Source organism: Clostridium sp. D43t1_170807_H7, assembly GCF_015555905.1.
Taxonomy (GTDB): domain Bacteria; phylum Bacillota; class Clostridia; order Clostridiales; family Clostridiaceae; genus Clostridium.
On record NZ_JADNLK010000001.1, the window covers coordinates 1 to 57671 of the forward strand.

Genomic DNA, 57671 nt, shown 5'->3' on the forward strand with positions numbered 1-57671 from the left:
ACAAAAAATGGCTGAAAGCTAGATTTTATCTAACTTTCAGCCATTGAAATTTTTATACTTTCCTATACATTAAAAAATCTGCACAAGAATCCTTCCAGATTTCAATATCCTTTGAACTAGTTACCCTTATTGCTTTTATAACCTGTTTTTTAGTCTTTTCTTTTATAGCCTTTATATCTTCTTCTCTTTCCGTTCCATGAAGTTGAGCTATATCTATAATTCCATTACTTAATAAGTCAATTATTTTTTCAATATCTTCATCTACAAATACACCAACAACCTTAATATAAGGTTTTAATTTATTTTTTAAATTTATAGCTTTATCTTTTGTTATTTGTCTTTTACTTTTAGCAAAAACAAAACCTATATAATCAGGATTTAATTTATTTACATATTCAATATCTTCTTCCCTAAATAAACCACAAAACTTTATTTTTACATTATTCATATTTATATCCTCTTAGCTCATCTAGACCTTGCTTTTTATTTTCACTTCTCATTAATGTTTCTCCAATTAAAACTGCATCTACATTAAATTTTCTTAGTTTATCAATATCATCTGCAGTTTTAATACCACTTTCTGATATGAAAATAATATCTCTTGGAACAAGACTTCTTAATTTAGCTGAGTTATTAATATCTACAGTGAAATTTTTAAGATTCCTATTATTTACACCAATTATCCTAGCACCACAACTTAATGCCATCTTGATTTCTTCTTCATCATGTGCTTCAACTAAAGCTGAAAGTCCTAAACTATTAGCTACTTCTATATAATCCTTCAATTTCTCTTTATCTAATATTGCACATATTAAAAGCACCGCACTAGCCCCTAATACTTTGGCTTCATAAATCATATACTCATCTATTACAAAATCTTTTCTAAGCACTGGTATCTTTACTTCACTTGCTATTTTTTCTAAAAACATATCCTTTCCTTTAAAATAAAATGGTTCTGTTAAAACTGAAATAGCATTAGCACCAGCCTTTTCATAATCTATTGCAATATCTAAATATTTAAAATCCTCTGAAATTACTCCTTTAGAAGGAGATGCTTTTTTTACTTCACATATAAAAGCTATATCATTATTTTTTAATGCTTTTTCAAAAGGAAATGTAAAATTTATTTCCTTTGATAGAGCTTCTTCCTTTACTATACTTAATGATTTTTCTTTTTTTCTTTCTTCTATTCTTATTTTAGTTTTTTCTACTATTTCATCTAATATCATAACTTCACCTACTCATTAGAATATTTAATAAATTCTTCTAACTTCTTCTTTGCTTTCCCACTATCAATTATTTCTTCAGCTAATCTTACACCTTCTAATATAGTTTTAACTTTGTTACCTAAATATAAAGCTGCTCCTGCATTTAAAACTACTGCATTTCTCCTTGGTCCTTTTTCTCCATTCAATATTGATAATGTTATTTCTGCATTTTCCCTAGGAGTCCCACCTACTAAATCTTCTTTTTTACATCTTTCTAATCCAAACTGTTCTGGAATTATGACATAGGAGTAAAACTCTCCATCTTTTACTTCACAAACAGTTGTATGTGAACTCATAGATATTTCATCTAACTTATCTTCTCCATAAACAACTAAAGCTCTCTTAACACCTAAATTGTGTAGAACTCTTGCAAGGGGCTCTACCAATTCCTTATCGTAAACTCCCATTAGCTCCATATTAGCTCCTGCTGGATTACTAAGTGGTCCTAAAATATTAAAAACTGTTCTAATTCCAAGCTCTCTTCTTATTGGAGCCACATATTTCATTGCAATATGATAATTTTGAGCAAATAAGAAGCAAATTCCAATTTTGTTTAATAATTCCCTGCTCTTTTCTGGTGAAATATTAATTTTTACCCCTAAGGCTTCTAATACATCTGCAGCCCCACACTTACTACTTGCAGCTCTATTTCCATGCTTTGCTACTGGTATTCCTGCTGCTGCTATAACAATTGATGAAGTTGTTGAGATATTAAATGAATTAGACCCATCTCCACCAGTTCCTACTATTTCAAGTACATCTTTATCATGTAAAAGCTTTATGCAATGATTTCTCATTTCTTCTGCAGATGCAGTAATTTCTTCTATAGTTTCACCTTTCATACTAAAAGCAGTCAAATAAGCACTTTTCTGTACATCACTTGCTTCACCACTCATAATTTCATTCATTACTTCTTTTGCCATGTCATAACCTATGTCTTGTCTATTACTTAATTTTTTAATAGCCTCTTTAATCATTTAAATTGCCCCCTTATATTTCATTTTTACTGGACCCCCGGTGTTCAGTAAATTTTGGATTCTCTGTGGTCCAGTAAATTTTTTATTATTTTATATCCATCCTTAGTCAATACAGACTCTGGATGAAATTGCACTCCATAAACTTTATTTTTTTCATCCTCTACAGCCATAACTTCATCGTCATTTGTAATTGCTATAACTTTTAGTCCTTTAGGTAAAGTGTCTTTATCTACTGCTAAGGAATGATATCTTCCTACACTTATTTCTTCCGTAATACCTTTAAATAAATTACTTTCATTATCAACTTTTACTAAGCTTGTCTTTCCATGCATTAATTCTTTTGCATAAGTAACTGTTGCTCCATAAGCTTCGCAAATAGCTTGATGACCTAAACAAACACCAAATATAGGAACTTTACCCTTAAAATATTTAACTACATCAATGCATATTCCAGCGTCTTTTGGCTTTCCTGGCCCTGGCGAAAGTATAATAAGCCTTGGTTCCATTTCTTCTATTTCTTTAATATTTTTTTCATCATTTCTAATTACTACTATATTTTCATCAAAGGTACCAATTAGCTGATAAAGGTTATATGAAAAACTATCATAATTATCAATTAAAAGAATCATTAATAAATCCCCTCCTTTGCAATATTTAATGCAGTAATAACAGCTTTAGATTTATTTATACATTCTTCATACTCATTTTCTGGTATGCTATCTGCTACAATTCCTGCACCTGATCTTATAAATAACTTTCCATTCTTTGCAAAGGCAAGCCTTATAGATATACACATATCTAAGTTACCAGTAAAGTCTATATATCCTATGGCACCTCCATATATTCCTCTTTTATTTCCTTCTAGTTCATTTATTATTTCACAGGCTCTTAACTTTGGTGCACCTGATAAAGTTCCTGCTGGTAATATGGCATCTATTGCATCTAATGAATCTTTATCTTTTCTAATTTTTCCTGATACAGTAGAGCCTATATGCATAACATGAGAAAATCGCTCAATACTCATATATTTTTCTACCTTTACACTACCTATTTCACCGATTTTCCCTATATCATTTCTCCCTAAATCAACAAGCATATTATGTTCTGCTAACTCTTTTTCATCTTGTAAAAGCTCCCTTTCAATCTCTAAATCTTCTTCTTCCGAAATCCCCCTTTTTCTAGTACCAGCTAAAGGGAATGTATATAATTTATTATTTTCAAGTTTAACTAAGGTCTCTGGTGATGCCCCTGCAATTTCTACATCATTGCTATAAAAATAAAACATATACGGTGATGGATTTGTAGTTCTAAGAACTCTATAACAATCTAAAATGCTTCCTTCCATTTCTGCTTCTATTCTATTTGATAAAACTACTTGAAAAATATCTCCTTCTTTTATATACTTCTTTGCCTTAATAACCATATTGCAATATTCTTCTTTTGAAAAATACTCTTTAAAATTAGATTTAATTTTAAGTTTTTCATTTTCTGTAGTCTTGCCATTAATAATTAAATCTGCCATGCTCTTTAATTCTATTTCAGCTTTACGATAATTAACCTCTAAATTATCTACTTTAACATTTACTATTAAAATTATTTTTTGATTATAATTATCAAATGCTATTACTTTATCAAAAAGCATTAAATCTACATCATTAAATCTCTCTTCATCTTTTCCATCTAAGTTTAATTTAGGCTCACCATACTTTATATAATCATAAGAAAAATATCCTACAAGTCCCCCTGTAAATGTAGGCAACCCTTCAATTTTAGGACTTTTATTTTCCCTTAGGATCTTTCTAATATATTTATTGGGGTGATTTACTTCTTCATTAATAATAGTTCCTGTTTTAATTTGTAATTTATGATTATAGCAAGTTATTTCTAACTTAGGATCGTAACCTAAAAAAGTATATCTACCTAACCTATGAGAATTGTCCACACTTTCTAAAATAAAAACATTGCTACTTACTCCTTTAAGAATTTTTAAAGTTTCAATAGGGGTTTTTATATCTGCATATAATTCCATACATATAGGAACAACTCCATAGTCATCCTTTTCTATAATTTTTTTTGCTTCTTCTAAGCTTGGATAAATCATATTTTCCTCCTAAAAATTTAATATATTCTGCCAAGGAAGATAAAAAGCCCGTCCTTGACAGTAGAGTTACCTGTCAAGGACGGGCAGAATACACTACACCCGCGGTGCCACCTTGATTTACGAAATAATCGTACACTTTATTCGGATACTAACATATCCTAGACAAATAACGTATGTCAAACGTCATAGAATACTAAGAACCTAAAGGTCTTTTCACTATGCCCTCAGTGGTCCATTTAATAGGCTGCGTTCTGCTCGGCTCTCATCTATCCAAACTCTCTGTAAGTGCACGATCTATTTTTATCTCCACATCAACGGTTTCTTTTTTCATTATATTACCATATAATGTAATAACAATCAATATTTTCCATTTGATTTATCTATATATTTTTTCTAAAATAACAAGGTAACTTTATTTTATGATAAAAGCTACCTTGTAAATATTAATTATTATGCACAAGAATTTTCTTTCTTCTCTACTTCTGAATAATAATTTATTATATTTATTATAAAATTTCTGGTATCAAAACTTAACTTCTTGGTACTTGAGATCTCTTTGACGGAAAAGCTTTTTGTAAAAAAACTGTATGCTAATTCAACTAAAAATCTTGATGTACTTACTATTCTTGAATCATTTAATAATTCTCTAAACATTATATTTGTTCCACTTATATACTCTTTAGCAACTACATAAACTTCATTAATACTTAATAATTTTAATACTATATATAAATCTTTATTTAATTTTCCCATAAAATTTTGAACTAGTTCAATATAATTTTTTTCATGATATGAATCTACAAATTGTAAACTTTTTTCCATATTAAATCACCTCTATAAATATTTTAATTCATTAATTTGTCAAATTTGTTACAATAACCTTAATTTATTCTTAAATATTTTAAATATTTCTGTTAACACCATAGCTTCACTTAATCTTATGTGAATTCTCATTAAAAAGTTTTTCTAAATTTATTATAAAGTATTAATTATACTTTTGTAAACATTTACTTGTTATTTATATAATTATTGCCTAATTAACAAAGTTAATTAGGCAACTTTTATTTTACTATAATTTTATTTTTTTAATTTTAATCCAAACTTTTCTTTTAATCTTGTCCATATATTTGAATCATCATCTTCTTCATCTATATCATACTCTTCTTTATAATTATTAACTTCATCAGTTTCTTCTAAATTAATAATAGAATTAACTTTTTCTTTTTCTCTATAAATCCTATCCTCTACTTTCTCCCCTTGTACATCTTTAATTTTAATCTCTTCATCTATTATTTTTTTGACATTAAGTCCTAATACACATATAGAGCTTTCTAACATATATAATTTTTCTGTAGTATTACAATATAATCCTTCAACTAATCTATACTTATTCTGTTCTCTTTCTTTAACCCAAGCTTTTAAAGTTATGTTTTCTTCTCCGTATTTCAAATCCTTAACAGAATATACTCCATCAAAAACTCTATATGAAGCATTGCTAATTTTATCCATTATTCTAACTCTTACAATTGTATCTAATGTCTTAAATAACTTCTTATCATATCTTATTTCCATTGAAGCTATTTCTTTTGCTTCTTGATATATAGGATACTCTTTTTCTTTTACTAACATTCTTAATAACTTTATTTCATTAACCTCTGAATTATAGTATTCATTTATTATTTTACTTTTATTCAATAACTCCTCTAATTTATTGTAAAAGTATCCTAAATACAATAACAATACTTTTTCTTCATCTGTTATATCCACATCTATAAAATTTATATTGCTTAATATATTATTCAAAATTTCTATAGAGTTATAATTTTTATTTTCTATGAATACAGATTTTAGTTTTTCTAATAATGTTAAATCATCCTTATTTTTTTCTTTTTCTTCAACAATATCTAATACTAAATCTTCAGTTACTTTTTCATCAGTATTCTGTTTTTCTTCATAATTTGTTACTTCATCTATAATCTTATTTATATATCCTTCTAGAAAGTCATCTTCATCTATAGGCTTATCTTCATCTACTTCAACAATTTCTATAGAAATATTATTTTTCTCTTTTTCTGTAATTCCTATAAAACTATTGCTCCTTTTTTCTTCTAACTCATTATCAGTTCTATCTATAATTGAATAACTAATATCCTTTTTTAACTCTTTTAGCTCTAATTTTATTTTTTCTATTTCTTCATTAGCTAATTGTAATTTTATTTTTTGATTTTCTATTTCAATTTCTTTTTCTTCTATTATTTTTAATAAATCTTTTTTATTACTTACTTTTTTATCTAATTTAATTCTTTCTCTATCCATAATTTATCCTACTATCTTTTTTAGTTTAATATATTTATAAATATATTATAACACTAAATTCTAATATAAAGTTACAAAATAGTTACATATTTAACATATTTCTTTTATTTACATTCTATATTATCATTTCAAATGCTATTCTTTGACTTCCATCTTCTAAATATATTATTCCACAATATTTAAAACCATTTTTCTGAAGTAATTTTTGCATTGAAATATTATCTTTATGTGTATCTATTTTTATACTATTTACTCTATTTTCTTTACATAAATTCTCTACTTCTTTAATTATATTAGATGCAATTCCTTTTCCTTTAAATTTCTCACTAACTGCAATTCTATGTATGACAGCATAATCTCCACTATTTAACCATTCTCCATCATATATATTCTTATATGTTTTATCCTCTTCAAATGAAATCATAGCTGTTGCTAATATCCCATTTTCACTTTCTAATACATAACTACTATTATTTTTTATATCAGAATATATAGTATCACTATTTGGATATCCATTTTGCCATTGATCTATCCCACTTTTTCTAAAATACTCTTTTGCTTCATCTATTATCTGCATTACATTTTTTATATCTTCTATTTTTGTCTTTCTAAATTTCATAAGTACACCTCAACAAATAATATTTAATTTTTACCATATAATTATTATTTTATTATATAACAAAAGAGGGATAATAGTTATCCCCCTTAAATTAATTTTTAAATACAAACCCTTTTAAACTATTATTAATTCCTTGTAGGGTATTAGGTACTATTCTAATTATACTTGGTAAAAATATAGAAACTACAAAACCTATGCCACAAGCAATAAAAACATTATATTCCTTAGCTACTCCTCCTATATAAATTCTATAACCATGAATAGCTGCAATAGCAATAACTCCAACTATTATCCCCTTAGCTACTAACCAAGATGATATACTTATTATCCTACATATAAAAATTAATATTGATAATATTGCTATTATTGGTAAAGCTAGTACTTTTAATGGTATTAATAATAAGTTTAAGATCCCATTAGAACCTTTTTCTTTTTTTACTATAACTTTTTTATTTTTATCTGAATATTTATTACTAACACTTCTGTCTCTGTCTCTGTCTCTGTCTCTGTCTCTGTCTCTGTCTCTAGTATTATATTCTTTATTATCTTTAATTACATTACTTTTTTTAGTTGAACTATTGCTTTTATTACTCTTACTCTTTTTATTCTTAGAAGCACTTTTTTGCTTTATCTTTTTTATAATTTTTTCTTCAAAATCTTCATCTTCCTCTTCATCATCAAAAAAACCTTCACAGTCCTCAAAGTCTTCCTTTGATCTAAATATAATTCTTTCTTCTTCTGGCTCATGATGCTGTATTAAGGATTCCTTCAATATTTCTTCTCTACTCATTAAAACAGTAGCTGCATAACTATTTTCTATATTTTGAGTTTCAAGTTTAATAACTTCTTTACCTTCTGTTACATCAGCTGGCTTTTCTTTAATTTTATTATTTTTAAATAAAGCACTTACTTCTTCATCAAATATTTCTTCCTGTTGCTCTTGTACTATGTTTTCTTGATAATTTAATGCATCATATGCTTCTTTAAACAAATCTAGGAATTTCTCTAATCTTTTTTCATCTTTTACTTCTTCTCTAAATATTTGAACTTGTTTATCATATGCTTGTTTAATCTCTTCTCTAGTGGCATTTTCTTCAATACCTAAAACTTTATAGTAATTCACCTAATAGCCTCCTATAGTTGTTTATTTATATATTATTTATTATTTAATATATAAAACTCCATATTTTATACATATTACTGATTATATCAATTTTATTATAAACCCTCAAATAGTACATATATCCAAAAATAATTTAAAAATATAGAAAAATTTATACAACACCTTATTTATAGATATCTATGGATGCTTTTTTGAGTTATATATACTCATATTATGGTTGATTTTTACTTTATTGGTGCATATAATATATATTAAATAATAATAATTATTTTTTATCTTACATAATAAATATATTTTTCTAAATAGAAAATACTATATATATTAAATAAATGAGGTGAAGTTATGAGTAAAATATCAATAATTGGTGCAGGTGCAATTGGTGCTACAACAGCATTTGCTTTATTACAAAAAGGAGTAGCTCGAGAGATTGTAATTAATGATATAAATCAAGAGAAAGCTCTAGGAGAAGTTTTAGATTTAATGCATGGTAGCTCTTTATGTAGACCTTGTAATGTTACTTTAGGTACTTTAGAAGATACTAAAAATTCAGATATAATTATAATAACTGCTGGTTCACCACAAAAACCTGGTGAAACTAGATTAGATTTAGTAGACAAAAACTATGCAATATTTAAAAGCTTTATTCCAAAACTTGCGCAATTAAGTCCAAACTCAATATTATTAGTTGTATCTAACCCTGTAGATGTTCTTTCATATATGACATATAAACTTTCTGGATTCCCTAAAGAAAGAGTAATAGGTTCAGGTACTGTATTAGATACTGCGAGACTTAGAAGCCTACTTGGTAAATACTTTGGAATTGACGGAAGAAACGTAGAAGGTTATGTTCTTGGTGAACATGGTGATAGTGAATTTGTAACTTGGTCATCACTTATGATTGGTAGCATACCTGTAAGAAGCTTTTCTGAACAAAACTCTATATCTTGGGATAAAGAAACTGAAAGTGTTATAGCTGAAGATGTTAAAAACTGTGCTTATGAAGTTATTAAAAGAAAGGGGGCTACTGCATTTGCTGTTGCGATAGCTCTTGAAAGAATAGTTGAGGCAATTATTAGAGATGAAAGAACTATTTTAACTGTTTCAACATTATTAAATGACTATTATGGTGTTAATGATGCTTATCTAAGTGTTCCTACTATTCTTGGAAGAAATGGTATAGAAAAAGTATTAAATATTCAATTATCATCTACCGAACAAGAAAAATTTGTGTCATCAGCTAATTTAATGAAACAATATATAGATAGAATTAATGATAAATAGAATTAATAAAAACTGTATCAAATTTGATACAGTTTTTATTAATTTAGCTCTATTTTAAAGAAACATTGATAGATAACTATAATTATAATAATTTAGCATATACTTGTCCTATTTTTATAGAACTCTTCTAGCTCTTCCAATTGAACTCCATGGAACATTAGTTATTCTTATAGTCTTACCAGAATTTGGTGATTCTATCCATTGTCCATTTCCTATATACATACCAACATGTCCTAAATCACTATAGAATAATAAATCTCCTGGTTGTACACTATCTAATGATACTTCTACCCCACTTTTTATTTGATCATAAGTTGTTCTTCCAATGCTTATATTAGCTTTACTAAATCCCCATTGCATTAATCCAGAACAATCAAACATTCTTACTCCACTATCAACGTATTGATATAAAGTATCATACTTACCTGCAGAAGCATAATCTGGGAATCTATTCTTTAATGTTTGTATTGATGCATTAGTAACTAGTTCTCCTGAACCACCATAAGCATATGGAGATCCAATATGAGATTTTAATTCTTCTAAAACAATGTTATATGCATTAGAAACTGAAGTACTACTATTGCTTCCAGTACTACTATTACTTCCAGTAGATATTTTTACATAATCTGCACTTACATATCCTACTGAACCTTTAAAGTTAATTTTATACCAATTTCCTTCTTTTCCAGTTATATTAACACTTTCATTATTTAGTAAATATCCTAATACAACTGCATCTGAAGACGGTTGCTTTCTTACTCTTAAGTTAGAAGAAACATTTGTAACAATTCCTACAGCATTCATTGTTTGAGATGAATTATTACTATCAGTTGTTGAACTACTATTTCCAGTATTTGAACTTGATCCTGAAGATGGTTTAGTTTCAGTTATATAATCCTTATGAACATAAGCATATGATGAATTATACTTAATTTTATACCAACTTCCTGTTTCACCTACTATATTTACAGAATTACCTGAATATAAAGTTCCTAAAACAGTTGAACTAGTAGATGGTTCTTTACGAACTCTAAGTCCTCCACTACTTACATTATAAACATATCCAGTTTTATTGACTTCTACTTCTGAGGAACCACTATTTCCTGTATTATTAGTTGAATTTAAATTAGTTGTGATATATTCTTTACTTACATAACCGTATCCACTGTTATATTGTATTTTATACCATTCCCCTTCTGAGCCAACTATATTTACTTCAGCATTATTTGTAAGGTATCCTAATACCGATGCACTTGTAGATGCTCCACTTCTTACTCTTAAATTACTAGATACATTATATACCTTACCCTTTTGTGATACTGTTGAAGATGTTGTTATTTCTTTTACATAATCTCCATGAACGTAGCCAGTTACTCCATTGTAGTTAATTTGATACCAACTCCCACTCTTAGAGATTATATCAAATGTACTACCATTTCTAATAGTTCCTAATACTGCTGAACTTGTACTTGCTGACTTTCTAATTCTTAAAGTTGAAGTTACATTAATAACTTGTCCTTTACTGATAGAAGCTACTGATATTCCACTATTTAATTCTGTAGCACTAGCTGGTACAGTTTTAGCTGCTAAAATGGTTCCAACAACACCTGAAATAGCAATTATCTTTTTCAGCTTTTTTTTCTGCATATTTTTTTCACATCTCCCGCCTATTTTAATATATATTTTGACATAATAATTATATATATTTTTACTCTGATTTTCCATGTTTTCTAGCATAATATTCATATTTTTCATTATTTTTACCAAATTTTGATTAAATCTGTTGACTTTTTTATATTTACATGTAAAATAGGTAAAATTTAAGAGTAACATTATCATTATAAATAATCATGTTACTCTTAATACTTTTCAAACATAGACATTTTTATAGCTATTTAACAAATTTAATATATACTATCTAAAATTTTTTATCATATCGTTTTTTAGATTCCATAACTTTTCTGACAAATCAACGTAATATTCCTGTGGATTGTTAAACCTTTTTATCTCATCCCACAATGACTCAACTTCTTCTAAAGAATATTTTTGAATTTCATTTAACTTTGGTGTTTTATAAACACATTCACCTTTAATAAAAATTGGTACTTGTATTTTTTTGGCATAATAATTTGTTATAACTTTTCTCTTCCATGTATGTATAGGATCAAATATCTCATACTCTTTTGAATCATCTATTATCTCATCCGCTAATGTCAATACATCTGCTATAGCTTTATTATTCTCCTTATCAAATAGCCTCCAAACTGTTTTATAACCTGGATTGGTGACTTTTTCTATATTTTCTGATAACTTAATTCTCGGAACTATATTGCCATTCTCTTCAACTGCAACTAACTTATATACCCCTCCGAATACAGGCTCTGACTTTGCAGTTATCAATCTTTCTCCGACTCCAAATATATCAATACAAGCTCCTTGGCTCATAAGGTCTGCTATTATATATTCATCTAAACTATTAGATGCAAGTATTTTACAATTTTCTAGTCCATTTATATTTAATATTTTTCTTACTTCTTTTGAAAGATATGCTAGATCCCCACTATCTAATCTAACACCTTTAAGACTTTTTCCTTGTGGCTCTAATACATCTTTAGAAACTTTAATAGCATTAATTATACCTGATTTTAAAACATTATAAGTATCTATTAATAAAACACAATTGTCAGGATATGTTTTAGCATAAGTCTCAAAAGCTTTATACTCATCACCAAATAATTGTATCCATGAATGAGCCATAGTCCCTACGGCTTTAACTCCAAATATCTCATCTGCAATAGTATTTGCAGTTCCATCTACACCACCTATATAGGCCGCTCTAGCACCATATATAGCCGCATCATATCCCTGACTACGTCTTGCTCCAAGTTCTAATACTTCTTTTCCCTCTGCAGCTCTTCTTATTCTATTTGCCTTTGTAGCTATTAGACTTTGATGATTAATTGTTAAAAGTAACATGGTTTCTATTAACTGTGCTTCTATAGCTTTTGCTTTAACAGTTATCAAAGGCTCATTTGGAAATACAGGTGTTCCTTCTTCTATAGCATAAATATCACCTGTAAACTTAAAGTTTAATAAATATTCTAAAAACTCTTCATTAAATAATTTTCTTTCTCTTAAATATTCAATATCACTTCTAGTAAAATTTAAACCTTTTATATATTCAATTACTTGCTCTAAACCAGCTACAATTGCAAATCCTGCATTATCAGGATTTTTTCTAAAGAACATATCAAAATAAACTATTTTATCTTTCAAATTATTTTCAAAATATCCATTAGCCATTGTAAATTCATAAAAATCTACTAACATACTTAAATTTCTTTCATCTTCTAAGCTTATTTTTATCATATTTAATGCTCCTTTAAATTATAAAACACCTTATTTAAATTAATTTTTATAATAATATTTTTATTATTTTTTGCTATATTATAAACTTTTACTCATACTTGTCTATAAAATATAAAAAAATGCTTAAAAAAAGATAAATTATCTTTCTTTAAGCATTTCTTTTAAATTATCTTAGCTAAAACATACCTTCTTAATCCACCATATTTTAATTTATCTTCTTTAACTTTATAGCCTAAACTTATAAATGTATTCACACTAAACTTATTATATGGCGATGCTGTAGCGCATAATATTTTAGTACCACTTTTTACTGCAATTTTCTCTAACTCTTTACATATTATTTTTTGAAGTTTATTTCCTCTATATTCCTCTTTGACTACAGTTGATTCTATTTGTCCTACCTTTAATAACTCTTCATTCTCTAATCCTATGTCATATCCATAGTTAGATTTATCATAACCCTTCTTAGCATAAACTCCCATTGCAATAAGTTCATCACCTTCTGTAATACATCCAATTATCTTTCCATTTTTCTTTATATACTCTTTAAACTCTTCTCTTTCTGTATCAGCATATAACTCTTTATTTTCAAGTCCATCTATTATTATTTTTTGTAATTCCATAATTTTATCTAAATAAGACATATCTAATTCTTTCAACTTAGCTTCTACTTCTATTCCATCTTTTCTTGTTAATTTTAATATACTATTCAAATATATACCTCCAAAACTATCTCCATATAATAAAAATTTATAAAATTATTTTCTTATAAATTCTAATATACCTTTAACTATTAATGCAACTCCAACAAAAATAGATCCAAAAACTAATATTGCCTTAAAAAGAGAAATTGGTAATAAACTCATTTTTAAAGAAAAGAATATTGAAAGTACTATACTTGTTATCCCTAACAACATTAAAATTCCTCCCAATATATATTTTCTTTTAAATACTATTACCACCATACCTATAAATAATAGTATTGTACTTGTTACAAAGCTTACTCCACCTTTACTTGATCCAAAAAATTTAAGTGGAGAATATACAATAGTATTTTGAAATATGCCTATGGTCCCTATAGCTATTAATATCGCTCCAATAACAATTAATAATATACTTAATTTATTATTCTTTTTATTATAGTTATTTTGAAAGTCATATCCATATCTTCTTTTATAATTATTAGTTTTATGTTCTTTTCTTATATAACTTCTTAATCCTGGAATGTATCGTATTTGTCTTTTTCTATCCCTCAAAATACCACCATCAGTAATTAATTATAATTAATATATGCTTTAAACTTCATTAGTGAACCTATTTACAAAAACATTATAAAAGCTCTCACATATGTTTCTTTAATCTTACAAAAAAATAAGTTGCCTCATTATGAGACAACTTATTTTATTAAAATATACTGTGTATTAAATTCATTATAAAACCAGTATGTTCATTAAAAATATTTATACCTATAATAATAAGAATAATTCCACCTATAAGTTCAGCATAATCTTTAAATATTCCACCAATTTTTTTACCTGCAATAACACCAATAAAACAGACTATAAATGTTATTAATCCAATAATTAATGATGAAGAAACTATATTAACATTTAAAAATGCAAAACTTATTCCAACAGCTAAAGCATCTATACTTGTAGCAATAGCAAGAGTAGTTAATTCTTTATTAGATAATTCATTTTTATTATTTTCTTCACCTTCTAAAGAAGTACTTACTTCAATTTCAGGCTCTTCTTTTTTAGCTGCTGCTTCTTTACGATTCTCATAAAATTCATAAATCATTTTTCCACCTAAAATAGATAATAATATTAAAGCAATCCAATGGTCTATAGCTTTTATATATCCCTGAAAACTTATTCCTAGCATCCATCCAATTAATGGCATTGCCGCTTGAAAAACTCCAAAGAATAAAGCTATTTTTATAGCCATTCCTTTTGTTAAATTTTTTAAAGTCATTCCCTTAGTAACAGATACAGCAAATGCATCCATTGCCAAAGCGAATGCTGTAAATACAATTGTAATAATGTTCATAATCATTCTCCTTACTTATTATTATTCTCTCACTTTTTGTTTATATGCAAAAAAATAACGAGATTCATGGATGCTAAAAAAGCATCCATGAGTCTCGTTATTTAAGATTAAGCCAGGCTTTATTCAAAACCATTATGTTGACCTAATCACATTTACATGCTAACTACTCCCTCACAGGACCAATATATTATACTATTATATTATTTATATGTCAATTTTTTCTTATATTCTTTTTCTTTTTATATACTTTCCATATCCCTTATCCCCCACAAACTCTCCATCTTTAGAAATTACCTTTCCTCTTAATATTGTAAATATAGGATATCCTTTTAGATTAAATCCTTCATAAGCTGTATAATCTACATTAGAATGAAGCTTATCAGTAGTTAAAACAACTTCTTTATTAGGATCTATTATTGTAATATCTGCATCACTACCTACTGCTATTGTTCCTTTTTTAGGATATAATCCAAATATTTTTGCTGGATTTGTACAGCATACTTCTACAAATTTATTTATACTTATTCTATTTTTCATTACACCTTCAGAAAAAATCAAAGGAATTCTTTCTTCAACTCCTGGTGCACCATTAGGGCATTTTGTAAAATCTTCTTTTCCTAACTGCTTATCTCTATTAAATGAAAATGGACAATGATCTGTTGCTATAGTTTCTATATATCCATCTTTAATACCTTTCCATAAAGCTTCGCAATTTTCAGTGCTTCTAAGTGGTGGACTCATTATATATTTTAATCCTTCATTATTTTCTAATTCATACTTACTTTCATCTAATAATAAATACTGAGGACATGTTTCTGCATAAACATTTTGTCCGCACTCTCTTGCATTTTTTATATATTCTAATCCGTCTTTTGTTGATAGGTGAACTACGTATAACCCTTCATAATTAACTATTTTAGCTAGTTTAATCATTCTATTTACAGCCTCTGCCTCAGATTCTACCGGTCTACTCAAGTAATGATATTTAGGACTCTTTAATCCTTTATCAATAAACTTTTTTCTTAAATATTGAATACTTCCATGATTTTCACAATGTATTGTGGCTATACCACCTAACTCTTTTAATCTTTCAAAAACTCTTATCATTTTATCATCATCTATTTTATAATCATATGTTAAATACCCCTTAAAACTTTGAATTCCATAATCATCAATAATTTCCTTCATTTCATTTATTATTTCACTATCCACATGTTGAATAACGCCATGGAATCCATAATCCACTACAGCATTTTCATCTGCATATTTATGATATACATTAATTTGATGTTTTAAATTACATCCTACTGGGCCAAATCCCATATGATCAACAATAGTTGTTGTCCCTCCACAAGCCGCTGCAATAGTTCCAGTATAAAAATCATCATTAGCAATAGTATTACCTACATGCAAATTAAAATGAGTATGTATATCTACTCCTCCTGGTATAACATACTTTCCATCAGCATCAATTACTTCATCCACTACTCTAATAATATTTAAACCTATTTCCTTTATAATTTCATTTTCAATAAAAATATCACCCTTATATATATCACTAGCAGTAACTATAGCCCCATTTTTTATTAATAATGACATCTAATTAACCCCTCTCTCATTTATACCTCTTTTATATAAACTTTCTATAGTATTAACTAATATTCCTTGTATAAATAAAACTTTTTGAATTTATCTACATGTAATATATATAATGCCTAGATTGGTTTATTAACCAACCTAGGCATTTATTAATATAATTTAAATACTCTTATTTTATTAATAATTTATTTATATTTCCTCTGAATCTACTACTTCTTCATTTTTTTCTTTTGTTACATTATTTATTGCCTCATTAACTTTGTCTAAAATTTTATCTATTTCATCTATATTTTCTCCATCTTCAGGAATAGCCTCATCATCTTCTTTATTAATAGATTTATTCCTACAACAAACTCCTTTCTTAATAGCTACTATTAAAATTCCCAATGCTGTTGCAGCAAAAAAGCATGTAGTTCCTAAAACTATCTTTTCCTTCTTATTCATTTAAACACTCCTATATAATTGTTCATGTACATATATACTACCTATATCTATAATATTTTAATAACATTATTGGGTTACAATTATATTTAATGATTTATTAAAAAATAATTTATTTTTTATTTAAATATGGCATTACATCTTGTGTATAGGCTCTTAATACTTCCGCAACACTCCAAGCTTGAGAATAACATCCTCTTCCTGTAGAAGCAAAATCTCCATCAAAAATTTCAGCTATACCATTTATACATCCATCTCTCATAGTATCTTCAAATACTTTGCACATATAATTAGCCTTCTCTATAGATTCTTTAGAGTAATCATTAACCTTACAATAAGCTGTTATAAATGCACCTATTAAGAATCCCCATGTTGTTCCCATATGATAAGCACAATCTCTATCAAATAGTTTTCCTATATACTTTTTCTTATAATCTTTATCCATAAATGAAAGTGAACGTAATCCATAAGTAGCATATAAATGCTTATGCACAGTATTGACTATCATTTTTTCTTTCTCTCTATCCAATACAGAAAATGGTAATGATACTGCCCAAATTTGATTTGGTCTTATTTTATCATCATTTTCATCTACAACATCATAAAGACAACTCTTTTCCTCATTCCAGAATCTATTGTTAAATGATTCTCTAACCTTTTCTGAAAGTTTTATATATTCACTATTATCGTCACCAAACTTTTTAGATAAGTCTTCCATTATTTTTAGTGCATTATACCATAAGGCATTTATTTCAACTGGCTTTCCATGTCTCGGTGTTACAACATAATCACCAACTCTAACATCCATCCAAGTAACTTGATCAAGTCCTCCACCAGCAAATACTAATCCATCACTATCCATTCCAATTGAAAAGTCTGTCTTACTTGCATAAGCATTATATATCTCTTTTAATTTTGGATATATTTTTTCCTCTATGAACCTGTAATCACTTAAATCACCAGTATACTTTAAGTATTTATAAACAGCTTGGAAATACCATAAAGAAGCATCTACAGTATTATATCCTGGTTCCGTATTAGCATCTGGAAATACATTGGGAACTAATCCATTTTTTATATATTTTGCAAATGACTCCAATATTTCTCTAGCATCACTAAATCTTTTTGTTACTAAAGTCAAACCTTCAAATGCAATCATTGTATCTCTACCCCAATCTGTGAACCAAGGTAGTCCTGCTAATACAGTTTTTAATCCTGTACTTTCTCTATTTACAATAAAATGATCTCCTGCCTTAACTAAGTTATTAGCAAAATCATCTTTTAAATCTGCATTTTCAACTAACTCTTCTGCTCTTGCTTTATATTCTCTTACAATATCAAATCCTGATTTTTCCTTTAATCCTTCTATTGTACATTTAATATAAAACTTTTTCTTTTCAAAAGGTTTTAATTCAATATGAATTTCATATGGTGTGTAATGATTATCTACACCTAAGAATCCAGTTCTATGATCAATCATATAAAAATGATTTTCCTCTATTAAATAATTTGGTGTTGCCATACTTGTAGGAATTAAACTTCTATCATAATAACTACCTTCTGATGTATAAAACTCTATTTTTATATCTTTGTTGTTATCTGGTATTAATGTTAAAGTTTTTTCATCTACCTTAACATCGAATTTTAATTCTGATCTTTCGCTTGTTTCTCCAGCTTCTCTATAATTAAATAACGGAACTAAATTTAACTTAGCTTCCTCACTCCCATTTTCAATTTCATAGCATACAGCAACAGTATTATGTCCATACTCCATAGCTATAGTTTTATTTATGCAAACATCTTCAACTCTATATCTATACTCTGGAATCGTATCCAAAATAAACTGCTCTAAATACTCTTGTCCATTTTTTGAAGTTCCTATATATTGCTGAGATGTTAAATCATATTCTCTATCTTTAATAATAATTTGCTCTTGCACTCTTGTAAGTATAAGCTTTCTATTTACAGGCGCATTTAATGAAGCTATTAAATATCCATGAAAAGCCTGCGAAGCTCCACCAGCAACAGTATGGTTAGCATATCCACCTATTCCATTACCAACTACCCATGATAATTCATTACCATCTTCTATCGTTTTCCACATTCCTCTTCCATACTTATACATATATTCTTCCCCTTCTTTTACTAAGTTATATTCCGATAATGAAATTATACATAAGTTTTTTTTTACAAACAATAAAACATATCTGCTACTTTTACACTAAAACTGCTAAATTGTTCGTCAAGTGAAGACGAAAAATTAATGATATAACCTACAGTAATTGTGTAATTTGCGTTAAGAATTTATATCTTTCTTTCCGTAAAAACTGCTAAAGCTTCGAAAGTCATTTGATTCCCTCAGCTTCTTAACGCAGTTTTTACTGCAAGAAAGATTAAATTCTAAAACTTAATTACAATATTCCTTTCGGTAATATCATTAATATTTTCTCTTTCACTTTGCCTAACTTGAAACACCGCCTTAAAAGTTAACGACTTCTGCTATATTTTATATAATGAATTGTTAACTTCTAAATTTATATTTTTTAATAAACTAAGAATATTAATATAAAAGTTAACTACCATATAATAATAATTTATAGCACAAAACATTAACTATAAAGTGGTTCGTTATAAGCAAATACATGGAGAAAGAAAAAATGAAATATTAATTTGGAGGGAACATTGAAATTGAGCCGTAGAATTTAATCTTTGTGGAATTGAACTTGCGTAAAGAAGTTGTATTGAAGCGTAAGCTGCTTTTACAACTTTAGCAAGTTCAATGGAACAAAGATATAAATTCTAGGTGAAAATTTCACAGTTCCCGGAAAATAAATATTTCATTTTTTCGCCCCATGTGATGCGCAATATTATTTGCTATGTTGATCTGTGAAGTCGCCTTTGCTTATAGCAACACGCTCTGCAAGTAAATTAGAAAGTACTTCATTAACAGTCCATTCTATTGAAGTTTCTGTAACTACTGCTTTTAAAACATTATTAACTCTTACTTTTTTTAGATTTTCAATAAATATATTCATCTTTGCTGGTGGTATTGCATTAAAAATTATAGCTCTTTCTTTTCTTCCATCTTCACATTCTGCATTTATATTATTATCTAATACATCTTTAATAACTGTATTACCATTTTTACTATTTAAAATTATTTGATCTCTAATTCCTAAAATCATGGCACAGTTTTTAACCTTTTGTAGATCTTTTCCTACTAAATTACAAACTAATATGCAAGCTCTTCCCTCTCTTGCACTGTTATCTTTTATATCTAATTTATCAAATGACATATATAATCCTCCAATTTCATTTTTCTACCTTTTCTAATAAAATTATAACCTAATTATATCATAAAATTCTTTTATTTAATATTTAAACAATAATAATTATTATTTAATATTTAAAATATATTTCATTTACACAATCTTAAGTTTAATATTTAAGAACACTTGTTCGTATATTATTTTTAATATATACTTATACTAAGTGATATAAAAAATTTACTTTGTTAATGGATAGTAACTTTTACAAGGTAAATCAAAAATATTAAAGTTGGTGAATTTATATGGAAATTTCAGAAAAATTAAGAATTTTAAGTAGTGCTGCTAAATATGATGTCTCTTGTTCATCTTCTGGATCAAATAGAAATTCTAAAAAAGGAAACATTGGCTCAGTTGCAACAAGTGGCATTTGTCATAGCTTTACTCCTGATGGTAGATGTATATCACTTTTAAAAATTCTTTTAACTAATTACTGTATATATGATTGTGCTTATTGCATAAATAGAGTATCAAATGATATAGAAAGAGCTTCATTTACTGTAAATGAAGTTATAGATTTAACTATTAACTTTTATAGACGAAATTATATAGAAGGATTATTTTTAAGCTCTGCCATAATAAAAAATGCTAATTTTACTATGGAACGTTTAACAGAAATAGTTGAAAAATTAAGAAATGAATATAATTTTAGAGGATATATTCACTTAAAAGCCATCCCTGGAGCTGATGAAGAACTTATAAAAAAAGCTGGTTCTTTAGTAGATAGAATGAGTATTAATTTAGAATTACCTTCTTCACAATCATTTTCATTTGTTTCCTGTTGAAATAAACAAAGCTCCCTATGAAATGTTAATACGAGTTCCCGGAATAGGCATTAGAGGTGCTAGAAAAATAGTTAGTGCACGTAGAATTAATTCCTTAACCTTTGTAGATTTAAAAAAGCTTGGAATAGTAATAAAAAGAGCACAATACTTTATTACTTGTAGTGGTAAGTATTTTGGCTGTGTTCCTTTAGATGATGAAAAAATTAAAAGAGCTCTTACTCCCAAAATAGACTTAAATTTATTAGAAGAAGATTCTGCACAAATAAGTTTTTTTGATAATGAAATAAATAAAATTTTATTACCTTATGGCACTACATTAGCCGATGGATTGTCTAGTAATAAGAAACTACTCTTATTAAATGATAAAACAACTTCTTATACTGGAGAAATATAGTTATGATTGAATTTTTATATGATGGATCTTTAGAAGGCTTATTTACAGCTATTTTCTATGCTTATCCTTACAAAGATGATTGTACTATAAATAAACCTGAAAATCATATACCTTCTTTATTAAACGAAATAAAAGAAATTCCTACTGAATCTGATAAATTTAAAAGAGTGTATAATAGTATAATTCAAAAACTTAATGGAAAAGTTTTAAATAATGTATACTATTTATATCTTAGTGAAATTGATGGTGTGGAAAACATAATCCTAGATTACTTGAAGCTTTGCTATAAATATGGCACTAATATAAACTTAGCTAAAAATAATGATACTATTATCCTAGTAGATAAATACTATAAAAAAGTAGCTCAAGAAGCCCATATGTTTACTGGATTTGTACGCTTTAAAGAAATTGCGCCTTTAAGCTTTTATGCTCAAATAGAGCCTGTTTATAATATTTTACCTATAATACTTAATCACTTTACTCTTAGATTTTCAGATCAAAATTTTATTATTCATGATTTAAAACGTGAAAAAGCTATTATGTATAATAAAGAAAGTTCAATAATTACAGATTTATCTAAAGATGAAGGATATCTATTATCTAATCTTAATAATGATGAAAATTTTGAAAGCTTATGGAAAACCTTTTATAAATCTGTAAATATAAAAGAACGTGAAAACTCTAAACTACGTAATCAACATATGCCTAAAAGATATTGGAACCACCTTACTGAAATTTAAAACTAGATTGCAAATTGCAATCTAGTTTCCTCCTATGTTTTTATATAAATCGTCCTTATCTATATTAAATCTTATAAAATCTCTATATTCTATTTTTTGAGATATACTTGTCCACTTTATATATTCATCAAATGGATTATCACTACTATTTTCTTCTAACCAAATCATTAAATTTTTAGGAACCTTTGTACCCCTTGATAATACTCTACTTGTATTATAACTTAAAAGAGTTCTTCCTAATAATCTAATTGATTCTAAATCTATTATAGCGTTAGCTTTGCTACTTTCATTTGTTTTGTAATTTACTATACTGCTTATTTCCTTCGGAATCCCTAAAAGAGACTTTCCTGATTCAACTGCATACCACCATCCCCCTAATAAGGCTACATAATGATTTTTAATTGATAGAAAGCAACTATCTAGTGTTATTCCATTATGAGTTAATCCATTATAATTAATAAAACATACAATATTATATAATGAATTTAAAATATAGCCTATTTCATTTATTGATATCTTTCCTTTGCAATATGTCAATAAATCTCTTAATAAAATCAAATCTTCATCTTTCTTAACTACTATTCCTATCTTCCCAGATATTGTTCTAAAGCTTTCTTTTATTTGTGGTAAATATTTATAAAATTCTTTTTTCATATCATCATTAGCATATTTTATACTATTTAATTTATTTATAGCATTAAGAGCCATTCTTTCATATTTCTCATCAATCAAATATAATATTAAATCATTACCTATATACATCTTTCCTAATTCAAATGTATGGCTAATTCTAAAATTCATTGTATAATACTTTCCATTAATACATTTTAATTTCATAAAACCAGGCTTACTCCAAACTCCTTTAATAATATTTTTTTCTGCTTGCTTATACAGATTATTTATCTTTTTAGTAATTTCAATATACTCCTTCTCTTGTCCATTTAAATCTGGATGGTATATTTTCATAAGCTCAACATACTTATTTTTTATATCTTCAATATCATCTGTAAATAATTCATAAGGATATTTAATATTTTTTATTTCATCTATAGTTAACATCTATCATCACCACCTATAAATAACTTTTAATAATTTATATTTATGATTCTATAAGAAATATTATGTAATTTTAAATAAATATATTTTCAAATATTTTCCAGTTTGTTATAATATAATATATGTTATGTAAATAACTATTCCTATGTTAGAGATTGGAGTGTTTTTAGTGGAAAAAGAATTAAAGTTCAAAATATACAATAAACTCTTAAATAAATGCTTTAAAGTAACTAGAATAGATTATATGGATGAGGTTGTTTATTACTTTGATAGAGAGAAAAATGATGAAGATATAGTTTCCTTCAAGGATTCAGTACTTTTAATGCCTACAGGAATTTATGACTGTTCTGGGCGTGAAATATTTGAGGGTGATGTTATAAGCTATCAAGAAAACAGCTTTACTTATAAAAAGACCGCTGAAATAATATATGAGAATGGTTGCTTTATTACAAAACAATTGTTTCCAAAAAATTTAGAACTTAAAGCTCAAAAAGAGAATCTTATTATTGATGACTTTAAAGATTTATTATGTGTTGCTACATCATCTATATCCAAACCAATTAAGATTATTGGTAATATTTTTACTTATAAATTAAGTAAAAATAATAGTAAAATAAAAATAGAAGTTTAATGCAACTTCTATTTTTTCACCAATAGGATATCGTATATATTTTACGATATCCTATCTTAATATTTAAATTTCCTTATTATTACTAAATTATACCTCCATAATTATTGGTACAATTATAGGCTTTCTCTTAGTCTTACTATATATGAATGAACCAACATCATTTCTAATATTATTTTTTATCTCCGACCACTTAAATATATTTTTATCTATTGAAGTTTGTATACTATCATAAGATATTTCTTTTATTTGATTTACTAGCTCTTCTGATTCTCTTACGTATATAAATCCTCTTGTTACAATATCTGGACCTGAAACTATAGAACGAGTTTCTTTTTCTATTGCAACAATAATATTTATAATACCGTCCTTTGATAAGTTCTTTCTATCTCTTAAAACTATGTTACCAACATCTCCGATACCAATACCATCAACTAAAACATTTCCTGCTTGAACTTTACCACTTATGCAAGCCGATTTTCTATTTAAGCTTAATACATCACCATTTTCTAAAATAAATGATTTCTCTTTTTGTAAGCCTACTTCCTCTGCTATTAATATGTGCTTTCTTAAATGTTTATATTCACCATGTACTGGAACAAAATATTTAGGTTTTAAAATTGATTGTAATAATTTTAACTCCTGTTCACAAGCATGACCTGATACGTGAATTTCTTCTATTGATTTATAAATAACATTAGCACCCTTTTGTGTTAATTCATTTATAACTTTCGATACCGCTTTTTCATTTCCTGGAATAGGATTTGCAGATATAATTATCATATCATCTTTTTCTATTTGAATATTTTTATGTGTAGATGATGCCATTCTAGTAAGAGCTGACATAGGCTCTCCTTGACTTCCTGTAGTTACAATTGTTATTTGATTGCTGTTATATAACTTTAAATCTTTTAAATCAATTAATAGCCCTTCTGGCATGTCTAAATATCCAAGTCTTATTGCTACTTCTGAAATTTTTTCCATACTTCTTCCACTAAAAGCAATTTTTCTTCCATATTTAATAGATGAATTTATTATTTGTTGTAATCTATGAATATTAGATGCAAATGTTGCTACAATTATTCTACCATTACCTTTACTGAATAAATTATCTAAGGTTTCTCCTACTGTCTTTTCTGACATGGTATATCCTGGATGGCATGCATTAGTACTATCAGCCATAAGTAATAACACACCTTGTTTACCTATCTTAGCTAATCTTTGTAGGTCTATTACCTTACCATCAACAGGAGTAAAATCTACTTTAATATCTCCAGTATGAACTACTATACCTAACGGAGTGTGAATTGCTAATGCACAACTATCTGCAATACTATGATTTGTTCTTATAAATTCTACTTTTAACTTTTCTAAAGCTATAGTATCTCCTGGCTTAACTACATTTAACTCTACTATATCAAGCATTTTATGCTCTTCTAACTTATTTTGAATTAACCCTATTGTTAAATTAGTAGCATAAATTGGAACATTAATTTGCTTTAATATATATGGTATTGCCCCTATATGATCTTCATGTCCATGAGTTATAAAAAATCCTTTTACTCTTTCTTTATTATTAACTAAATATGTTACATCTGGAATTACAACATCTATTCCATACATCTCTGAGTCTGGAAAAGTCATTCCACAATCTACAACTATTATTTCTTCACCATACTCTATTACTGTTATATTCTTTCCTACTTCTCCTAATCCACCTAAAGGTATAACTTTTATCTTTTTTTTGCTTTCCATTAAAGTCCTCCAAATTATTTATTTCAATCTATTTTTTCTCTATTTTTTTGCATAAAAACAAAAAGTTGTTTTAAATCAACTCATTTATAATTAAATATTATTTTATAATTCAATAGGTTCAATTCTTATAACTAAACTGACATCTCTTATAAAGTTATCTACTTAACATTGCATTCACAATATTTAACATCTGATTATGTTAATTCTACTTACTGCCTAATGGTGCTAAGTTTATTTAAATATAATTTTTATATAATAATTATAAAACAACTTAAATAAATACACTTAAAAATATATTACTTATATTCATTTAACTTTTTTTATATTTATAAGTCATTATAAACAATTTCCCACATTTTTTCAACTCTATCCCCAAATTGTTCCTTAAAGCTTGAATGCCGTGATGACGAAAATTAATGATATTTCTAGAAGTAATATCATTAATTTTTCTCTATCACTGACTTTTAAGCTAAATTAAATTAATTCTAATAACTTTAAAACATGAGTTGCAATTTTTCTTTCTTTCCCTTTGTATGGATATGAATGTATGTGTATTGCTGGATTGAAGTTTAGTTCTATTATTGCATAATTAGTGTTTTCATCTCTATAGTCTTCAAGCATCATATCCACACCACAAATCTTAGCTCCTACAGCTTTTGCTGCATTTACTGCTATATCTTTAAACTTTTGTGGAATATCATCTGTATAATCTACACTATCTCCACCAGTGCTAATATTTGAATTTTCTCTTAAATAAATTATTTCATCCTTTTTAGGAATATAGTCAAAGTTTTTACCTTGTTGCTTTAAAAACAATTCTGCATTTTCTTCCAATCTTATTTTTTCAAGTGGTGTTACATATCCCTTTCCACGTAATGGGTCTTGATTTTTAACTTCAACTAATTCTGTTATAGATTTTTCTCCATCACCAATAACATTAGCTGGAACTCTATGTAGTATTCCTACTACCTCATCATTTATCACTAAAAATCTATATTCTTTTCCTTTAATAAATTCTTCTATAAGAACTGTATTATCATTTTTGAAGGCTATTTCAAAAGCATGGATTATATCTTCTAAATTTGCACCTTCTGGGAAAATATTTATTCCTATACCGAAGTTAGTACTCTTTGGTTTTATTACAATAGGCTTATTAATATAGTTATGTGCCTTTATTTTTGCATCTTCTATAGTATTGAACTCCTCACCCCTTGGAACCTTTACCCCCTTTTCTGCTAAAACTTTTTTAGTTACAGTTTTATTCTCCATAATTAATACAGAAACATAAGTATCTTTAGAGGTCTTAGTAGCCTGTTTTACATACTCTATTTTTTCACCTTTTTTAAGTGATATAAAATTCTCACTTCTATCAACTACATTTACAGTAATTCCTCTTTTAATAGATTCTTTCATTAAAATTTGAGTTGATAACTCTAAATCTTCATATCCTTCTAACTTAAATCTATTTTTATATGCAGATTCTTTATAGCTTTTAGCTAAATTTAAAAATGTATTAATATATCCCTCTTCTTTTATTTTTTCTGTTATTTTATATGCATAAGTTAATTTACTATCTTTAACTTTAGCAATCATATTTTTAATTACATCTTCAAATCCTAAATTTAATTCATTATTGATACTCATGACTTCGTTAAGTATTTCTAATCCAAAATCTATTCTATTGATACACTTTCCATCCTGTTTTAATTCTATATTATCAATACCATTCACAGCTATTAATTGTTGATTTTCTAAAGCTTCTTCTTGCCAGTTTTCAAACTCACTTTCTTCTTTACTTAATAAATAAATATTAAATACTTGTAAGAATCTTAAATCATCTAAACTTATTCCACCTTTTTCAAATGGATTAATATCAATTGTTCTATACTCCAAATATTTTATTCCATCATTAAGTAATGACTCTTTAAAGTTCTTTGTATCACTTGGTTTTAATCTTACTTGACTATACAATTCCTTATGATTTTCTATTAATTCATCTTTAATATATCCATCTATACTTTCTAAATACTCATTAACACTATTATAACTTGGGAATAAATCTACTTTATTTTTATATCCACACTTTCCATTTCTATGAGATATTGCTCCTACACTACTATATTCATTATTATTAATTTCCTTTAATGGACATTTGCAACCATCAATAAAACTTTCATGTACAACTGGTGATGCTCCGAAAAGATATACTATAAGCCATCTATATCTTAAGTAGTTTCTAGCAACTTTTAAATAAATACTATTTTTAAACTCTTTATAAGATAATTTCTTTTCACTATCTTCATATAACTTTTCAATTATAGATTCATCAAAAGAAAAATTATAATGAATTCCAGATATAAGTTGCTTTTTACCACCATACTTAAGTAATAACTTTTCTCTATATTCTTGAGATTCTTTACTATGATCAGCAAACTTGGCTACTGGAATATCTTTATCATCTGGTATTATACATGGTATTGACTCTGGCCATAAATATTCATCTCCAATTTCCATTGCAACTATATCATATAATGCCCTTGTAAAATCATATGCTTCTTTAACATCTTGTAATGCTGGCGTTATGACTTCTATCTGACTTTCTGAAAAATCTGTTGTAATGTATGGATTATGTGCTTTATCTCCAAACTCTTCTGGATGATCACTTTTAGCTAAATATCCATTTTGATCTAATCTTAAAGTTTCTCTTTCAATACCAAAGTTTCCACTTAAAATTTCTTTACTAGAAAATAATTTTTTTATTTTATTTAACATCTTTATAATTTCTCCTTATCTTTATTAGATATATAAAATAGGCTGCTAATCCTTTTAATATACTTGAAATAGCTATACTCCACCATATCCCATTAATTCCAAGTGTTCTCATTAGAATTAATGCCATTGGAATTCTTAAAACAGTAAAAACAATACTAATTACAGCTGGTATTTTAGGCATTCCTAAACCGGTAAATAATCCATTTGATACCATTTCTATTGTACTAAAGCCCTGAGAAAATGCAACTGCTTGTAAATAACCACCAGCTATTAAAATAGTATTTTCTTCCCTAATAAACAATTTTATAATTGGTTCTTTAAAGACAATAAAAATTATAGACATAATCATTGAATAAATAATTCCTAGTAATAATGCAGTATAATATCCTTGCTTTATTCTTTTAAATTTATTAGCTCCAAAATTTTGACCTGTAAAACTTGATATAGCTCCATTTAATCCACCAATAACCATATATGTTATTGATTCAATTTGTAAACCTATCTTTTGTGCTGCAATTGAATTTGTTCCAAATATAGCAATTATCTTAGCTAAAATTATATTAACTATTGTAAATAATATTCTTTGAAATGCCATAGGAAAACCTAGTCTTACAATCTCTAATATTTTTTCTTTATCAATTCCTATGACCTTATCATAATGTAATATTCCATTTGATTTTATTTTATATAATATAAACATTAATATATTGGATATTAGTGTTGCTACTGCTGCACCTAAAACTCCTAATTTGAATACATAAATAAATATTGGATCTAAAATTATATTTATTATAATTCCTATAGCATTTATCTTCAATGAATCTCCATTGTTTCCAAAACTGCTAAATATTCTTGTATATAGTGAATTGAAAAATGCAAAAAATAAAATAGGTGCATTTATAGCTAAGTAATAGAATGAGTTTCTTTCTACAATTTCATTATTAAGACTTAAAAATGAAATAAAACTTTTACCTAAAATTATCAAAGCTAATGCATATATTATTGCTATAATAAAATTTATTGCTATTCCTGAATTAATATATTGTTTTACTTCTTTATTATCTTTTCTTCCAATAGCATGTGAAACCTTTATTCCTGTGCCTATAACAACTAATGAGTTGATGGAATATCCTAATCCAATAAAAAAGCTTGATGATCCTATGCTTGCTACAGCATCACTTCCTAATCCACCTACCCATAGCATATCTATTAAGTTATAAGTAAATTGTAATAATGAGCTACCCATAATAGGTAATGCTAAAGCTGTAAGTACATTAATAACTTTTCCTTGTGTTAAGTCAATTTTTTTCATATATTCTCCTTAAAATTATTTTTAGTTAATTAATAAAAATAATACTTATTATTTAACCACTAAATATAGATAGTTATCTATGTTTAATATAGTTTTTTATTTTTTAATTGTCAACAGTCATAGTATTATCGAAAAAAATTCCTTAATACATCTCCCATAATTTTTTTATCTTTTATAAAAATAAAAGGGCCTCATAATAATTAAATTTATTATGATAACCCTTTTGTGAATTTAACAATCACAATTCGTGCTTTCTTCAATTATTAATTCTTTATTGCTTAGCATTAATTCATTTAAAAACATTAATAACTCATTTGCATTATCTTTATTTAAGCTATAATAATTCCAAGTGCCCTCTTTTCTTAAGTTAACTAATCCGCATTCTATTAGTACCTTCATATGATGAGATAATGTTGGTTGAGTAAATTTAAAGTGTTCTAACAACCTACAAGCACATCTCTCACCTAAAGATAATATATGAATAATTTGTAATCTATTAGAATCACTTAATGCTTTAAATATTTTTGCATTATTCTCATATTTACTATCCATAACTCCTCCAATAAAACTACTTTAAATATTATTATTCCCTAAATTCTTCTCTTAAATTACTAATTATTATGTTTCTAATATCTTCAGCTAGAGTCTTTTCTTCATCTCTTGTTAATCCATCAGTTTCTATAGCCTTACAAAATGTTACATTAACAGTAGACGGCTTAAATTTATTATTCTTTTCAAATGATGTGAATGCAGCATCTATTGTTACAGGTACTATTGGCACCTTAGCTTTAATTGCCAGTTTTAAACTTCCCTTTTTAAATGGAAGTGTCTTTCCATCTAAGCTTCTAGTTCCTTCTGGAAATATCATCATTGAATAGCCATCTTTTAAATTTTTTACACCTTCATTAATTACTCTAACTGCATCTCTTGGATTTTCCCTATCTAAAGGTATGCATTTTCCTCTTGATAACCAATAACTTAATATTGGAACCTTTAAAACTTCTTTTTTAGCTACAAATCCAACAAGCCTATCAGCTGAATAGAATATAGTTGGTATATCTAATATACTAGTATGATTTCCTATAAACACACATGGTCCTTCTGGTATATTTTCTTTTCCTTTAATAACTATATCCATTCCTATAATTTTTATAGTAAACTTTGACCATAAATACATGCATTGAGCTGCATATTCTGTTGCCTTCTCTATCCCATACTTTCGTTTTATATGTTCATACTTAAATCCTTTTAACCTTGTATATACCATATAAAAAAAATATTTTATAGCCTTTATTATCATGTAAATCCCCCTATTATTATAGTCTTAACTATTATATCATCATTTTATATACATTTTCAAAAAAAATACTTTTAAATTATTCAAAATCTAAAAGTATTTAAGTCTACCTATTATCTTACTAATTTTCTTACTACTACACCAGTTCCTATCCCCATCATAACAACTCCCGATAATATTTCAAAGCTAGCAAGAATTTCAGATGTATTTACTGGAATACTTTCATTTGCTCCAACTCCACTAAATAAATTTATACTTAGTATAATTCCTTGCCTTAGACACTCAAATAGGCTACTATTAAATATAGTAATTATAGTATCATCTATTTCAATTCCAAAAATTGAATATAAAATCCCAAATACAATCATAACAACAAAAGAAAATAATAAAGCATTAATAGGTCTTTCTCCATATCTACATGTAGCCCAGTATAAATCTGATTCTAACCTTTGAGTAAACTTCAAAACATTTCTTTCTACCCTCTTACACAAATAATAATATTCTCCAAAATTATTATTTAATGAATTTTCCTTAAACTTATCTGCAATGGTTTCATAAGTCATATAAATTCCTTCATATTCATTCCTATCTTTTTTTCTAAATTCTATCTTATCAAAAAACGTTTTTTCATCTAGCTTTGTTTTCATTTTATCAGTAAAATCTAAATCTATAATATAGCTACTCATAATCTTAGCACCTGATAAATCACAATCTTCTATTCTTACTCTATTTACTTCACAATTATTAATAATTACGCTATTCATATCACTTAATAGAAAATATGTATTATGAATTAAAGAATTATCAAATATTAAATAACTTAATGTACACCCATCAAATTTAGCCTATATACTACAATTATTAAACTCACAAGAAAAATTATCATACCTATTTAATGATGGCTTCTTCTCACTTTCCTCCTTAAAAAAAGTACAATTTTCAAATATTACTCCACCATTTTCAAAATTACACTCATTAAATATACATCCTATAAAACTACAAGCATCAAATTTTACATTTCCAAATGTACATTTATTAAATACTGCACAAATAATATCCTTATTAGAAATTACAATAAAATCTTCTTCTCCTAAAATTCTTCCTCCCCCGAAATGTTTTTCTTCAAATGTTTTATAACTATATTCCTTATCTGGATTATATGTATTAGGCAATTCTCTTGATTTTACTAAATCATCAAATAATTTTTTATTATTTTCTTTCCTCTTTTTAAGTTGATTTGTTGCTTTATATCTTTCTTCCTTAAAATTAACATAGCCCATAATATCAACTCCTTTATGATATTATGGACTATATATTATAACATTATTCTAATTTTAGCTTCTTTCAATTTTCACCTTACTTCCACCCATTCCTGCTTCTGCTGGAGTAATTAAAAGCTTAACAGGAACTCTATTCTTAATAGATTCAACATGACTTATTATTCCTACCTTTAATTTATCATTATGAATTCTTTCAAGTGAACTCATAACAACTTCTAAAAGATTATCATCTAAAGTACCAAAACCTTCATCTAAGAAGAATAATTCAAGTGGTGCAGTTCCCTTTAGTTGAATTTCTGCTGATAATGCAAGTGCTAAAGCAAGTGATGCTAAGAAGGTTTCCCCTCCTGAAAGTGTAGAAGCATCCCTTTCTGCTCCACCATTTTTATAATCTCTAATTATAAATTTTCCATCTTCATCAACTTCTAATCCATAATTTCCATTAGTTATTTCTTTTAACTTTTTACTAGCTTCAAGTGAAACATACTTAAGTCTAGTAGCTGCAACAAATTCAACAAACTTTTTACCTTTAAATAATTTATCTAGGTCATTTAATAATGCAAGCTTATGATCTAATTCTTCCTTTTGCTTCAATAAACCTTTTAGCTCCATCATCTTTTCTTCTATTACCTTAAGTTCTTCTTGAAGCTTAACTTTTATTTCATTAAACTCCTTAACTCTAACTTCTTTTTCTTCTTTTTCTTCCTGTATAGAAACCCATTGCTCCTCACTTAATTCTCTATTTCCAATTTTTTTAGAAATACTTTCAATTGCTCCTTTAATCTTTGCTAAACTATCATTATAATTATCAATTTTAACTTTTAAAACTTCTATTTCACTTTTTTCTAAAACATTATTCTTAACTTCTTCTATACTTAAAAAGTTTTCTTCCTTTAAAGCCTCATCAAGCTTTTGTTTTTCTTTATCTTTTCTTTTATACAGCTCTCTACCTTTTGAAGCAATACTAATTAGCTTAGAATTACATTCTTCATAACTCTTATCCGCTTCTTCTTTCGCTTTTTCTGCAAGTATATAATTCTCTTCAACTCTCTTTATTTCACTCTGAATATTTTTTAATATTTCTTCAATATTATCTATATCCTTAACTTTACTTTTTATCTTTATTAAACTTTCATCTTTAATTTTTATCTTTTCTTCTAATGTTGTATTAATCTTTGCTAACTCTTGATTAGTATCATTTAAACTTTTTATTGCATCTTCTCTATTTTTGCTTAATTCCTCTAATCTATTTCTATAGCTTTTAATTATTTTCTCAATTTCTTCTCTTTCATGTTCAATTTTATTTATTTCATCATTCTTAGCTATAAAATCTTTAACATTAGTCTTTACCTTAAGTGAATTTAATTCTCTTTCAATCTCTTGTAACTTTTCTTCTTCCTTTTTCTTATCTTCTAATAGTTCTTTTATTGTATTTTCATCACTATTAATTTTAGTTTCTAATTGTGCATATTTAAGTTTTAAATTATTACTTTCCTCTTTTAAAGTCTTATTTATATTTTCATATTCTTCTTTTTTAACATTATACTCATTTAGTTTAACTCTTAAATCACTTATCTTTAATTGAAGCTTAGATACCTCTTCTTCATTAAAATCATCACCTAAATTTTTAATTACATCTTCACTCTTCTCTACAGTTTCTTTAAAAAGGGTTAACTTAGCTTCTATATCCCTTATATTATTAGATAATTCATTAAAATATTTTTCTTTTAAAGCCATGCTATTTTCAAGACTATTAATATCTCTAATTTCTATATGTCTAATATTTTCTTTATGATGTTCTATAGAACCACAAACCGGACAAATATCTCCAGATTTTAATTCTTCTCTCAATTTATGAGCTAAATTTTCTCTCTCTATTTCAAGAATATCTATTCTTAACTTCTTAATTTCACTATCTAAATTGATATACTCTTCTTTTTTAGGCTTTAATTCTTTAGTTAATCCTTCAATTGCATTTTTATTTTTTAATATCTCTTCTTTTGCTCTTTTAAATATATCTAATTTACCCTTAAGATCAGAATATTTTTCTTGCATATCAAATAAATCATTTTGATTTCCCGGGCAATTCTTTACTAAGTTTTCTAAACCACTTTCATTTTCTATTAATAAATTATTCGTCTTATCTAACTCAAGTTTTAAAATATTTTTTTCTTCTACAGATTTTTTTATCCCTTCATTATTAGATTCTAATTTTACTTTATAATCTTCAACTTTCTTAAAGAAATTATTATAATCTCTAGTAACAACTACTCCTTGTTGAACATTTTCTTTTAATTCTCTATCAATATTTAAAGTATCCCTATATACTTCCTTTTCTTTTAATAGATTATTTCCTTTCTTTAATCTATTTTCGGAATCTATTAGTTTGTTTTCATTTTCTTTTTTCTTTTTAAGTAAATCTTCTACAACTTTATTAATTTCTTTAATTTCACTTTCTAAAGTCACTAAGGCCTTTTTATCTTCTATTGCATCTTTTATTTTCTCTTCTTGTATTTTATATTTAGGAAGCTCATTATCCTTATTTATTCTAGCCTTACTCCAGTTTTCTTCACATTTATCTTTTTTCTCTTTAAGTTCTTCACATTTTACTTTAACTTCACTTAATTCTTTTTCTGTAAAGTTAATATTCTTTAATGTTTCTTCATAAGCTATTACAAATGGATTGACCTTACTTGCAGCCTCAGCAGTTTTAACTCTTTCTTTAAATGAATTTATTTCATTTGCTTTTTCAATAAGTTCACTTTCTCGCTCCTTATATTCCTTAACTTCAAGTTGCATTTTCCATAGCTCTGAATTTTCTTTAAAACCTTTTTCTATTACTTTAAGCTCTTTATTAGCTTTTTCTAAATTTTCAATACTTATATTTAACTCTTCTTCTTTTTCCTTCTTCTTATCTTCGCTTATATCTTCGTATCCCATAAGCTGTCCTAATAAAACACTATTTTCTGTTTTTTCCTTATTAATTTCTTTAGATAACTTACTTGAAAGTTTATCACCATATTCTCCTAAATTAAAAAGTCTTTCTAGCATTTCTCTTCTAGGTTTTCCTTCAAGCTTTAAGAATTCTGAAAACTTTCCTTGTGGTAATACAACTGTTCTAGTAAAATCCTCTAAACTTAATCCAATTATCTCTTTGCACTTATCTGTAACTGTTTTAACCTTATCTGCTAAAACCTCTTCTCCATTACTTATGTCAACTATCTTACACTTACCAGATACGGGATTTCCTGATTTTTTATCTCTTTTAAACTCTCTATTAACTAAATACCTTTTAGTTTCTGCTCCTGATATTTGAAATTCAAAGCTAACATTTAACCTATCACAATTTGTATTTATATAATTAGAACTTTTTCTTGAAACATCACCATATAAAGCTAATGTTATCCCATCTAAAATTGTAGATTTACCACTTCCTGTTGGACCAAATATTCCAAACAATCCACGATCAGTTAATTTCTCAAAATCTATAGTTTGTTCTTCTATAAAACTATTTAATCCTTTTATCTTAAGCTTAATTGGTCTCATTTTCATCCCCCTCTTCATTTATTAATTTTAAAAGTAAACTTACAATTTCATTATCAGCTTCTACATTTCTTTCTTTTTTATAAAAATCTCTAAATATTTCTTCAAATGACTTTTCTTGAATTGTGATAGCACTTTCGTCATCATCAGTATTTTTAATCTTTGGTATTATTTCTAAAATGTCCTTTTTAATTTCCTTCATTTTTTTTATTTCATCTTCTCTTATATATCTATCACACTTAATCTCTAAATAAATCCAGCAATCTCTATCCTTATTTTCTTCGCATCTTTCTATTGCATCATCAATACTTTCACATTTCCAAATTTCTATAGGCTTATATACCTTAAATTCTACCTCTTTTATTTTACATTCCTCTTTTGGTTCTACATCAATAATGAAACATTTCTTAGTAATATTTATTTCCTTTTTATTATAATGAAGGGGAGAACCTGAATATCTTGCCTTTTTATTTGTACCTGGTACAACTTGTGGTTTATGAACATGACCTAAAGCTATATACTGTGCTTCTTCTGGTAAACATGAGCCATTAACTATATAACTTCCTCCTAATTGAATACTTCTTTCTGATCCACCTTCTTCGCTTCCCATAGCAAACAAATGTGATACTGCTAAATTAATAGTGTCTTCTCTATAATTTTGCTTTAAGTTATCAAATAACGATTTTATTCTTTCGCCATAAGTTTTTAATCTATCTTCATCACTATCCATTTCTCCATAAAGGACTTCATTTAATCTCTTTTCACTTGGATATGGTACTGTTAATATTACTGCTTTTTCATTATTAATTTCTATTTCAACAAATCCTTCTCCAGAATTAATAACCTTATGCTGTCCATATTCCCCACATTGCACAATCGTTTTCGGTGTTCCAACCATTATTATTCCATGTTCCATAGCAAGTGGTCCTGCTGCAACTAATCTTTCTGGGTTATCATGATTTCCTGCAATAACTAAAGTTAATCTTTCTCCATTTTTAGAAAGTTTTTTTAATGTATTATAAAACATTTTTTCAGCTCTTGCCGGTGGGTTACTACTATCATAAACATCCCCTGCAATTATAACTAAATCAACTTTATTTTCTTCAACTATATCTATAAAATCTTTTAAGAATAATTCTTGTTCATCCATTCTACTTTGGCCTTCTAAATTCTTTCCTAAATGCCAATCTCCAGTATGTAATATTCTCAAAAATATTACCTCCTTTTTTATTCCGCTTTATAAATTTTATCTATTTTTAATTATACAATTAAGTACTATATGTAATCAAACGTAAGTGAGATTCCTTCTAAACAAAAAAGATGATACATTTCTGTATCACCCTCTTTCCTATTATCTATTTAACTTCTTTACACCAACTTGAAGAAATTCTTGAATTATCTATATATCCTAAATAGCTATGTCCAACTTGTACTTCTAAACCATCATATTTATTTATTTGCTCATTATTTAATTTCTCTACTCTCTCATCACTTGCTAAATAAACGTCCTTACTAAAAATATACTTCTTTCCTTTACAAAATATCATAGTTACCACCTCATGAATGTTATTTTCATGTCATATTATACACCTTTTTACTAATATAACCATTCAAGTTGTAATTTTCAATTTTTTGAATAATTTTATTCATAAATTTTCCTATTATTCAATTTACAGAAAATAAAAAATAATTGAAATTAAACAAATTTAACTTCAATTATTTTAATCAATTATATTATTCTATTTTAATAAAAACTCTCTTATTACTTTTACTTTTAATATTATATATGCAATTATACTCCCTATAATAGAGCTTAATGAAAATGGAATAACATAAACAAATAATGCAACTTCTTTCCCTAATAAAACTGTTGCTACCGGATATGCAAGTAAAGCACCTATTATCCCTGTTCCAATAACTTCACCAATTACTGCTAATTCTATCTTTTTAAATTTCTTATATAAAAGGGCTGCTAAAAATACCCCTACCATACTACCTGGAAAGGCTAATAAACTTCCAGTACCTAAAATATTTCTAAGTAATGCTGCTACAAAGGCACAAGCAACTCCATAAACTGGACCTAAAGTTATTCCAGCAATAACATTAACAAAATGCTGTACTGGCGATGCCTTTGCTCCTAATACTGGTATAGAAAATGTTCCTAGAACTGTTGCTATGGCAATTAATATCCCACTTAATACTATTTTTTGTGTAGTTTTCTCTTTATTTTTAGTTATCTCCATATTTCCTCCTTTAAATATCATTATTTAAAATAAGATTATTATTTTGTATTTTCTCAATCCATTTTTCACATTCTAATTTTATATTCGGAGCTCCAAGTATTGCAGATACAACTGCATATCCATCTACATTACATACTTTTAACTTATCAATATTATTTAATGATAGTCCCCCTATTGCGACTATTGGCAAATCTACTGCTTTCTTTATCTCTTTTAACTTTTCTATAGATACAGACTTTGCATCAAGCTTAGTTGTTGTAGTAAACATAGCTCCAACGCCAAGATAATCAGCACTATTTTCTTTAGCTATTAAAGCCTCTTCTACTGTTCTTGCCGATACTCCCACTATCTTATCTTCTCCTATAAGCTCTCTAACTTTATTTGCCGGTATATCACTTTGTCCAATATGAACACCATCAGCATCACAAAGCATTGCAATATCTACCCTATCATTAATAATAAACTTCACATTATATTTCTTAGTTAATTCTCTAAGCTTAATTGCCTTTTCTAAAAACTCTTTTCCACTAGCATTCTTTTCTCTTAATTGAAGCATAGTTACTCCACCTTTTAATGCTTCCTCAATACTATTGTAAAAATTTCTTTCTCTTAAAATATCTGAATCTGTTACTAAATAAAGCTTTAATTCTTTCATTTTTATCACCTTTTTATTTCAATATTTTATGCTGCAGTATCTTTTATACTAACTTCTTTTTTAAATCTATGTAAAGGAATTATTCACCTTAACACTAAATTTATTTATTTGCCATATTCCAAAATTCCATCTCATAAAGGCTAGATTTTATAAAAATATCTTTTAGCCTTTCCTTTTCATCTTCTGATATGTTTTCACATATTTCATCAATATAATCAATCCATTCTTCAGTACATTGTCTAAACTCTTCTGAAGCATATCCCTTTATCCATGGAGAATAAAAATTTTCTTCTAATCTATTCTTATATGTTTCATATAGATGTTTTCCGATGTAGTAATAGCTCCAAGTACAAGGCATTATTGTCATTGCAATATCCTTTGAATCACCTTTTAATGCAATTCCAAGCATATAATTTGTATAACTTGCAGTTGTTAACTCAACTTTATACTTTTCTACCTCATCTGTACTTAACCCAAATCCCTTTAAATAATTAACATGAACTGCAGTTTCATCATCTAAAACACCTTTTATTGATTCATGATAAAACTTCATTTCTTTCATAGTTCTAGCCTTAACTAATCCCATTGCAAAAACTTTAGCATAATCTTTTAAATATAAATAATCTTGAATTAAATAATTCTTAAACTTCTCTTTATCTAAAGTTCCTTCACCTATTCCTTTTACAAAAGGATGTTTTAAATATTCATCCCAAATCTCTTTAACTTCATCAAATAACTCTTCTGAAAACTTCATACTATTCAATCCTTCCATACTCTTTTAGTTTATCAATATTCATTTCATAAACATTATTCATAAGTTCTTCTTTAAAAGTTCCTATTGCTATATTATCTTTATCTGCTAACTCTCCACTTACTGCCATAGTAAGAACTCCCATAGCAACTACTTCTACCTTTTTAAAATTATCTCTTTCTCTACCTTCCAGACTGTTATATGCACCTAAATAACTACCTATCAAACTTCCAGTCATACAACCAGTACCTGTTACACTTTTTAATTTTGAAGTTCCATTAAATATCTTTATAACTGTATTACCATCACTAATAAAATCAACTTTTCCAGTAGCTACTACTATACATCCAAGCTTTTTAGCTACCTTTTTAATAACTTCTGATATATCTTCTCCATCATCAAAGGAATCAACACCTTGTCCTCTTACATCTAAACCACCTATAAACTTTATTTCAGCCACATTACCTTTAACAACATCAAATTTGATTTTATTTAGAAGTTTATTTGTAAAATCAGTTCTAGTTTTCGTAGCAAAAACTCCTACTGGATCTAAAATAACAGGTTTATTAAATTTATTAGCTGCTTTTCCTGCCTGTAAAAATAAATCTAATCTATTTGAATTCATAGTTCCTATATTAATAACTACAGAACTTGCAATACTTACAATTTCTTCAACCTCTTCATTTGAATAACTCATCAATGGACTTGCACCTAATGCTAAAGTTATATTGGCACAATCATTTATAGTAACTTCATTTGTATAATGAAGAACTAATGGATTTATTTCTTTTACTTTATTAATTAATTCAAGCATCTTTAACTAGTCCTTTCTTATTTTAAATTTTGAAACTTATAAAAATGATTTACTGGACCTACACCTTTTCCAATATCAAAACTTTCTCTTATTGCTTCAGTTATATATTCCTTACTTAACCTCACTGCTTCAACTACGTCATATCCTAAAGCTAAATGTGAGGTTATTGCAGAGGATAAAGTACATCCTGTTCCATGAGTATTTTTTCTATCTAATCTTTCTTGCTTATAAATTTCAAAAGTATCCTTACCTATTAATACATCAACAGCATCCCCTTGAAGATGTCCACCTTTCATCAGTACATATTTAGGACCTAATTCTAATATTTTTTCTCCAACTTCCCTCATATCATCAACAGTATTTATTTTCATACCTACTATCTCCTCAGCCTCAAGAGTATTTGGAGTTATTATATATGCCATAGGTATAAGTTCTTCAATTAAAGTTTTCTTTGCTTCTGGTTTTAGTAATGAATATCCACTTTTAGATATCATAACTGGATCTACTACTAGATACTTAGGATTATATTTTTTTAAAGTATTAACTATTGTATTAATAATCTCTGGACTAGATACCATTCCTATTTTTACTGCTGCAGGCTCTATATCCTCAAATACAACTTCTATTTGCTTTTCAATTATTTCTTTACTTAAATCTTCTACAAGAAATACTCCTTGTGTATTTTGAGCTGTTATTGCAGTTATTACACTCATTCCATAAGTTCCAATTGCACTAAATGTTTTTAAATCAGCTTGTACCCCTGCCCCTCCTGATGAATCTGAACCAGCTATTGTTAATGTTGGTATTTTGTAATTTCTCATTTTTTCTTCTCCTTTGAACTCTTAAATTTAGATATATAAATAAAAAAAGCAGCTATACTCCACTGGAATATAACTGCATAATCACAAATAATATATAATTCTTTTCTACATCCTATTTAATATAAACTATTTATTATATAACAAAATTTTACACTAAAATTTGTAGATTTATTTTAAATATACATTAATAAGCTTTCCTACGCTGGTATTATCCAGATCAGGTACAAGGGTTAATAATAATTTATTTCTCAGCCTTATGGCACCCCTAGCATTTTTATTTAATTATTACATCTTAATTATATTACTTTGTATTTTATTGTCAATATTTTCTAACATTTTTCTTTTATTTCCTTAATTTTGTTTGCACTTTATTAACTTATTTATTATTATATATATTAATATTTGCATATACTAATAAAAAAATAAGGAGGTTTTTTAATGTCAAGAAGAGCTGCATTTTTTGATATAGACGGAACAATATATAGAGAAGGACTTATTACTGAAGTATTTAAAAAAATAATTAAATATGATTTAGTCGATGAAAATAAGTGGTTTAAAGAAGTAAAACCTGCTTATATTAATTGGGATAAAAGACAAGGTGATTATGATACTTATCTTTTAAAAATGGTTGATATTTATACAGAGGCTATTAAAGGCTTAGATAAATATCATATAGACTATATTGCTAAAAAAGTTATTGAACAAAAGGGAGATAGAGTATATACATTCTCTAGAGAAAGAATTAAATGGCATAAAGATAATGGACATATTGTTATTGCTATTTCTGGTTCTCCTATAGAATTAGTTAGAGAAATGTCCTTAAAATATCATATGGATGACTATAGAGGTACAATATATGAATTAGACAAAAATAATACATATAATGGATATATTACTCCTATGTGGGATTCTGTAAGTAAACAAAAAGCCATAAAAGAGTTATGTGAAAAATATGATATAGATTTAAGTAAAAGTTATGCTTACGGAGATACAGGTGGTGATTTCACAATGCTTAAATCAGTAGGTATTCCTTATGCAATGAATCCAACTCGTGAACTTATTTCTAAAATAATGAATGATGAAGAATTAAAAAATAAAGTTAATATTATAGTAGAAAGAAAAGATTCAACTTATAAACTAGATCCTAATTCTATTACTCTACTATAATTAAAAAATAAGAGTTAACCTTTGTTAACTCTTATTTTTTAACTATTCAATTTATCCATTAATTAAAAATATAATATAATTAAATAATATATGCTAATACATGAAATACCTATTGAAATACACTTTATCCATATATTTTTAAATTTCTTGAATAAAGCTATTCCAATTGAAAAACCAAGTATAGGCAATATTAATTTTATAAATATTCCAACAATAATAAATATATAAAGTGCAATGGTAAAAATAGCTTCATCTATATTTTTTTCTGATAAAAATACAGATGCTATAAATGAAATTATCATAATTAAAATACTGATTAATAATATATAAAAAAACTTTTTGTGTATTTTTTTAAAATAATTTATCTTTATATCATCTATAGGTTCTTTAATATTATTTAAACTTATATCCATTTTCATATAAGCTAATTTTTTCTCACATTTACTACATCTATTAATATGTTCCTCTATGCTTTTATTAGTATTAAAAGATGTTATATTAGACAAATAACTCGGCAACAAATCATCAATTATATTACAATCAATTTCCTTATTCATTTTTCCTCCTTATTTAATTAAACAATCTAAAAATTAATAAAATTACTTGTACAATTATTAAAGACATAAAGAATATTATGAATATATTAGGAATTAATATTTTTGTCTTATTAATAATCGTTTTTTTCCACAAAATTGATACAAATAAAGCAAATAATGGCGTCCAATACACTCCAATAGATATTAATATTAATGGAATCATATCTATATCTATTATATTATTTAATTCACGAATAATATTTTCTTTATAATAGCAATACATATTTATCGTACTTAACAAAATTCCAATTCCTATACAAATCATTAATGTTGATTTTACTCTGCATTTTATATTTTTTATTTCATTTTTATAACCCTTATCTTGTAATTTTTGCAAAACATTATTGTATTCATTTAAACATTTATTACATTTACTAAAATGATTATTTATAAATTCGTCTGTTTCCTTAGCTGTAAGATTATCGATATATATTGGAAATAAATCTTTTATCAAACTACACTCCTTATTATCTTCCATCACTAATCCTCCTTACCAATTTTTCTTTTCCTCTAAAAAAGGTTACTCTTGCCCAATTTTCTGACTTATCTAATATTTCTCCTATTTCCTTAAAACTAAGATCTCCAGTTAGTCTTAGGTATACCACCTCTTTAGTTAATCCTTCTAATCCCTGTATAGCCTTATATATATCTTTTTTATTTTCTTTTTTAATAACTAATTCTTCAATAGAAGTAGATACTAAATCCATGTTTTCATCAATGTTTACAATTTTTTTCTTACTATTTTTTTCAAATTCTTGATATAAAATATGTTTCGCAATTTGGCAAAGCCATACTGATAATTTACATTTTTCATTATACCTACTAATACTATTCATTGCTCTCAGAAAGGTTTCTTGTGTTAATTCTTCTGATAAGTATTTATCTTTTGTATATGTATATATAAATCTATAAACAGTTTTTCCATGTATCTCATATATCTCTTTAAATTCCTTCACCCCTTCACCTCCTATAATATATATCTCCTTTTTAATTAATTCGTTACATAAACTTATAAATATATTTTAAAATAAAAGGCTATTTATTAGCTTTTTATTTATTAACTAATAAATAACCTTCTATATCAAAAAAATTCTACGCTTAATCTTTATTCATAAATAATATAAAACTTCCCGATACAAACCCGATAAATATCAACAACATAGGTATTAAGATATTTATATTACTAATCAATGCTAGGCTTATCATTATAATACTTATAATGAGTGATACAGTAATCGTTATTCCAAAAACAATACCTTTTTCATTTTTAATCATATTAATCACATCACCTCTTCATATTTATCTTCTCCAATTGTAATGATTATAATTAACTGTCCTATTATATAAATCATTTCTATTAAAATAGTTTGTACCATTAGTTGTACTGCTAATATTTATTTTTTATAAACTTTTTTATAGAATTTTCTATTTTATATAAATCCGTCTCTTCCCATGTACAATTTTCTTTATATGGAGAATCAAAAATATATGTTCTATTTTTGCATACTATTATTAATTGAAATCCTATTACTTTTAACCATCTACCACCGTAAAAAACTTCTTTATTATAAACTTCAATTATATCATCTTTATTAATCTTATAATCTATTTTTTTATTGTGTATATATATAATTCTATCATTTTCGCTATAATCAGTAATATATTCTATTCTAAATATTCTTGAGTCAATAGCTAATCCTATAGAAAATAAAAAAATAATTAAAATCGCTGTATTAAATTTATAATTTTCTATATTTAAAAACTTTAATATCAATATAGCTATAGTCATTACAAGTAAAAAAGCCATTACCCTCTTAATACGCCAAGTTTTAAAATCTCCAAGTAATATTTTCATTTTAAACCTACCTTATAAAATTTAATCTATATATTTATTTCACAAAACTATCCGCTATTCCTATTAAACATTCTACCTTCTCATTAATAATTACAACTATCTCACCTCTAGGATATAATTCTAATTATTAATCCTAATATAAGTATGCTAAATCCAATAATTAATACTATAAAAGATAATTTAAAATTATTTATTGCCTAGAATATTCGTATTTATTTTTTGTTTCTTCATATTTACCAAATATATTACACCCTATAAAATATATTATTATTTAATTCTACTTCTCATTTCAATAAATAAGTATCCAAGTATAGCTATTGCAAATGTAGCTAATTGAATGTACCATTTTAATTCCAATGCTGTAAAAATTTCATTTAATATTATTGAAATAATAATAACTACTATTACTATTATCGTTTTATTATCCATACTGCTTTCCTCACATCTCTAGCATATAGTCCACTTTCCATCTTGTATTCCATCATATTTATCTAATATACTATAAACAAATCCTCCAACAGAGAAAGTCAAAAACCCCTTTAATATCATTTATAGATTAATTCATATAGATCTAGCTAATATTTTAAACTTTATAATCACATTTAATTTTTGTCATTTTATTAACTATTATGTAAAAATAATACTATACTTTTTTTTTACATTTCAATCATTTTTTGTTTTTTATTTTTATATACTTTATTCTTTTTTAACTTAATAATATTGTTATACTAAATTTAAAACAATTTCTATGACATATTTATTTAACTAAAAAATTAACCTATAAGAATATAATTACTTTATATTCTTATAGGTTAATTTTAATCTTATCATAATTTTTTTATCATTATTTTGTCTAAAATATTAATCTGCATTTCTCTTAAGTTCATAAAATAATTAATTATTAAACTAAATACAACTAATATAATAAAAGTATATTTAAAATTCACTAATAACATATAACATATTGTTATCCAGAATAATTGTAAAAATCCTTTTGATTTATACTTTGATGATAACCCATTCATAACAAAAGAAAATGAATCTTTTAGTATAAAGTATATTACAACTATTCTTATTCCACCTGTTACAATATTAAAATATGCAAAATTAAATTGCATTACTGTACTCTTTAATACTTCATATAATAATAAATATAAAATACCCACAAAATATGTTTTCTTGCTGCAACATATATATGATCCATACTTTTTAAAGTTTTTTATAATAATATATTTTTCATTAGTATATTTATTTAATATATTAAGTTTCTTTCCAATAAATAATGTTCCTATGTATACAACTAATATAGTGCTTATTGGTAATGATGCAACTAATATACTAAATAAAATCTCCATCTGCTTCTCATCTACTGTAGGAAATACTACTTTATAACTATCAAAATCCTTTATAAAACTATATCCAGTTAATTTAGAAAAATAAATATCAATCAACACCATAATAAAACACCCACAAATTGCTGAGTAAAAGAAATCATCAAATATTGTTCCTTTTCTTATTATAAAATATCCACATATTAATCCCATTATTATTCCTTGGCTCATCCAAATAGCAGATGCTATATCTCCTACTGCTAATGTTACAATAAGCAATGAAGTTATAGACGATAATAAAGTATATTTACTTCCTAACCTCATATATGTTAAACAAATAAAAAGTGGAACAATCATATCAAGATATAATGTATATGCTATCCCCGTATAAATTGCCATCATGCTAGTTACAACAAACAAAGCAGATAACATTGCTGCTTCTGTTAATTTTCTTGCGTTCACTTTAATCCACCACACTTATCTTTTTTAAAATAACTCTCTAAAATTTTAAAAAGTTATTTTATTTCTTAAGTTCTTTAATCAATTATACTCTTTTATTTTAAAGTTAAAAGTAAAATTTATTTTAATTTTCTTTTATTAAAGCCTTTTCTTTATAATAATTATTTAATCCTTCAAATGTTGGATTGATACCTAATTTAAAACATTCTTCTACATATGCTTTTAAAACATAAATACTCATTTATTTAACACCTCTTTTTAAGACTTTTTTATTGATTTATGTTTTAATATATGTAATAAGAGTTATGTAAATTACTAAAAATAATAAAATAATAAAAAAAATTTAATTTGTAGGTGAAAAATGAACTATATAATTTTTGATTTAGAATACAATCAACAACATCCTGATGATATTAATCCCTCAGAGCCTAAACCGCCATTATTATTTGAGATAATTCAAATTGGAGCAATAAAAATGTCTAAAGATTTAAACTCAATTTCTGTATTTAATTCTTTAGTTAAACCTAATATACACTTAAAACTTCATCCTTATGTAGAAAACTTGACTAAAATTAACATGGAGGATTTAAATAAATCCTCAAACTTTAAATCTGTTTATACTGACTTTATTAATTTTATTGGAAAAGAAGAAAATATTCTTGTTGTATGGGGTAATTCTGATATAAAAGAGTTAATTAAAAATATAGAATTTTATAATCTTGATTCCTCTAAAATTTCAAATAAATATATAGATATTCAAAGTTATGCTAGTAAACTATTTCAGCTACCTAAAGGACAAAAAATAAGTTTAAAAAATGCTGTTGAAGCTCTTAATATCCCTGTTGAAGGTGACTTCCATGATGCATTTTACGATGCTCACTATACTGCTGAAGTTTTTAAAGCTATTTATACAAAAAAACTGTCTCCAAGTACCTTCATTAAAAACACTGAAAAAAGACCTAAGGTAAAAAAAGAAAAGCTTGATTCTAAAGCCTTAATAAAAGAATTTGAAAAAATCTATAACCGAAAAATGTCTGAAGAAGAAATTAAGATGATTCGATTAGCATATTTTATGGGTAAAACTAAACAATTTATTTTAAAAGATGAATAATTTTCCAAAAAGTAGGTAATCTAATACTAAAGGAGGCTATGTTAATGTTGCTTGTTTTAGTAAATATTATATGGTTAATTATAAAATTAATATTTTATATTATATTTTTCTTAATGAAAACAGTATTTGAAATACTTGCTTTTATTTTTAAAAAACCATATTTAAGATTTCCATTTTTACTTATTAGTATTGGTTGCTTACTTAAAATTAATTTTAATATTCTAGCAACTATATACTTTATTTACTTAATGCACTTATCTGCAATAAAATTTAATATTTATAATAAAATTTATGCTAACTTAAACTATATTTATAATAAAATACGTAATTCTTATAAAGTTTCAAGTTGTTTAAAATCCCTTAAAAATGATGGTATTATATTAAATAACATATATTTAGAAAGTAACCATGATGATTCTTGCTCTATAGATGAGTTAGTAATTACTAATGGTGGTATTTTTGCTATTAAAACATTAAATTATCCTTATAATGATTATACCGAGTTTGATGTACCTAGTGCACTCTCATTAAATAGTATTAAATACAAAGATGATACAATAATAGATCTTAGCTTGATAAATTCTATATCTGAAGAATGTTTAAAGTGCTATAATATTTTGCAAGACATCTTATCTTGCGATATACCAATAACTAATATTATTGCTATCCCACAAGAAAATTGTGTTGTAAAGGACGGCTCTTCAGTAGAAACTCCAATTGTAACAGCTAAAGATTTGCCTTATTATATAAAAAATAAAATAAATAAAAATGTTAACTATTCACCATTATTAATAAAAGAAAGTTTATTAGAAAATAAACTTTGGACTTTTGATATAGTTATTTCAAGACTTCAAAGCTTTCTTAATCATAGTAAAACTATTATATTGTTTTTTACTATATTTCTAGTTATATATTATATCTATATAACTTTTATATCTTATATATTTTTTTAAACTAATTACATTATGAATTATATAAAAAAGTAACTAACTATTTATCATTAAAGATATATAAGTTAGTTACTCTTATTTTATAATTAAACTATCCTAGCATTTCATATTTATCCATATTAGTTTGTTTTACAATTTTATTATAAACCACCTTTATATCATCTGCATTATTATCAAAAGCTAATGCTTCTACTAATGCATCTAAAATAATAATTATTTCCTTCTCATCTAACTTTATATCCATAAATTTTCCTCCATACCTTAATATTATTTACTAAGTTCAATAAATTTCTCTATATCTTCTTCTATAGTTTTTAATGAGTTTCTCCAGAATTCTTTGTTATGAATATCTATACCAACCTCTTTTGTTATATCTGCAATTTTATTTTTTCCTGTAATTGATAAAAGTCTTTCATATTCACTTGTAAAACTTTCACCCTTCTTTAAATATTCAGCATATAATCCCTTTGCAAATAATAAACCAAATGCATAAGGGAAATTATAATAATTATAATCTGCATCATAATAATGTGGCTTCCATGCCCACATATAAGGATGTAGGTATTCTGGATCTAACCCATCACCATAAGCCTCTCTTTGCGCTTTTAACATTAATTCTTTAATTTGCTCTACTGTTAATGCACTTTCTTTTCTTGCTTCAAAGACTGACTTTTCGAATAAAAATCTTGAATAAATATCTACTATTACTTGTGTGCAGTCACATATCTCAGCTTCTAATATAGCTAGTGCTTCTTCCTTATCTGCTTCCTTAATTGCTGCTTTTTTTATTATAGTTTCACAGAATGTAGATGCTGTCTCTGCAATAGGCATAGGATAATCTGAATTTAGTATTGCTTCATTTTTTAAGCATTCCCCATGAAATCCATGACCAAGTTCATGTGCCATAGTAACCACATCACCAAAGCTACCACCATAATTTAATAAAACTCTACTTTCTCCTATAAAATGAAGTCCAGCACAAAATGCTCCTCCAACTTTCCCTTCTCTAGGTTCTACGTCTATCCAATTATTATCTATAGCCTTTTGAGCAAAGTCTCCTAAATTATCACTAAATGTTCTAAAGTTTTTAACTACAAATTTTGCTCCTTCTTCATATGTAAATTTCATATCAGTATTTGATATTGGAGCATATAAGTCATAAAAAGGCAATCCATTTTTATGTCCTAACATTTCTGCTTTTCTTCTTAGATACTTTCTAAAAACAGGTAGGCTTTCTTTCATAGCATCTAACATTGCATTTAATGACTCTTCATCCATTCTTGAATCTATTAAAGTTTTTTCTAAAGGTGAGTTATATCCTCTAAAATCACAAACTGTTAATACCTCACCCTTTATTCCATTAAGAGCCGCTGCAACCCCTTCTTCAACCTTCTTATAAGATGCTATTTCCGCCTCATAAGCTCTCTTTCTTACTTCTTCTGATTTATCTTCTGCCATATTTAATACTACTGTTAATGGATACTCTTTTACTTCATCATTTTCTTTAATTTCAACCATCAATGATGATATTAAATTATCCTTAAGCTTACTCCATGCATTAGAGCCTGTATTTTTCATATTTGCAATAATACTTTCTTCTTTATCACTTAATAAATACTTACTTTGTTCTACAATACTCTTTAATACATATTCATGAGCCTTAAGTAATTCTGATTTTTCAATTATACAATCAATATTCTCAATATTACTTATATATCTTTCTACCTTAGTTGAAGCTTCCACTATATGCGTTAACTTTTTTTCAAATATATCAGAATATCTTAATGCTTCTGCATCCTTTGTATTAACACTAATACTTAATTGTATAAATGAACCTATCTTACTAATTAATTCAGTCAATTTTGAATATTTTTTTATATAATCCTCTAACTTTATTAATATATCATTATTATCTTTTACAATCTCATTAGCCCATTCATTAACTTCGTTAATTTTGCTTGTAAGCCTATCCATATCAATTTTAAATTCTTGACTTTCAAATGATGGATATAACTCTTTTAGGCTCCAATTTAAACTCATTTCTAATCCTCCTCTTATTTTTACAAATTCTTATTATAATTATATACTGTTAATGAAAATAATTCCAACTAACATATAAAAAAAGTAAAATAAATTACAAAATTCACAATTTATTTTACTTTTATTAAATTTCTATTTTCTAACTTTAACCTGAAGTTTTTCTATCCAGCCTTTATTATACTTTAATGAAATATAACCTATTATACTCATAATTAATGCTCCAACTGCATCTACAAATAAATCTACCATAGTATCTGTTAAAGCAGCTCTTCCTATTAATTGTGTCCCATTTTCTAAAGCAAATTTTTGCATGTTAAGGCCTAGTAAACCATCAAAAGTAAATTCATAGAATTCCCAAACTACTCCTAAAGCTACTGCAAAACAAAATGAAAATAAAGCTACAAATAAAGGACTTAAATTCATAGGAACCTCTTCAGTTTTATTTAATAAAGTTACAATTGAAAAACCTAATGCTCCTATCATTGCTCCGCTAAATGTGTGTAAGATATTATCCCAATTTGAAAAATTATAATAAAAACTCTTTACTTCTCCTAAATATATTGCAGAATATAAGAATATAGTATATAAAATTAACATATTTGATGGTATTTCAATTTTCAACTTATGCTCCAACATCCCTGGTAATAACAATGCAATTACCCCTAAAATACATTGCGATAGCATTAAGGCATAATCACTTTTTATACGAATAAATGGCTCATTAGCATTTGTAGTTGTTGGTGCCTTGTTAATTGCAAAGACTAAAAATATAATTGTATAAACTAATGTTATTAACACAAAATAACTTAAAATTTTCTGCCAATTAATTTTACTTTTCTTCATATAATCTCTCTCCTTCATTTAAAATTTATAAATATTAATTTGTATTAGTTCAAATTATAATTCTATAATAAATATGACTAAAAGTAAAATATTATGTGAAATTTATCTGTATTTTGTATATATTTATTTATTTTTTTATTATATATATATTTACATCTAGAATATTTTATTATATTATTATTAATAACATAAGATACTTAATAAGCATTGATGGAAAGAGTAATTTTAATGATATCTTTAAGCGAGTAAGGGATGGTGTAAGCCTTATAAGATTAGTTTTAATGAAAAACCTTCCTGAGCTTCTAACCGAACAAGTGATAACACTTCAGTAGACTTAGACGGGACCCTACCGTTAAAATGGGACAGTCTTAAATTTATATTTAAATTTAGCACTGATAAAGAGGCTTTATGCAAATTAGGTGGTACCGCGGAATTTACCTTTCGTCCTATATTTTAGGATGAAAGGTTTTTTTATATTATTTAGGGGGTTATTTTTATGACAAAAAAATTAAAATCTAAAGTTTTCATACCTGAAAACTACAAATCTAACTTATCTTTAATAGAAACAGAAATAGCAATAAAAAAAGTTAAAGACTTCTTTGAAGCTAAGCTTGCTGAAACTTTAAACCTAACAAGAGTTTCTGCTCCATTATTTCTTGAAAATGGTTCAGGTTTAAATGATAATTTAAATGGAGTAGAAAGACCAGTAAGCTTTGATATGTTAGCAATTGAAGATAGTAATATAGAAATTGTTCATTCATTAGCAAAATGGAAAAGATTCGCGCTTCATAGATATAAATTTGAGGCTGGCTCTGGTTTATATACAGATATGAATGCAATTAGAAGAGATGAAGAGTTAGATAATCTTCACTCTATTTATGTTGACCAATGGGATTGGGAAAAGGTAATTACTAAAGAAGATAGAAATATAGATACTTTAAAGGATACAGTTAGAAAAATATTTTCTGTATTTAAAGTAACAGAAGATTTTGTTGCTAACGAATATCCATCTATTGAAAAGATTCTACCTGAGGATATTACTTTTATTACTTCACAAGAATTAGAAGATATGTATCCTGAGCTTACATCTAAAGAAAGAGAAAATGCTATTACTAAAGAACATAAAGCTGTATTTATACTTGGTATTGGAGACACTTTAAAATCTGGTGAAAAACATGATGGAAGAAGTCCTGACTATGATGACTGGAAACTTAACGGAGATATTTTATTCTACGATCCATTATTTGATTCAGCTATAGAACTTTCTTCTATGGGAATTAGAGTTGATAAAGCTGCATTAGAATATCAATTACAAAAATCAGGATGTGAAAACAGACGTAATCTTCCATTCCATAAAGCATTATTAGAAGAAAAACTTCCTTTAACTATGGGTGGTGGAATTGGTCAATCAAGAATTTGCATGTTCTTTTTAAGAAAAGCCCATATAGGTGAAGTACAAGCTTCTATTTGGGATGAATATACTCATAAACAATGCGAAGCAGCAAATATTGAGCTATTATAAAATCAATACAATAACTGGCTTAACAAGACTTTAGAATAATATTATAACTTAATTGAAAATCAAAAAAATCATAGCTATTTCTAGCTATGATTTTTTTACTTATATTATACCGGCAATAATTCCTCCACCAACAACTTTGTTTCCTTGATAGAAAACAACAGATTGGCCTTTTGTTATTGCCCTTTGTTTTTCTTTAAAACTAACTTTAACTTTTCCATCTCTTAAAGGTGAAATAACTGCCTCTGCTGGTCTTCCTGAATATCTAACCTTTGCTTCAACTGTTATTGGTTCTTCAAGCTTATCAAATGGAATAAAGTTAACATCCTTAGCAACTAAATCAGTCTTAAAGATATCCTCTTCTGGACCTAATACAACTTCATTAGTTCTAGGATTTATATCAGTTACGAATACAGGTCTTCCAAGAGCTATTCCTAACCCTTTTCTTTGACCTATAGTATAGTAAACTATTCCTTTATGTTGCCCTAATACATTTCCGTTTTTATCAACAAAATTTCCTGGAACAACTTCTAATGGTCTAGCTTCACTTATGTATCTACCATGATTATTATCTGGTATAAAGCAAATTTCTTCACTATCTTTTTTATTATATACTGATAATCCAATTTCCTTAGCAATTTCTCTTATTCTATCCTTAGTGTATTCTCCACAAGGCATAAGAGTATGTGCCAATTGCTCTTGAGTAAAGTTATATAATGCATATGTTTGGTCTTTTCTATCATCATCTGAACGAATTAATAGATATCTTCCATTTTCATCTTGTTCAATTTTAGCATAGTGACCTGTTGCAACATAATCAGCACCTATTCCTTGAGCTTTTCTTAATAACTCATCAAACTTTAAATGCTTATTACATGCTATACATGGGTTTGGTGTTTTTCCATCTATATATTCTTGAACAAAATAATCAATAACTTTTTCTTTAAAGCTATCTCTAAAGTTCATTACATAAAAAGGAATACCAATTTTATTAGCAACTCTTCTTGCATCATCTACAGCTGAAAGTGAACAACATCCACCTTCTCTTTCTGTATAATCTTTATCTTCTTGCCATATTTGCATTGTAACACCAATAACATCATAGCCTTGCTCTTTCAAAAGGTAAGCAGCAACGGAGCTATCAACTCCGCCACTCATACCTATAACTACTTTTTTCTTCTTTTCCATCAAATCACACCTTAAGTTTTTTATTCGTGTCCGTGTACTGCATCATGTAATTCATCATGATCTGTTTCTTCGAATTCCCATCCTTCAGTGCTTAATCCAGCATTTTTTCTGTAGTCATTGATTGCTTTGTGTATAGCTTCTTCAGCTAATACTGAGCAGTGCATTTTTACTGGTGGAAGTCCATCTAAAGCTTCAGCAACAGCTTTATTTGATAATTCCCAAGCTTCTTCTAAAGTTTTTCCTTTAATCATTTCTGTAGCCATTGAAGATGAAGCTATAGCTGATCCACATCCAAAAGTTTGGAATTTAACATCTTTAATAATGTTATCCTCTACTTTTAAATAAACTCTCATTATATCTCCGCACTTAGCATTTCCAACTTCTCCAATACCGTTTGCGTCTTCAATTTCTCCTACATTTCTTGGATTTCTAAAATGGTCCATAACTTTATCTGTATATATCATAATTATTTTTCTCCCTTCTTAACAAAATCACTCCATAATGGTGACATATTTCTTATTCTTTGTATAATTCCAGGTAATACCTCTAAAACATAATCAACATCTTCTTCGCTTGATCCATCACCTAATGTTAATCTTAATGATCCATGAGCTAATTCATGTGGTAAACCTATTGCTAAAAGCACATGTGATGGGTCTAATGATCCTGACGTACATGCACTTCCACTTGATGCACATATTCCTTCGAAATCTAATGATAATAAAATTGATTCACCTTCTATATAAGTAAATCTTACATTTACATTACCAGGTAATCTCTTATCCCCTCTTGGTCCATTTAAATATGAGTATGGAACTTTTTCTAATATTCCATCTATAAGCTTATCTCTAAGAGCTGAAATTCTTTCCATATGAGCTTCTAAGTCTTTTGTAGCTAACTCTATTGCTTTACCTAATCCAACAACTGATGCAATATTTTCTGTTCCTGCTCTTCTAGCTCTTTCTTGACCACCACCGTGGATTAAGTTGTCTATTCTTACACCTTTTCTTATGTATAAAGCACCTATTCCCTTAGGTCCATATATTTTGTGACCTGCTAAAGATAAAAGGTCAATATTCATTTCTTTTACATCTACTGGAACATTTCCTACTGCTTGAACTGCATCTGTATGGAATAGAACCTTTCTTTCTCTACAAATTGCACCTATTTCTTTTACCGGTTGAATAGTTCCTATTTCATTATTTGCAAACATAATTGATACTAAAATAGTCTTATCTGTTATTGCATTTTTTAATTCTTCTAAATCAATAAAACCTTCTTCATTAACATCTAAGTAAGTTACTTCAAATCCATTCTTCTCTAGGTATTCACAAGTATGAAGAACTGCATGGTGTTCTATTTTAGTAGTTATTATATGATTTCCCTTTTTTCTATGTGCTGATGCAATACCTTTTATTGCCCAGTTATCTGACTCAGATCCACCCCCTGTGAAGTAAACCTCATTCATATCACAATTTAAAGCTTTAGCAACTTGCCCTCTTGCCTTATCTATTGCCATTTTAGTTTCTCTTGATATTCCATAAAAAGATGATGGATTACCAAACTTTTCTGTAAAATATGGTAGCATTTCATTTAAAACTTCTGGCTTTACATAAGTAGTAGCCGCATAATCCATATATACTGTCTTCATATATTATTCACTCCTCTGTAATGTTAACGCTTCGTTTTTTTCTTTAATTTTATTGTAGTCATCTACTATATCTTGTAACGTTATGCCTTCCATAACCTCATCTATACTATTTTTTATCTTTGTCCATAAAAGTCTAGTTGCACAACAATCTATATTATTACAAGCAACCCCTTCAATACAATCAGCAATCTCTATAGGACCTTCAAGTACATACATTATATCTGAAACCTTAATATCCTTTGGTTCTCTACCTAATATATATCCACCTTGAGCTCCTCTTATACTATTTATAAGCTTTGCTTTCCTAAGTGGAGAAAATAACTGTTCTAAATAATATTCAGATATTCCTTGCCTTTGTGAAATAGTTTTTATTGATAGAGGAGAATCTCCATAATGTATTGCTAATTCAACCATGGCTTTTACTCCATATCTTCCTTTAGTTGATAATTTCATTTTCTCACCCCTTATTCAGACTTTTTTGCTCTGCTTTATATTTATATCATACTAACTTACTCTGTTTTTGTCAACTATCATTTAATGTACTTCTAATTTATTTAAAAAAAATTTTTTATGTCAACTTATTAATTAATATTTATTAATATAAAGTAGATTTTTAATAATATAAGTTATTCTTCAAGCATTATATCTAATATTTCCTTATCAGTCTCCCTCATTCCCTCTTTTCCTAATCTACCAACTGCTGTTATTGTTTCTTCAATATTTTCCTTTAAAATACCTGTTTTGGGACTATAACATTGTCCTTCCATAGCAAGATAATGGCCTATCATACTTGCATCAACACTTGTAGCAATCTTAGCTGCACATGATGCTTTTGCGCCATCACATACTATTCCTGAAATATTAGCTAAAGTATTTGCAACAGTTTTATTAATTTGCTCTAATGTTCCACCCTCTAAATATGTAATTGCCGCTCCACTAGCACATCCTGCACTTACAGCTCCACAAAAGGCTGAAAGTCTCCCTATTCCAGTTTTTTGATGTATTGTCATAAGATTAGAGAATATTAACCCTCTATATAATTGTTCCTCTGATAAGCCTTTTTCCCTTGCATATATTATTACAGGAATTGACGTTGCCATCCCCTGATTTCCACTTCCTGAATTAGTCATAACAGGCAATGAACTTCCACTCATTCTAGCTTCTGAAGCTGATGCTGCATAAACTTTAAGTTTAGTAACAATAGAATTGGGATAACATTTCATAAGCATCTTTCCTATACCTACTCCATATTCTACTTTTAAGCCCTCCTCTGCTATTGTTATGTTATATTCAATTTGCTTATCTAATAGTTCCTTTACATCATTTGTTCCCCCATGTTATTAAATTATTTTTCTACTTCTTAACTCTATCCCAATAATCTTTTGTGGCCTTTTCAAACTTATTGTCCCCATATTCATAATAGGTTCTATGTTTTATATTATCAGGCAAATATTGTTGTTGTATATAATGATTAGGATAATTGTGTGGATACTTATATTCAACCCCTCTTCCCATTTTACAGGCACCACTATAATGTGCATCTTTTAAATGATTAGGAATATCACCTATAGTCATATTTTCTAAATCCTTCAATGCAGAATCTATTGCTAAATATGCCGAATTTGACTTTGGACTTGTTGCTAAAA

55 protein-coding genes, 2 pseudogenes, 1 riboswitch and 1 other annotated feature (1 of these 59 running past the window's edge) are annotated in these 57671 nt (G+C 26.7%); of the genes and pseudogenes, 8 read left to right on the forward strand and 49 right to left on the reverse strand.

Going from position 1 to position 57671, the window contains the following annotated elements; genetic code table 11:
- Positions 1 to 52 precede the first annotated feature (52 nt).
- The 9 genes from I2E98_RS00005 to I2E98_RS00045 all read right to left on the reverse strand — a co-directional run bounded on the left by I2E98_RS00005 (position 53) and on the right by I2E98_RS00045 (position 8404).
- Positions 53 to 448, reverse strand: coding sequence for a phosphoribosylanthranilate isomerase (locus tag I2E98_RS00005; protein ID WP_195466940.1), 396 nt, complete (start codon positions 446 to 448; stop codon positions 53 to 55).
- Positions 441 to 1229, reverse strand: a complete 789-nt coding sequence (trpC, locus tag I2E98_RS00010; RefSeq protein WP_195466941.1) for an indole-3-glycerol phosphate synthase TrpC — start codon at positions 1227 to 1229, stop codon at positions 441 to 443. The genes I2E98_RS00005 and trpC overlap by 8 nt, the downstream gene beginning before the upstream one ends.
- Before the next feature lie 8 nt (positions 1230 to 1237).
- Complete coding sequence (trpD, locus tag I2E98_RS00015; RefSeq protein ID WP_195466942.1) at positions 1238 to 2245, reverse strand: anthranilate phosphoribosyltransferase; 1008 nt, start codon at positions 2243 to 2245, stop codon at positions 1238 to 1240.
- 44 nt (positions 2246 to 2289) lie between these two features.
- Entirely contained in the window at positions 2290 to 2874 is a 585-nt protein-coding gene (locus I2E98_RS00020; RefSeq protein WP_195466943.1) for an aminodeoxychorismate/anthranilate synthase component II, read from the reverse strand.
- Positions 2874 to 4346, reverse strand: coding sequence for an anthranilate synthase component I (trpE, locus tag I2E98_RS00025; protein ID WP_195466944.1), 1473 nt, complete (start codon positions 4344 to 4346; stop codon positions 2874 to 2876). Before trpE ends, I2E98_RS00020 begins: the two co-directional genes overlap by 1 nt.
- Before the next feature lie 450 nt (positions 4347 to 4796).
- Positions 4797 to 5168 (reverse strand): hypothetical protein, encoded by a 372-nt coding sequence (locus I2E98_RS00030; RefSeq protein WP_195466945.1) that lies wholly within the window; start codon positions 5166 to 5168, stop codon positions 4797 to 4799.
- 255 nt (positions 5169 to 5423) lie between these two features.
- Complete coding sequence (locus tag I2E98_RS00035) at positions 5424 to 6662, reverse strand: hypothetical protein (RefSeq protein WP_195466946.1); 1239 nt, start codon at positions 6660 to 6662, stop codon at positions 5424 to 5426.
- Positions 6663 to 6777: 115 nt separating this feature from the next.
- Positions 6778 to 7281: a GNAT family N-acetyltransferase gene (locus tag I2E98_RS00040; protein WP_195466947.1), complete on the reverse strand. Its 504-nt coding sequence runs from the start codon at positions 7279 to 7281 to the stop codon at positions 6778 to 6780.
- Between the two features lie 91 nt (positions 7282 to 7372).
- On the reverse strand, positions 7373 to 8404 hold the full coding sequence (locus tag I2E98_RS00045) for a hypothetical protein (RefSeq protein ID WP_195466948.1): 1032 nt from the start codon (positions 8402 to 8404) through the stop codon (positions 7373 to 7375).
- A gap of 342 nt (positions 8405 to 8746) precedes the next feature.
- Here I2E98_RS00045 and I2E98_RS00050 point away from each other — a divergent pair, with 342 nt between their 5' ends.
- Positions 8747 to 9685, forward strand: a complete 939-nt coding sequence (locus I2E98_RS00050; RefSeq protein WP_195466949.1) for an L-lactate dehydrogenase — start codon at positions 8747 to 8749, stop codon at positions 9683 to 9685.
- Positions 9686 to 9799: 114 nt separating this feature from the next.
- Here the strand turns inward: I2E98_RS00050 and I2E98_RS00055 are convergent, their stop codons facing one another.
- From I2E98_RS00055 to I2E98_RS00095, 9 genes are all read right to left on the reverse strand, one after another.
- The gene (locus tag I2E98_RS00055; protein WP_195466950.1) at positions 9800 to 11332 is read right to left on the reverse strand and encodes a C40 family peptidase; all 1533 of its coding nucleotides are present in this window, start codon (positions 11330 to 11332) and stop codon (positions 9800 to 9802) included.
- A gap of 267 nt (positions 11333 to 11599) precedes the next feature.
- Positions 11600 to 13054, reverse strand: a complete 1455-nt coding sequence (locus tag I2E98_RS00060; RefSeq protein ID WP_195466951.1) for a nicotinate phosphoribosyltransferase — start codon at positions 13052 to 13054, stop codon at positions 11600 to 11602.
- Positions 13055 to 13215: 161 nt separating this feature from the next.
- Positions 13216 to 13767 carry a GNAT family N-acetyltransferase gene (locus I2E98_RS00065; protein ID WP_195466952.1) on the reverse strand — a complete coding sequence of 184 codons (552 nt, stop codon included), beginning with the start codon at positions 13765 to 13767 and terminating at the stop codon, positions 13216 to 13218.
- Between the two features lie 45 nt (positions 13768 to 13812).
- A complete protein-coding gene (locus I2E98_RS00070) occupies positions 13813 to 14310 on the reverse strand; it encodes a hypothetical protein (protein ID WP_195466953.1) in 498 nt (165 codons plus the stop codon).
- Between the two features lie 148 nt (positions 14311 to 14458).
- Complete coding sequence (locus tag I2E98_RS00075) at positions 14459 to 15103, reverse strand: manganese efflux pump MntP family protein (protein ID WP_195466954.1); 645 nt, start codon at positions 15101 to 15103, stop codon at positions 14459 to 14461.
- 222 nt (positions 15104 to 15325) lie between these two features.
- The gene (gene hydA, locus I2E98_RS00080; RefSeq protein WP_195466955.1) at positions 15326 to 16702 is read right to left on the reverse strand and encodes a dihydropyrimidinase; all 1377 of its coding nucleotides are present in this window, start codon (positions 16700 to 16702) and stop codon (positions 15326 to 15328) included.
- A 189-nt stretch (positions 16703 to 16891) separates the two neighbouring features.
- Positions 16892 to 17146 carry a hypothetical protein gene (locus tag I2E98_RS00085; protein WP_195466956.1) on the reverse strand — a complete coding sequence of 85 codons (255 nt, stop codon included), beginning with the start codon at positions 17144 to 17146 and terminating at the stop codon, positions 16892 to 16894.
- Positions 17147 to 17255: 109 nt separating this feature from the next.
- Positions 17256 to 19268, reverse strand: a complete 2013-nt coding sequence (locus I2E98_RS00090; RefSeq protein ID WP_195466957.1) for an amylo-alpha-1,6-glucosidase — start codon at positions 19266 to 19268, stop codon at positions 17256 to 17258.
- 742 nt (positions 19269 to 20010) lie between these two features.
- A complete protein-coding gene (locus tag I2E98_RS00095; protein ID WP_195466958.1) occupies positions 20011 to 20439 on the reverse strand; it encodes a DUF3783 domain-containing protein in 429 nt (142 codons plus the stop codon).
- Positions 20440 to 20714: 275 nt separating this feature from the next.
- Here I2E98_RS00095 and I2E98_RS00100 point away from each other — a divergent pair.
- A pseudogene (locus I2E98_RS00100) lies at positions 20715 to 21648 on the forward strand (hypothetical protein).
- 2 nt (positions 21649 to 21650) lie between these two features.
- Positions 21651 to 22388, forward strand: a complete 738-nt coding sequence (locus I2E98_RS00105) for a TIGR03915 family putative DNA repair protein (RefSeq protein ID WP_195466959.1) — start codon at positions 21651 to 21653, stop codon at positions 22386 to 22388.
- A gap of 21 nt (positions 22389 to 22409) precedes the next feature.
- On the opposite strand, the gene I2E98_RS00110 is transcribed toward I2E98_RS00105, so the two are convergent.
- Complete coding sequence (locus I2E98_RS00110) at positions 22410 to 23447, reverse strand: J domain-containing protein (RefSeq protein ID WP_195466960.1); 1038 nt, start codon at positions 23445 to 23447, stop codon at positions 22410 to 22412.
- A 166-nt stretch (positions 23448 to 23613) separates the two neighbouring features.
- Between I2E98_RS00110 and I2E98_RS00115 the strand changes: the two genes are divergently transcribed.
- Entirely contained in the window at positions 23614 to 24075 is a 462-nt protein-coding gene (locus I2E98_RS00115) for a YopX family protein (RefSeq protein ID WP_195466961.1), read from the forward strand.
- Positions 24076 to 24162: 87 nt separating this feature from the next.
- On the opposite strand, the gene I2E98_RS00120 is transcribed toward I2E98_RS00115, so the two are convergent.
- From I2E98_RS00120 to thiD, 15 genes are all read right to left on the reverse strand, one after another.
- Positions 24163 to 25827: a ribonuclease J gene (locus tag I2E98_RS00120; RefSeq protein WP_195466962.1), complete on the reverse strand. Its 1665-nt coding sequence runs from the start codon at positions 25825 to 25827 to the stop codon at positions 24163 to 24165.
- A gap of 474 nt (positions 25828 to 26301) precedes the next feature.
- Positions 26302 to 28599, reverse strand: a complete 2298-nt coding sequence (gene gshAB / locus I2E98_RS00125; protein ID WP_195466963.1) for a bifunctional glutamate--cysteine ligase GshA/glutathione synthetase GshB — start codon at positions 28597 to 28599, stop codon at positions 26302 to 26304.
- A complete protein-coding gene (locus tag I2E98_RS00130; RefSeq protein ID WP_195466964.1) occupies positions 28589 to 29911 on the reverse strand; it encodes an MATE family efflux transporter in 1323 nt (440 codons plus the stop codon). The genes gshAB and I2E98_RS00130 overlap by 11 nt, the downstream gene beginning before the upstream one ends.
- Positions 29912 to 30142: 231 nt before the next feature.
- The gene (locus I2E98_RS00135; protein ID WP_195466965.1) at positions 30143 to 30463 is read right to left on the reverse strand and encodes a metalloregulator ArsR/SmtB family transcription factor; all 321 of its coding nucleotides are present in this window, start codon (positions 30461 to 30463) and stop codon (positions 30143 to 30145) included.
- A 31-nt stretch (positions 30464 to 30494) separates the two neighbouring features.
- Positions 30495 to 31211 carry a lysophospholipid acyltransferase family protein gene (locus tag I2E98_RS00140; RefSeq protein WP_195466966.1) on the reverse strand — a complete coding sequence of 239 codons (717 nt, stop codon included), beginning with the start codon at positions 31209 to 31211 and terminating at the stop codon, positions 30495 to 30497.
- Between the two features lie 110 nt (positions 31212 to 31321).
- Positions 31322 to 31972 carry a hypothetical protein gene (locus tag I2E98_RS15880; RefSeq protein WP_243250851.1) on the reverse strand — a complete coding sequence of 217 codons (651 nt, stop codon included), beginning with the start codon at positions 31970 to 31972 and terminating at the stop codon, positions 31322 to 31324.
- Positions 31973 to 32053: 81 nt separating this feature from the next.
- Positions 32054 to 32488, reverse strand: coding sequence for a pentapeptide repeat-containing protein (locus I2E98_RS15885; RefSeq protein WP_243250854.1), 435 nt, complete (start codon positions 32486 to 32488; stop codon positions 32054 to 32056).
- Positions 32489 to 32542: 54 nt separating this feature from the next.
- The gene (locus I2E98_RS00150) at positions 32543 to 36034 is read right to left on the reverse strand and encodes an SbcC/MukB-like Walker B domain-containing protein (RefSeq protein WP_195466967.1); all 3492 of its coding nucleotides are present in this window, start codon (positions 36032 to 36034) and stop codon (positions 32543 to 32545) included.
- Positions 36021 to 37241 (reverse strand): exonuclease SbcCD subunit D, encoded by a 1221-nt coding sequence (locus tag I2E98_RS00155; RefSeq protein WP_195466968.1) that lies wholly within the window; start codon positions 37239 to 37241, stop codon positions 36021 to 36023. The genes I2E98_RS00150 and I2E98_RS00155 overlap by 14 nt, the downstream gene beginning before the upstream one ends.
- 145 nt (positions 37242 to 37386) lie before the next feature.
- Positions 37387 to 37578, reverse strand: coding sequence for a hypothetical protein (locus tag I2E98_RS00160; protein ID WP_195466969.1), 192 nt, complete (start codon positions 37576 to 37578; stop codon positions 37387 to 37389).
- Positions 37579 to 37770: 192 nt separating this feature from the next.
- Positions 37771 to 38274, reverse strand: a complete 504-nt coding sequence (gene thiW, locus I2E98_RS00165; protein ID WP_195466970.1) for an energy coupling factor transporter S component ThiW — start codon at positions 38272 to 38274, stop codon at positions 37771 to 37773.
- A 10-nt stretch (positions 38275 to 38284) separates the two neighbouring features.
- Positions 38285 to 38935 carry a thiamine phosphate synthase gene (gene thiE / locus I2E98_RS00170; RefSeq protein ID WP_195467174.1) on the reverse strand — a complete coding sequence of 217 codons (651 nt, stop codon included), beginning with the start codon at positions 38933 to 38935 and terminating at the stop codon, positions 38285 to 38287.
- Between the two features lie 94 nt (positions 38936 to 39029).
- Positions 39030 to 39683 carry a thiaminase II gene (gene tenA / locus I2E98_RS00175; protein ID WP_195466971.1) on the reverse strand — a complete coding sequence of 218 codons (654 nt, stop codon included), beginning with the start codon at positions 39681 to 39683 and terminating at the stop codon, positions 39030 to 39032.
- 1 nt (position 39684) lies between these two features.
- Entirely contained in the window at positions 39685 to 40494 is an 810-nt protein-coding gene (thiM, locus tag I2E98_RS00180) for a hydroxyethylthiazole kinase (protein WP_195466972.1), read from the reverse strand.
- Positions 40495 to 40511: 17 nt separating this feature from the next.
- A complete protein-coding gene (thiD, locus tag I2E98_RS00185) occupies positions 40512 to 41315 on the reverse strand; it encodes a bifunctional hydroxymethylpyrimidine kinase/phosphomethylpyrimidine kinase (RefSeq protein WP_195466973.1) in 804 nt (267 codons plus the stop codon).
- A 177-nt stretch (positions 41316 to 41492) separates the two neighbouring features.
- Positions 41493 to 41592: riboswitch (TPP riboswitch) on the reverse strand.
- A gap of 161 nt (positions 41593 to 41753) precedes the next feature.
- Here thiD and I2E98_RS00190 point away from each other — a divergent pair.
- Positions 41754 to 42482 carry an HAD-IB family hydrolase gene (locus I2E98_RS00190; protein ID WP_195466974.1) on the forward strand — a complete coding sequence of 243 codons (729 nt, stop codon included), beginning with the start codon at positions 41754 to 41756 and terminating at the stop codon, positions 42480 to 42482.
- Positions 42483 to 42544: 62 nt separating this feature from the next.
- On the opposite strand, the gene I2E98_RS00195 is transcribed toward I2E98_RS00190, so the two are convergent.
- From I2E98_RS00195 to I2E98_RS00220, 6 genes are all read right to left on the reverse strand, one after another.
- Entirely contained in the window at positions 42545 to 43039 is a 495-nt protein-coding gene (locus I2E98_RS00195) for a zf-HC2 domain-containing protein (protein ID WP_195466975.1), read from the reverse strand.
- 13 nt (positions 43040 to 43052) lie between these two features.
- Complete coding sequence (locus I2E98_RS00200) at positions 43053 to 43556, reverse strand: hypothetical protein (protein WP_195466976.1); 504 nt, start codon at positions 43554 to 43556, stop codon at positions 43053 to 43055.
- Positions 43546 to 44034: a sigma-70 family RNA polymerase sigma factor gene (locus tag I2E98_RS00205; protein WP_195466977.1), complete on the reverse strand. Its 489-nt coding sequence runs from the start codon at positions 44032 to 44034 to the stop codon at positions 43546 to 43548. Before I2E98_RS00205 ends, I2E98_RS00200 begins: the two co-directional genes overlap by 11 nt.
- A 431-nt stretch (positions 44035 to 44465) precedes the next feature.
- Complete coding sequence (locus I2E98_RS00210) at positions 44466 to 44933, reverse strand: hypothetical protein (RefSeq protein ID WP_195466978.1); 468 nt, start codon at positions 44931 to 44933, stop codon at positions 44466 to 44468.
- A gap of 267 nt (positions 44934 to 45200) precedes the next feature.
- Complete coding sequence (locus tag I2E98_RS00215; protein WP_195466979.1) at positions 45201 to 45362, reverse strand: hypothetical protein; 162 nt, start codon at positions 45360 to 45362, stop codon at positions 45201 to 45203.
- A gap of 398 nt (positions 45363 to 45760) precedes the next feature.
- Complete coding sequence (locus I2E98_RS00220) at positions 45761 to 46726, reverse strand: DUF2232 domain-containing protein (protein ID WP_195466980.1); 966 nt, start codon at positions 46724 to 46726, stop codon at positions 45761 to 45763.
- A gap of 358 nt (positions 46727 to 47084) precedes the next feature.
- On the opposite strand from I2E98_RS00220, the gene I2E98_RS00225 reads away from it, so the two are divergent.
- Positions 47085 to 47834 carry a 3'-5' exonuclease gene (locus tag I2E98_RS00225; protein ID WP_195466981.1) on the forward strand — a complete coding sequence of 250 codons (750 nt, stop codon included), beginning with the start codon at positions 47085 to 47087 and terminating at the stop codon, positions 47832 to 47834.
- A gap of 44 nt (positions 47835 to 47878) precedes the next feature.
- Positions 47879 to 48787 carry an NERD domain-containing protein gene (locus I2E98_RS00230; protein ID WP_195466982.1) on the forward strand — a complete coding sequence of 303 codons (909 nt, stop codon included), beginning with the start codon at positions 47879 to 47881 and terminating at the stop codon, positions 48785 to 48787.
- 88 nt (positions 48788 to 48875) lie between these two features.
- Here I2E98_RS00230 and I2E98_RS00235 read toward each other — a convergent pair whose 3' ends face one another.
- The 3 genes from I2E98_RS00235 to I2E98_RS00245 all read right to left on the reverse strand — a co-directional run bounded on the left by I2E98_RS00235 (position 48876) and on the right by I2E98_RS00245 (position 51667).
- Complete coding sequence (locus I2E98_RS00235; protein ID WP_195466983.1) at positions 48876 to 49028, reverse strand: hypothetical protein; 153 nt, start codon at positions 49026 to 49028, stop codon at positions 48876 to 48878.
- A gap of 23 nt (positions 49029 to 49051) precedes the next feature.
- On the reverse strand, positions 49052 to 50824 hold the full coding sequence (locus I2E98_RS00240; protein ID WP_195466984.1) for a M3 family oligoendopeptidase: 1773 nt from the start codon (positions 50822 to 50824) through the stop codon (positions 49052 to 49054).
- Between the two features lie 132 nt (positions 50825 to 50956).
- Positions 50957 to 51667: a hypothetical protein gene (locus I2E98_RS00245; protein ID WP_195466985.1), complete on the reverse strand. Its 711-nt coding sequence runs from the start codon at positions 51665 to 51667 to the stop codon at positions 50957 to 50959.
- A 198-nt stretch (positions 51668 to 51865) separates the two neighbouring features.
- Positions 51866 to 52119: a binding site (T-box leader), on the forward strand.
- Positions 52120 to 52163: 44 nt separating this feature from the next.
- On the opposite strand from I2E98_RS00245, the gene asnA reads away from it, so the two are divergent.
- The gene (gene asnA / locus I2E98_RS00250) at positions 52164 to 53189 is read left to right on the forward strand and encodes an aspartate--ammonia ligase (RefSeq protein WP_195466986.1); all 1026 of its coding nucleotides are present in this window, start codon (positions 52164 to 52166) and stop codon (positions 53187 to 53189) included.
- A 99-nt stretch (positions 53190 to 53288) separates the two neighbouring features.
- Here the strand turns inward: asnA and mnmA are convergent, their stop codons facing one another.
- From mnmA to I2E98_RS00280, 6 genes and pseudogenes are all read right to left on the reverse strand, one after another.
- A complete protein-coding gene (mnmA, locus tag I2E98_RS00255) occupies positions 53289 to 54377 on the reverse strand; it encodes a tRNA 2-thiouridine(34) synthase MnmA (protein ID WP_195466987.1) in 1089 nt (362 codons plus the stop codon).
- Between the two features lie 17 nt (positions 54378 to 54394).
- Positions 54395 to 54838, reverse strand: coding sequence for a Fe-S cluster assembly scaffold protein NifU (gene nifU, locus I2E98_RS00260; RefSeq protein ID WP_042395324.1), 444 nt, complete (start codon positions 54836 to 54838; stop codon positions 54395 to 54397).
- 2 nt (positions 54839 to 54840) lie between these two features.
- A complete protein-coding gene (nifS, locus tag I2E98_RS00265) occupies positions 54841 to 56025 on the reverse strand; it encodes a cysteine desulfurase NifS (protein WP_195466988.1) in 1185 nt (394 codons plus the stop codon).
- Positions 56026 to 56028: 3 nt separating this feature from the next.
- Positions 56029 to 56478 (reverse strand): Rrf2 family transcriptional regulator, encoded by a 450-nt coding sequence (locus I2E98_RS00270; RefSeq protein ID WP_195466989.1) that lies wholly within the window; start codon positions 56476 to 56478, stop codon positions 56029 to 56031.
- 173 nt (positions 56479 to 56651) lie between these two features.
- A pseudogene (locus tag I2E98_RS00275) lies at positions 56652 to 57338 on the reverse strand (L-serine ammonia-lyase, iron-sulfur-dependent, subunit alpha); the annotation flags it as partial.
- Between the two features lie 40 nt (positions 57339 to 57378).
- Positions 57379 to 57671, reverse strand: the final stretch of a protein-coding gene (locus tag I2E98_RS00280; protein ID WP_195466990.1) for a replication-associated recombination protein A. Its footprint extends 973 nt past the window's final position; only the last 293 of its 1266 coding nucleotides appear in the window; the start codon falls outside the window, past its right edge; its stop codon occupies positions 57379 to 57381.

Bases quoted from the DNA above. Each gene is read 5' to 3' on its own strand.
- I2E98_RS00005 (WP_195466940.1), bottom strand. From the start codon at position 448: ATGAATAATGTAAAAATAAAGTTTTGTGGTTTATTTAGGGAAGAAGAT.
- trpC (WP_195466941.1), bottom strand. From the start codon at position 1,229: ATGATATTAGATGAAATAGTAGAAAAAACTAAAATAAGAATAGAAGAA.
- trpD (WP_195466942.1), bottom strand. From the start codon at position 2,245: ATGATTAAAGAGGCTATTAAAAAATTAAGTAATAGACAAGACATAGGT.
- I2E98_RS00020 (WP_195466943.1), bottom strand. From the start codon at position 2,874: ATGATTCTTTTAATTGATAATTATGATAGTTTTTCATATAACCTTTAT.
- trpE (WP_195466944.1), bottom strand. From the start codon at position 4,346: ATGATTTATCCAAGCTTAGAAGAAGCAAAAAAAATTATAGAAAAGGAT.
- I2E98_RS00030 (WP_195466945.1), bottom strand. From the start codon at position 5,168: ATGGAAAAAAGTTTACAATTTGTAGATTCATATCATGAAAAAAATTAT.
- I2E98_RS00035 (WP_195466946.1), bottom strand. From the start codon at position 6,662: ATGGATAGAGAAAGAATTAAATTAGATAAAAAAGTAAGTAATAAAAAA.
- I2E98_RS00040 (WP_195466947.1), bottom strand. From the start codon at position 7,281: ATGAAATTTAGAAAGACAAAAATAGAAGATATAAAAAATGTAATGCAG.
- I2E98_RS00050 (WP_195466949.1), top strand. From the start codon at position 8,747: ATGAGTAAAATATCAATAATTGGTGCAGGTGCAATTGGTGCTACAACA.
- I2E98_RS00055 (WP_195466950.1), bottom strand. From the start codon at position 11,332: ATGCAGAAAAAAAAGCTGAAAAAGATAATTGCTATTTCAGGTGTTGTT.
- I2E98_RS00060 (WP_195466951.1), bottom strand. From the start codon at position 13,054: ATGATAAAAATAAGCTTAGAAGATGAAAGAAATTTAAGTATGTTAGTA.
- I2E98_RS00075 (WP_195466954.1), bottom strand. From the start codon at position 15,103: ATGAACATTATTACAATTGTATTTACAGCATTCGCTTTGGCAATGGAT.
- hydA (WP_195466955.1), bottom strand. From the start codon at position 16,702: ATGTCATTATTAATAAAAAATGGGGCTATAGTTACTGCTAGTGATATA.
- I2E98_RS00085 (WP_195466956.1), bottom strand. From the start codon at position 17,146: ATGAATAAGAAGGAAAAGATAGTTTTAGGAACTACATGCTTTTTTGCT.
- I2E98_RS00090 (WP_195466957.1), bottom strand. From the start codon at position 19,268: ATGTATAAGTATGGAAGAGGAATGTGGAAAACGATAGAAGATGGTAAT.
- I2E98_RS00095 (WP_195466958.1), bottom strand. From the start codon at position 20,439: ATGTCATTTGATAAATTAGATATAAAAGATAACAGTGCAAGAGAGGGA.
- I2E98_RS00105 (WP_195466959.1), top strand. From the start codon at position 21,651: ATGATTGAATTTTTATATGATGGATCTTTAGAAGGCTTATTTACAGCT.
- I2E98_RS00110 (WP_195466960.1), bottom strand. From the start codon at position 23,447: ATGTTAACTATAGATGAAATAAAAAATATTAAATATCCTTATGAATTA.
- I2E98_RS00120 (WP_195466962.1), bottom strand. From the start codon at position 25,827: ATGGAAAGCAAAAAAAAGATAAAAGTTATACCTTTAGGTGGATTAGGA.
- gshAB (WP_195466963.1), bottom strand. From the start codon at position 28,599: ATGTTAAATAAAATAAAAAAATTATTTTCTAGTAAAGAAATTTTAAGT.
- I2E98_RS00130 (WP_195466964.1), bottom strand. From the start codon at position 29,911: ATGAAAAAAATTGACTTAACACAAGGAAAAGTTATTAATGTACTTACA.
- I2E98_RS00135 (WP_195466965.1), bottom strand. From the start codon at position 30,463: ATGGATAGTAAATATGAGAATAATGCAAAAATATTTAAAGCATTAAGT.
- I2E98_RS00140 (WP_195466966.1), bottom strand. From the start codon at position 31,211: ATGATAATAAAGGCTATAAAATATTTTTTTTATATGGTATATACAAGG.
- I2E98_RS15880 (WP_243250851.1), bottom strand. From the start codon at position 31,972: ATGAATAGCGTAATTATTAATAATTGTGAAGTAAATAGAGTAAGAATA.
- I2E98_RS15885 (WP_243250854.1), bottom strand. From the start codon at position 32,488: ATGGGCTATGTTAATTTTAAGGAAGAAAGATATAAAGCAACAAATCAA.
- I2E98_RS00150 (WP_195466967.1), bottom strand. From the start codon at position 36,034: ATGAGACCAATTAAGCTTAAGATAAAAGGATTAAATAGTTTTATAGAA.
- I2E98_RS00160 (WP_195466969.1), bottom strand. From the start codon at position 37,578: ATGATATTTTGTAAAGGAAAGAAGTATATTTTTAGTAAGGACGTTTAT.
- thiW (WP_195466970.1), bottom strand. From the start codon at position 38,274: ATGGAGATAACTAAAAATAAAGAGAAAACTACACAAAAAATAGTATTA.
- tenA (WP_195466971.1), bottom strand. From the start codon at position 39,683: ATGAAGTTTTCAGAAGAGTTATTTGATGAAGTTAAAGAGATTTGGGAT.
- thiM (WP_195466972.1), bottom strand. From the start codon at position 40,494: ATGCTTGAATTAATTAATAAAGTAAAAGAAATAAATCCATTAGTTCTT.
- thiD (WP_195466973.1), bottom strand. From the start codon at position 41,315: ATGAGAAATTACAAAATACCAACATTAACAATAGCTGGTTCAGATTCA.
- I2E98_RS00190 (WP_195466974.1), top strand. From the start codon at position 41,754: ATGTCAAGAAGAGCTGCATTTTTTGATATAGACGGAACAATATATAGA.
- I2E98_RS00195 (WP_195466975.1), bottom strand. From the start codon at position 43,039: ATGAATAAGGAAATTGATTGTAATATAATTGATGATTTGTTGCCGAGT.
- I2E98_RS00200 (WP_195466976.1), bottom strand. From the start codon at position 43,556: ATGGAAGATAATAAGGAGTGTAGTTTGATAAAAGATTTATTTCCAATA.
- I2E98_RS00210 (WP_195466978.1), bottom strand. From the start codon at position 44,933: ATGAAAATATTACTTGGAGATTTTAAAACTTGGCGTATTAAGAGGGTA.
- I2E98_RS00215 (WP_195466979.1), bottom strand. From the start codon at position 45,362: ATGGATAATAAAACGATAATAGTAATAGTAGTTATTATTATTTCAATA.
- I2E98_RS00225 (WP_195466981.1), top strand. From the start codon at position 47,085: ATGAACTATATAATTTTTGATTTAGAATACAATCAACAACATCCTGAT.
- I2E98_RS00230 (WP_195466982.1), top strand. From the start codon at position 47,879: ATGTTGCTTGTTTTAGTAAATATTATATGGTTAATTATAAAATTAATA.
- I2E98_RS00235 (WP_195466983.1), bottom strand. From the start codon at position 49,028: ATGGATATAAAGTTAGATGAGAAGGAAATAATTATTATTTTAGATGCA.
- I2E98_RS00240 (WP_195466984.1), bottom strand. From the start codon at position 50,824: ATGAGTTTAAATTGGAGCCTAAAAGAGTTATATCCATCATTTGAAAGT.
- I2E98_RS00245 (WP_195466985.1), bottom strand. From the start codon at position 51,667: ATGAAGAAAAGTAAAATTAATTGGCAGAAAATTTTAAGTTATTTTGTG.
- asnA (WP_195466986.1), top strand. From the start codon at position 52,164: ATGACAAAAAAATTAAAATCTAAAGTTTTCATACCTGAAAACTACAAA.
- nifU (WP_042395324.1), bottom strand. From the start codon at position 54,838: ATGATATATACAGATAAAGTTATGGACCATTTTAGAAATCCAAGAAAT.
- nifS (WP_195466988.1), bottom strand. From the start codon at position 56,025: ATGAAGACAGTATATATGGATTATGCGGCTACTACTTATGTAAAGCCA.
- I2E98_RS00270 (WP_195466989.1), bottom strand. From the start codon at position 56,478: ATGAAATTATCAACTAAAGGAAGATATGGAGTAAAAGCCATGGTTGAA.